Source organism: Pseudomonas sp. Irchel 3H7 (assembly GCF_900187605.1).
Classification (GTDB): domain Bacteria; phylum Pseudomonadota; class Gammaproteobacteria; order Pseudomonadales; family Pseudomonadaceae; genus Aquipseudomonas.
The window spans coordinates 287,139-344,809 of the sequence record NZ_FYEA01000008.1 but is presented as its reverse complement, the minus strand read 5'-3'; the positions used below and the strand labels follow the sequence as shown (position 1 = coordinate 344,809).

The following is a 57,671-nucleotide window of genomic DNA, read 5'->3' as shown; positions in this document are numbered from 1 at the left end:
TGGTGTTGTTGCGCGATGGCGTCCCCGAAGACGTCTGGATGGATCTGTATTACAGCCCGGTGGCCAATGATGATGGCAAGCCGGCCGGGGTCATGGCGATGGTGGTGGAAACCACCGAGTTCGTGCACTCCGAACGCCGGCGGCAGGCGGCGGAACAAGCCTACCGCGCCGACAATGAGCGGGTCCGTCTGGCGTTGAATGCCGGGGCCTTGCTTGGCTCGTTTGTCTGGGACGTGAAAAACAACACGCTGTCGGCAGACGAACGATTCGCCCGCACGTTCTCCTATCCACCGGATCAGGACCTGAGCAATCTGGCCCAGGACGTTGCCGAGTCGCGCATTCACCCCGATGACCACGCCTGGGTACAAGAGCGCGTCGCCCATTCCGTGCAGACCGGTGAACCGTATAACGCCGAGTATCGCGTGCGACGCAGTGACGGCAGTTATTCCTGGGTGCTGGCCAGTGGCGCCTGTGAGTTCGACGAACACGGCGCGCCGTTACGCTTTCCCGGCGTGTTGATCGACATCCACGAACGCAAGATCGCCGAAGAATCCCTGCTCAAATTTACCCGCAACCTTGAACAGCGCGTCGGCGAAGAGGTCGAGGCGCGGCTGGCGGCTGAAGAGCAGTTGCGCCAGTCACAGAAGCTCGAAGCCATTGGCGGTCTGACGGGGGGCGTGGCCCATGACTTCAACAATCTGCTGCAAGTGATCGCCGGCAATCTGCATTTGCTCGCGCGCCACGAACCGAACAATGCCAACGTGCAACGCCGGGTCAGTGCCTCGCTGGCGGCGGTCGAGCGCGGTGCCAAGCTGTCCTCGCAATTGCTCGCGTTTGCCCGGCGTCAGCCGTTGTCGCCGGCAGTATGTAACCCGCGACAGATCTTCGAAGGTGTCGGCGAATTGCTGCAGCGAGCGCTGGGCGAAACCATTCAGATCGATGTGCAGCTGCCGCAGCAACCGTGGCATATCAACGTCGACCGCAACCAGCTGGAAAACGCCATTCTCAATCTGGCGATCAACGCTCGGGATGCGATGAAGGGCGAGGGCACCATTGCGCTCAGCGCTGCCAACGTGCGCCTCGATCGCGAGTTCTGCGCCGGTAAAGGCATCGTCTCCGGCGAGTTTGTCCGGGTTGCCGTCAGTGACAGCGGCGCCGGCATTGCGCCAGACATTCTCGAGCAGGTGTTTGAACCGTTTTTCACCACCAAGGCCGATGGCCAGGGCACCGGGCTGGGCCTGAGCATGGTGTTCGGCTTCGTCAAGCAGAGTGGCGGCCACGTCGAGATCGTCAGTACCGTCGGCGAGGGCACGCGGGTGCAGTTGTACTTCCCGCGCAGCCTGCGCCCGATCCTTGATGAATCGCCCAATCTGCAACGGCAGCAGAGTGGCGGCCACGAGACGATTCTGGTGGTTGAAGACAACGACGCGGTGCGCGCTTCGGCGGTCGAGTTGTTGCGCGAGGAGGGTTACCGCGTGTTGACCGCCGGCCACGGCGATGCGGCCATGCAAATGCTGCTGGAAGGTACCGAAGTCGACCTGATCTTCACCGACGTGGTCATGCCGGGGCTGATCAAAAGCTCCGACCTGTTCGCCTGGGCCAAGGTGCAGACGCCGCCGGTGGCGGTGCTGTTCACCTCCGGGCACACCCGCGACATCATCTCGCGCAATCACCAGTTGAGCCCCGACACCCATTTGCTCGGCAAACCGTACAGCCCCGAAGCCTTGTTGCAGATGATCCGGGTGGTTCTCGGCAACTGAGCGCTGAACATTCCTTTACCAAGGCAGGTCGATGACTTCCAAACGCACCTCCAAAGCGCCCACCGGCATGGTCCGGGTGCGCGGCGCCCGTGAACACAACCTGAAAAACATCGACGTCGACATCCCCCGCGATGCCTTGGTGGTGTTCACCGGGGTGTCTGGCTCGGGCAAGTCGTCGCTGGCGTTTTCGACCTTGTATGCCGAAGCCCAGCGCCGCTACTTCGAATCGGTGGCGCCCTATGCGCGACGGCTGATCGATCAGGTTGGCGTACCGGATGTCGACTCGATTGAAGGCCTGCCGCCGGCCGTGGCCCTGCAACAGCAACGCGGCACACCGAGCACGCGCTCGTCGGTGGGCAGTGTGACCACGTTGTCGAGCCTGATCCGCATGCTCTATTCGCGCGCCGGCAGTTATCCGCCGGGGCAGCCGATGTTGTACGCCGAGGATTTTTCGCCGAACACCCCGCAAGGCGCCTGCCCGCAGTGCCATGGCCTCGGCCGCGTCTATGAAGTCACTGAGGCGCTGATGGTGCCCGATCCCAACCTGACCATCCGCCAGCGCGCCGTGGCGTCCTGGCCGCTGGCGTGGCAGGGGCAGAACCTGCGCGACATCCTCGTGACCATGGATATCGACGTCGACATCCCGTGGAAAAAACTGCCGAAAAAACAGCGCGACTGGATTCTCTTCACCGAAGAAACCCCGACCGTGCCGGTGTACGCCGGGCTGACTCCGGAAGAAACCCGGGTCGCCCTCAAACGCAAGATGGAGCCGAGTTATCAAGGCACCTTCACCGGCGCCCGGCGCTACATCCTGCACACCTTTACTCATTCGCAAAGTGCGTTGATGAAGAAGCGTGTTTCACAGTTCATGCTCGGCAGCCCTTGTCCGTTATGCGACGGCAAACGCCTGAAACGTGAAGCGTTGTCGGTGACGTTTGCCGGGTACGACATTGGCGAATTGTCGCAAATGCCGTTATTGCAAGTGGCCGAGGTATTACGGCCGGTGGCGGCGGCCAGTTATCTGGAACATGCCGAAGAAACCGGCGAGACCTTGAGTCACGCGCAAACCCGCGAGGCCCGTCAGCAACGCGTGGCCCATGGCGCCAGCGGGCACGGCAGCGCGCCCGATGTGCGCCACACGCCAAATCTGTCGCTGGAGAAACGTCTGGCGGCGCAGCGTATTGCCGAGGATCTGCTGGAGCGCGTCAGCACGCTGACCGATCTGGGCCTCGGTTATCTGGCGCTGGAGCGCAGTACGCCAACGCTGTCGTCGGGTGAGTTGCAGCGCTTGCGCCTGGCGACACAATTGGGCTCGCAGTTGTTTGGTGTGATTTATGTGCTCGACGAACCTTCCGCCGGTTTGCATCCAGCCGATGGCGAAGCGTTGTTCGAAGCCTTGCAGCGCTTGAAGGCGGACGGCAACACGCTGTTTGTGGTCGAGCATGACCTGGAAACCATGCGCCGCGCCGACTGGCTGATCGATGTCGGCCCGGCAGCGGGCGAGCAGGGTGGGCAGGTGCTGTACAGCGGCCCGCCCGCCGGTCTGGCCGAGATCGAGCAATCGCAGACTCGTGCTTATCTGTTTGCCGAATCGCAACGTCAGACAAGAACGGCACGTAAACCGACGGCGTGGCTGAAACTTGAGGGCATCACCCGCAATAATCTGAACAACCTCAGTGCCGAATTTCCCTTGGGCTGCTTTACCTCGGTGACGGGCGTCTCCGGCTCCGGCAAGTCGAGCCTGGTCAGTCAGGCCTTGCTGGAACTGGTCGGCGCGCAGTTGGGGCGGCCGACGGTGGACAGCGAGCCGGAAGAACTCAGCCTCGAAGACGACGCCCCGCAGGTCAGCAGCGGTCAGGTCACGTCCGGGCTGGAGTCGATCAAGCGACTGGTGCAGGTCGACCAGAAACCCATCGGCCGTACGCCACGTTCCAATCTGGCGACTTACACCGGGTTGTTCGACAACGTACGCAAGCTCTACGCCGCGACCGACGCTGCACGGGCGGCGGGTTATGACGCCGGGCAGTTTTCCTTCAACGTCGCCAAGGGTCGTTGCGCCACGTGCGAAGGCGAAGGCTTTGTCAGTGTCGAGTTGTTGTTCATGCCCAGCGTTTATGCGCCGTGCCCGACCTGCCATGGCGCGCGGTACAACCCGCAGACCCTGGCGATTCTCTGGGAGGGTTTGAGCATCGCCCAGGTGCTGCAATTGACCGTCGAGGAAGCGGTGTCAGTGTTTTCCGAGCAAGCGGGGATTCGTCGTTCACTGGAAGTGCTGCGCGATATTGGCCTGGGTTATCTGCGCCTCGGGCAACCGGCCACGGAGCTGTCTGGCGGTGAAGCGCAGCGGATCAAACTGGCTACCGAGTTGCAGCGTAATCAGCGCGGCGCGACCTTGTATGTGCTGGATGAACCGACCACCGGGTTGCATCCGCGTGATGTCGATCGGCTGCTGGAGCAACTGGATACGCTGGTGACGGCGGGGCACACGGTGATCGTGGTCGAGCACGAAATGCGCGTGGTGGCGCAGAGTGACTGGGTGATCGACATCGGGCCGGGGGCGGGGGATCAGGGCGGCAGGATTGTCGTGGCGGGCACGCCGCAGAAGGTTGCGGCGAGCAAGAAGAGCCGGACGGCGCCGTTTCTGGCTCGGGCCCTGAATTAATAGATGCGGTGCTGCCACTGGCCTCATCGCTGGCAAGCCAGCTCCCACAGTTTTTTGCGGTGAATTCGAAGTATGGGTCCACCACAAGACCCCTGTAGGAGTGAGCCTGCTCGCGATAGCGGGGTGTCAGTCACAGATGAATTGGCTGACCTGACGCCATCGCGAGCAGGCTCACTCCTACAGTGGATCTGTGTTCGACATCAGTTCCTGTGGGTGCTGCAGTCAGGCACCATCAAGGGTGCGGCGGACCTTTTCGAGCAGCTCACTGATCTGAAACGGCTTGACCAGCATGTCCATGCCACTGCCCAGAAACACCTGACGATTGATCGCTGTCTCCGCATACCCGGTCATGAACAGAATCGGCAATCCCTCACGCCAGCCCCGCGCCACATCCGCTAATTCACGACCGCTCATGCGCGGCAGGCCGACGTCGGTCAATAACAGGTTGATCGACGGATCATTCTGCAACCGCTCCAGCGCCGTTTCGATATCCGCCGCCTGGGTGCAGCGATAACCGGCGTCCTCCAGCACTTCAGTGACAAACATGCGCACCGACGGCATATCCTCGACAATCAGCACATGCTCACCGCTGCCTTGCGGATCGACCACGGGAGCAGGGATATCGGCCCCCGTCGGGTCGGTGCTAGCCGGCAACATGATCGTCACTTCGGTGCCGCGCCGCGCGACGCTGCGGATGTGTGCATCGCCACCCGACTGGCGGGCAAAACCATAGATCGTCGACAACCCCAGCCCCGTACCCTGGCCCAACGGTTTGGTGGTGAAAAACGGATCGAAGACCTTGTCGATGACATTGTGCTCGATGCCCGTACCGTCATCACGCACCGACAGCGCCACGTAAGCGCCATCGGCCAGATTCGGATCGCCATGGGAGTACGCGGCGTAAGTGTTGACCCATATATTGCCGCCCACCGGCAGGGCATCCCGGGCGTTGATCACCAGATTCAACACCGCGCTTTCCAGCTGCACTGGGTCAACCAGCGCGATGGCCGGTTTGCTGGTCAGCTCTAGCTTGAGGGTGATCCGCTCACCGATGGTGCGCACCAGCAATTCTTCCAGCGAACGGACTTGCTCGTTGATGTCGACCGGCCGTGTATCCAGTGGTTGCTGACGGGCAAAGGCCAGCAAGCGGTGGGTGAGGGACGCAGCGCTCATCGCTGAATTCAGCGCCGCTTCGGAGTAAAACTGCACCTTGTCCAGACGCCCATCGACCACGCGTTTCTGGATCAGCTCGAGGCTGGTGATGATTCCGGTCAGCAGGTTGTTGAAGTCATGGGCGATACCGCCGGTGAGTTTGCCCAGTGCGTCCATCTTCTGCACCTGCAGCAACTGCGCTTCGGCACGCACGCGTTCGGCGACTTCCTTGGCCAGTTGCGTGGTGGTGTCATCCAGACGCGCCAGATGCGAGCGCTCGCGGTGGCGGTGCTCGGTAACGTCCTCAACGAAGACCAGGCTCAGTTCGGGCGTGCGGTACGGCGAAATCTGCCACTCGGTCTCGCGGATCTCGCCCTGCACGCGCATGTTCAGCGTGCCTTTCCAGCGCTCGCCATCGACCAGACGCAGGCGCAGCTCATTGAGGATGGCGCTCTGATCTTCGGCGAAGCATTCACGCAGGGCCTGCGGATCCCGATTGTCGAGAATCAGTTGTGTGAAGGCATGGTTGCATTCGTGCACCTTGAGGCTGGCATCGAGCACCGCGATCGGTGCGGAGACGTTGACGAAAATCTCGCGAAACCGCGCTTCACTTTCGCGCAGGGCATTTTCCGTGTCGCGTACTCGCAGCAACGTGCGCAGGGTGGCCAGCAGCACATCCGGGTCAACCGGGTGAATCAGGTAGGCATCGGCACCGGCGTCGAGGCCGGTGATGATGTCGCCGGTCTGGATCGACGCAGCTGACACATGAATAACGGGTAGCAGCGCCGTGCGGGTATCTGCGCGCAGTTTGCGCACGATGTCGAAGCCGCTCATGTCCGGCAGATTGACGTCGAGAATCAACGCATCGAGCGCTTCGCTGTCGATCAGCGCCAGCCCCTCGCCGCCGGTGCCGGCCTCCAGCACCTCGTAGCCGTGACGCTCCAGCCGTCGGCGCAGGGCGTAGCGGGTGGCGACGTTGTCGTCGACGATCAACAGGCGGATGTCACGTTTCATCGACGTTCTCCAGAGCGATCGCCAGCGGAATGATCACGAAAAAGGTCGAGCCGACCCCCGGCGTGCTTTCCAGCCCGACTTCACCGCCGAGCAGGGCGGCGAAGCGTTTACACAGTGACAGGCCCAGCCCGGTGCCGCGCAGGCGTTTCTGCAACGGCGAGTCGACCTGGGAAAAGTCCTCGAACAATGCACCATGCAGCTCTGGTGCGATACCGATTCCGGTGTCACTGACGGCAAAGCGCACCTTGTCCGCACCTTCGAGCCGCGCGGAAACCCGCACTTCGCCACGGGTGGTGAACTTCAGCGAGTTGGAAATGAAGTTGCGCAGGATCTGTGCAAGTTTCTTGTCGTCGGTGTACAGGCGCGGCAAACCGACCGGTTCCTCGAATATCAGGTCCACGGCGCTGGCATCGACAATCGGCCGGAACATCCCGCGCAGGGCGGAGAACAGATCGAACATGTCGAACCACGCCGGAGAAATGCTGATGCGCCCGGCCTCGATCTTCGCCAGATCGAGCAGGTCATCGACCATGTCGCTGAGTTCGCGCGCAGCCGTGCTGACGAACGCTACCTGCTTGTGTTGCTCGGGACTGAGCGGGCCGTCGAGTTCGTCGGCGAGCAGGCTGTTGATGCTCAGGATCGAACCCAGTGGCGTGCGGAACTCATGGCTCATGTACGACAGGAAACGGCTTTTCAAGTCCGAGGCCTGGCGCAATTCCTCAGCCTGTATATCGAGTTCGGCGTACAGCGCCAGCACGCCCTGATTGGTTTCATCGAGTTCTTCGCGCAGCGCCGCGGTTTCGCTCTGCAACTGCGCAATCAGCGCAGCCTGCTCGGTGCTGCTCAGAATCGGCGACTCAGCCATGGGCGGCCTCCAGGGCAACGACCAGCACCGTTACATCGTCGCGCCCGCGACAGAAGTCGCGGTGCAGGACGCCGGCTATCACGGCGGGATGGCGGTGCACCAGACCGGGGTAGTCTTGAAGATTCCAACGGGACTGCAAGCCGTCGCTGTACATGATCAATAGATGTCCGTTCACGTGAGCATAGTCAAAAGGCCGGGCTTTCCGGTATTGCACGCCGACAATGCCCGGGTGCGAGGCGAGGCCACGGGATTTGTCGGCGTTGATCAGGCTGGCGCCGATATTGCCGACGCCGGCAAAGGTCAGGCTGTCGCGGCGAGCATCGAACTGGGTAAACGCGACGGCGCCGCCACGAGTGCCGATCATGTCGCGGTGCATGTCTTCCATCAGCATCACCGGCTCGGCAAACGGTGTCAGGGCGAAGGTTTCTGCGCCTGCCAGCCCGGCGCGTTCGGCGTCTTCACCGTGCCCCAGACCGTCGATGATCAGCGCGCTGACGCTGCCGTTGTCATACGCCAGGTGCCAGACATCGCCGCAGGCGGGATCGTTGTGCAGCGAGTGCTGGCTGACTCCAAAATGCATGTCCGGTTCGCGATCCGAGCGAGGATAAAACCGGGCCAGTAACACCGCGCCACGGGCATCCGCGTACACATCAAACACTTCAGCCTGGCGTGATATCGAGCCGAGGCCAATGCCTTGGGTGCCTCCGGTGGAGAAGCCGTCGGGCATACAGGCCTGCAAATCAAACCCCTGAGCACGGTCGATAGCGAGCAACTCAATGCCGAAACCATCAATGCGCGGCAGCACCCGCAGGTGCATCTCACCGTGGTTGGCGTGCTTGAGCACGTTACTCGCCAGCTCCGTCGCCACCAATGCCACACGCCCGGCATCGCGCTCGTCGAAGCCATGCTGTTCGGCCAGTTGTTGCGCCGTACGCCGTGCGTAGCCGATCTGGCTGCTGTCCTCGATCAGTAAAACCTGGGTCATCGACCCGCTGATATTCATGTCCATCGGGTAATCGTTATTCGTGTGCCCTTGCCGGGCTCTGTTTCCAGTTCGAACTCTTCAACCAGGCGTTTCGCCCCGGTCAGACCCAGGCCCATGCCGCTGCCGGAGGTCCAGCCGTCGGTCATCGCCAGTTTGATGTCGGCAATGCCCGGGCCTTCGTCGCGGAAGGTCAGGCGCAGACCGACCTTGTGATCTTCATCGAGGATCTGCCAGTCCATGTCGCCGCCACCACCGTAAACCATGGTGTTACGCGCCAGTTCGCTGACCGCCGTGACCATTTTGGTCAGGTCGATCAGGCGCATTCCGCATTCGGTGGCCAGTTTGCGTGCGGTCTGGCGCGCGAGCACGACATCCTGCTCGATGTGAATGGGTTGAGTACCGCTGCTGCGTACGGTCATTGCCGGTCTACTCGTTCCTGCAGCAGCTTCATTCCGCGCTCGACGTTCAATGCCGTGCTGACGCCGGGCAGCGTCAGGCCGAGTTCAACCAGGGTGATCGCCACCGCCGGCTGCATGCCGACCAGCATGGTTTCGGCGTCCATGATTTTCGACAGGCCGGAGATCGTGCTGATCATCCGGCCAATGAACGAGTCGACCATGTCCAGCGCCGAGATGTCGATCAACACCCCGCGCGCCGAGGTCTTGCTGATGCGCTCGGACAAGTCGTCCTGCAAGGTGAGGGCGAGCTGGTCATGCATGTCGACCTGGATGGTCACCAGCAGGAACTTGCCCATCTGGAGAATCGGGATACGTTCCATGCTTATACCGTCTTGACGAGGCTGATACCCAGACGGGTCAGGGCCAGTTTCAGCGCATCGGCCAGATTGGCCTTGGTCACCACGCCTTGCAGGTCGAGGCCGAGGTGGACGATGGTTTGCGCGATCTGCGGACGTACGCCGCTGATGATGCAATCGGCGCCCATCAGGCGGATTGCGGTCACGGTTTTCAACAGGTGCTGGGCGACCAGGGTATCGACGGTCGGCACGCCGGTGATGTCGATGATGGCGATTTCCGAACCGGTGTCGACGATGCGTTGCAGCAGCGACTCCATCACCACTTGCGTGCGCTGGGAGTCGAGGGTGCCGATCATTGGCAGGGCGAGTACGCCGTCCCACAGCTTGACCACCGGGGTCGACAGCTCCAGCAGTTCTTCCTGCTGACGCTTGATCACCGCTTCGCGGGATTTTTGAAAGGTGCGGATGGTGTGCATGCCGAAGGCGTCGAGCAGTTCCGAGACTTCCCAGAGCTGTTCGGCGAGCAGCGCAGGCTGGTCTTTGTAATGGTTCTGCAGGAGGTTAAACAGCGGGCCTTTGAGGGCGAAGATGAAACTGGCGGTCTGCTGCGAATCCTGGCCGAGCAGTGCGCGGCTGTGGGAGAGCTTTTCGAGAAACTGGCGGGTGGTCTCCCAACCGGGTGCGGCGATGTTGGTGCCGTTGTCGTTCTCGATGCCACTGACCACCAGTTGCAGGAATTCCGTGGTCTGTTGCTGCAGATCGTGCTCTTTCAGGTTACGCGTGGCGCCGCTGGCTTGCAGGCCGTTGATCCATTCGCCCAGCAGTTGTGCTTGTTTGTTTTTCATCGCATCGAGTGTGCTGTTCTGCAGTGCTGCCATGTGCCTGTTGCTCCGTCGCGAATTAGGGGGCGGTCGTGAAAATGATCGCCGCGAAGTGATCGACATTTGCCGTTCGAAATAGTTGTTCGTTCACGCACGTATATTTTTTGATCTGGCGCAAGGAACGTCCCGGTAACTCTAGTCGGCGTGGCCGGGCGCGGCGAAGTTTTGAACGTTGGCGTGGGGCAGGCTTCGAATCTTTGACACCCGGCGGATGTGCGCCGGGGTGTTTGACCAACGAGGTGGCCATGAACGAGCAAACGAAGCAGCAGAGCCAATCTGGCGAACCGATCAATCGCAATGATCCGGCTATCGACCCGCAGGTGCCGGGGCAGCCGGTGCCGACGCAGCAGCAGGGCGATGGCGGGCAGGCGCAGAGTGGCGATCCGGCGGTGGATCAGAAGAACAAGCACACGGACAACGACAATGAGTTCAGCCCGGGCTTCGAGCCAAAACCGGACCGGGCTAAGCCGGGCGAGGAGACCGATGCTGATATTGATACGGATGGCGGTTGATTTCGGCGGATATGACAAGGCCGCATCTATTGAATGCGGCCTTTTTTTTGCTTTGGATTTGTGGCGTTGCGGACATCGATCCCCCTCACCCCAGCCCTCTCCCCCAAGGGGGCGAGGGGGAAGGGAGCCGATCTCGGTGCTTTTCAAAAGCTCAGTTCAGCTCGAGATTTCAGATCGGGGGCTGTTCAGAACCTGCGTTCGACTCAAAACGTTCAGGTCGGCGTAACTCGAGCATCCACCTCGGTCGGCTCCCTCTCCCTCCGGGCGGTCCGACGTTTCGGGAGGGCTGGGGTGAGGGTAAGGCTGTTTACTTGCTCGGATGCTTGGCCTGCAGTTCCTTGGCGGCGGCCAAATGTTTTTCCAGGGCTGGCAGCATTTTCTGCGCAAACGCCTTCAATTCAGGAGCGCCTTTGACCTTGTCATCGGTCACGGTATTGGCTTGTTTCTTGAACAGCTCGATGGTCTCTTCGTGCGCCTTCACCTGATTGTTGGCGTAGGCCGCGTCGAAAGACTCATCACGCACTTCGAGGATTTTTTCCTTGGCCTGTTTGACCAGAGTCGTGGTGTCCGGGACTTCGATGTCGTTAGCCTTGGCAATGGTCGCCAGCTCATCGTTGGCCTTGCCATGGTCGGTGATCATCATATTGGCGAAGGCCTTGATGTCAGCCGATTGGCTTTTTTCCAGCGCCAGTCGACTGGTTTCGATTTCCGCGATGCCACCGGCAGCGGCGTTATCGACAAAGTCATTGTCAGTCGCAGCGAAGGCGCTGCCCATGCCGCTGCTCAAAGCGACAGCCAAAACCAGATGACGCAGGTTGAATCCGTCCATTGGTGTATCTCCACGCAGTTTTTGTTGGTGTTAACCAATGGAGGCAATGTGGCGAATAAAGGTTTGATCGCATTTGCGACAGGGCGACGAACGGACACCGCTGGTCTGACAGGTGGTCGACAGAAGCGCCCAACCGAGGCCATTCTGATAACTGGCCAGCGCAATCGGTCGTGTTGGCCAGCCGATCAACTGACGGAGGTGTTCCATGCCGGTGACCCATGATCTGTTACAGGACTTGAAGCTTACAAAGGAAGAGATCCAGCAAAAACGCACCGCGGATCCACATCTGGATGCCCTGATCAACAAGTACTCCCAGGCGGACGCCGAGGTAGTCAAGGCCGAGACTGCCACCTCGGATGCTCCCAGCGACGACACGCTGAAAAAACTCAAAGAAAAGCGCTTGCAGGTCAAAGACAAGATTGTCGAGCAATTGCAGGCGCGAACCTGAGGCCTTGTTGATCCGCCGACCTGCGGTTGCGGATTGACGGGAACGACAGCCCCGACCGGCACCTCGAATGTACAGAGTCTTCTTTTACCGACTCTTTACGAGGTGCCTTATGAACGATCCCAAATTCCCCAGTGAAGAGCAGGGCGCATTCGACCCGGTTCCCACGCATCCCGAACCCAACAGCCCGGCGCATACCACGGCCAATCCTGAAGAACCGGATGAGGATCTTCCCGAAGACGAAGATCCGGACAAGTTCGACAAGTCCAGCAACTGAAAGATCGCCATCGCTGGCAAGCCAGCTCCCACAGTGAATGGTGTTGTCCGCAAATGCCGTGGTCAGCAAAGAACCCTGTGGGAGCTGGCTTGCCAGCGATGGCGTCAGTAGGCTCGATACAGATCCAGCAGGTTCACTTCAGCGCCGCATCCAACGGCATCCGCGCCATATGCGTCGCCTTCAACGAGCCGAAATACAACCACGGCCCATACTCGCGCACCGTGGTAATCGGCGAATAATTGCCACTGCTCGCATCCTGCAGATTGGCGAGCACCTTGCCGTCCAGATCCAGCCCCAGAACAAACCCGCGCTTCTCCACCGGTTTCGGTAAAACCTTCAGCGCCCGCACGATCATCTTGCGCACGAATGGATGCCCCGCAGTGCCATCAAGCAGAGCATTGCGCGGCGCATACAACGCCACCCAGAACCGATTGCTGCCATTGAACGCCAGGTTGTCCGGCAGCCCCGGCAGGTTGTCGATGAACAGGTCGTGAGTGCCGGCTTTCGGCCCGGTCAGCCAATAACGGCTGATGCGATAGGCACCGGTTTCGTTGACCAGCACATAGGCGTCGTCCGGGCCGAGGGTCACGCCGTTGGCGAACTCCAGCTTGTCCAGCAGCACACTGGTTTTGCCGCTCTGAAAGTCATAGCGCAGCAGACGTCCATCGCCGCCGTGCTCAATGACCGCCTCGCCGTCATGGCCATAACCCCAGCGGCTGGAAGCATCGCTGAAATAGGCGTAATGCCCGGACTTGTCGATGGCCACGTCATCAGTAAAACCGAAGGCCAGTCCATTGGCCTCCGTGGTCAAAGGAACCAGCTGACCTTGCGCATCGAGGGACAGCAAGCCCTTGACCCCATCGGCAATGACCAGCAAGCCGTTCGGATGCCGGGCCAATCCCAGCGGTCGGCCACCGGTGTCGGCGAGTACTTTGCGTTGCTGGCCGTCGAGGCTGGTGCGGATCAGTCGGCCGTCGTGCAGTCCGGTGATCAGGAAGTCACTCTCCAGCAGCAAGGCTTCCGGTCCCTCGATGTCGCTCGGCCCGACCTGCACTGCGCCTTTGAGTTTCTGATTCTCGGCGTAGAGACCTTCTTTCAGCGAAGGTGCTGGAGGCGGCGTCCAGGCCACGGGTTCGACTTTGGTCGGCATCAATAATAAGAACGCGATGACGATGAGGATCAGCAGCAACAACAGATGCCGTAGCTTCACGCGCTGGCCCTCGTCGATGCCAGGTATTGCGCGGCCATGTCGCGCAGCGCCAGCATTGATGCGGCGGATTCACGCTCGATGCGCCGTTTCAGCAGCAGGTGATTGGCGATGCGCATGCCCAGTCCTTCGAAGCGATAATCCAGCGTGCGCACGAACCGCGTGCCGCTGCTTGCCGCGCTGCATTCATAGGTCAGCAGCAACGACAATCCATGATCGCCTTGCGCCCGCGCGCACCAGCGCCGACCGGGCAAATACTCGGTGACCTCCCAGCTCAAATGGCCTTCACGTCCACCCGCGTGAATGTCCTCTTCGAAGCGCGAGCCGGCATGCAGCGGGCCGTGGGCGCCGTCGATTTTCAGCGAAGAGGGGTGCCACTCCGGCCAGCGACCGACGCTGGCGGCGTAGGCGAGCACGGCAATCGGGTCGCCAGCGATATCGATGGTGTGCTGCATACGGGTCATGGGCATTCTCGAATAGCTCAAAGGGGCGGTTTCCGGCTCCCAGTACAGGGTGCCGAACAGGTAGTCCATCAGCGGCAGAACGATGTTGAAGTTGCGCTCCTGCATGCGCTCGCGGCGGTGATGCAATTCGTGCAGACGGCGCATCTGGCGGATCCACGGCAGGCGGGTCAGCGGGTTGTGCGGCGGCAGGTGTTCGCAGGCGTGGAATATTTCGTAAGTCAGATAACCGAGGACCATGCAGCCGCCGAACAGTCCGGCGACGTTGGCGTTGGCTTGTGCGATCAGCCACCACAGCGGCAGGGTAATCACCAGCGTGTGCACTACGATCAGCCACGCCGGGAACAGAATCACCCGCCAGTCGCGGGCACTGTCGTAGGTCATGTGGCCGGGGGTGAAGAAGCTGTGATGATCGCCGGCATGCCGGGCGTAGAACATTTTCGCGAAGGCTTTTTTGTGGTGGCCGAGATGGCGATGGACCATGTACACGCCGAAATTGAACAACAGCAGGGTCAGCGGCACTGTCAGCCATTCCAGCAAGCTGACCTGCTGCACGCTGCTCCAGAACCCACCGATGGCCAGCACCCCGAACAACAGCACGAAGGCGCCGTGCAGCCAAGGGCTGTACAGCGGATGAATGGCCGCACGGTAACGGCTGCGGAATATCTCGGTGGTCTGCCTCACTGCTTCACCTGCGGGTATTGTTGTTATACCCGGCAGATTAGCCGATCCGGCCGTTTGTGCAGGCCGGACCTCGATGGCACATGCGCCATGCTCCGGTGTAATGCTGCCGCTTCAGCTCAAAGGGTTCCAGCGTTGCGACCAGTCGTCATCGGTGCGGATCACTTCGCGCAGCAGGTGGAAGGCTTGCTGCAGCGTCGCCGAATCGCGATCGCGTGAGTAGACAAGGTAAGTCGGGTAGCCAAATTCCGGAGCTTTGGTCACCGCTTCGAGGGCGCCGCTTTCCAGGTAGGTGCGCACCACACGAGTGCGGAAGTAGCCGCTGCCGCCGTGTTCGAGGATGTATTGCAGGGCCAGCGGGCCGAGGTTGAAACTCAGCGCCGCTTTGGCTTTTTCCGGCAGGGCAGCGTCATGCTGGCGGCGGAAGTCCGGGCCCCAGTCGATGTAGACGTAGGGATCGGGGCGATCGGGAGCGCGCACCAGAATCAGTTTTTCTTCCAGCACTTGCTCGACCTGCAAGCCCGGCCAGTATTCCGGCTGATAGACCAGTGCCGCGTCGAGCACGCCGAGTTCCAACTGGCGCAGCAGGTTTTCACCGTCGCGGATTTCCATGCGCAGGGCATGCCCGGGAATCTTCTCGCGCAGTTCCGCCGCCCAACTGAGCATCAACGGGTTGCACAGGCTGACTTCGCCGCCGATGTGCAGCACGTTGTGATAACCCTCGGGCAGTGGCAGGTCGCGGCGCGCCGCTTCCCAGGTCTGCACCAGCTGATTGGCGTAGACCACAAAGGCCTCGCCATTGGGCGTCAGTTTCGCCCCGGCGCGGTTGCGCACGAACAGCGTACTGCCTAGCTGGCTTTCGAGTTTCTGCACCCGGGCGGTGATTGCCGTTTGCGTGACGAACAGCTTCTGTGCGGCGGCGGCGAGGCTGCCGTGACGGACGATTTCCAGAAAGGTGCGAGCGAGATCGATGTCCATGGGCGGGCCGGTGTTTGAGGTGCGGCATTGTAACGGCAAAAGCCCCTCATCGGATCGCCGCCCGCCTAACCCTCTCCCGGCGGGAGAGGGGACCGATTGGGGGATATTGAAGCAATGCACTGACTTGAACGATCAGCGTTGAATCCATAATCGACTCGATTTTTCAGGTCGATGCAGGGCGCCAGACACCTCGGTCGGTCCCCTCTCCCTCTGGGAGAGGGCTAGGGTGAGGGAAAATGCAGTCAGCGCCAAAATCAACTGGCCAACTCGGTCAAACGCACCCGCGCCCACTCTTCAATCAACCGCGCCGGCGTGCCACACACCTTACGCTTGAAGACAAAATTTCGGCACTTCTCGGCAAACTGATGGCGGTTGTAGAGCATGTCCTCCTGCATCTCCTGCAACTCGGTTTCGCGGCATTGCTGGATCAACGCCTGATCAACCCGCGCCTTGCGCTCGCGCACCGCGGCATAGGTCGGATCGCTCAGCACAGCATTGGCCCGCTGCAGCAACCACAACGAAAACTCGTCCGGGCAACGCGGGCCGATTTCCTGAACCATGCCCAGTTGCCACGCCTGCACCGCGCTTACCGGCAGGCAAGCCTGGGTCAATTGCTCGGCCATCGCCGGGCCGACGGCGCGGGGCAGGCTGTAGGTCCAGTATTCGGAGCCGTACAAACCCATGCTCTTGTAATGCGGATTGAGCACCACATCGGCGCGGGCAAACACGATGTCGGCCGCCAGTGCGAGCATCACGCCACCGGCGCCCGCGTTGCCGGTGACGCCGCTGACCACCAGTTGCCGGGCCGTCAGCAGTTCTGCGCAGACGTCGTCGATTGCCTGAATATTGGCCCAGGCTTCGGCGCCAGGATCCTGCGCAGCCTGAATCACATTCAAATGCACGCCGTTGGAAAAACTGCCGCGCCCACCCTTGATCAGCAACACTTGGGTATCACGGGACTTGGCCCAGCGCAGCGCGGCGACCATGCGCTGGCATTGCTCGGTGCTCATGGCGCCGTTGTAGAACTCGAAGGTCAATTCGCCGACGTTGCCGGATTCGCGATAACGAAGCGGTTGATAGGCTTCGTCACTGAACGGCTGTGTAGCGATCGACCAGTCCAGCACCGGCACGTCGGTCAGTTGCCCGGCCAACAGGTGCCGCGCCGGTTGCTTGAAGGTTTCTTCGCCAGGTTGCGGTTTACGCCGCAGTGCGCCGATCCACAGGCTTTGATCACCCGCCGCAACCAGCACCGCATCGTCATGCACCGCGAGAATCTCGCCGGGCATGCCGCTGCGCGAATCGAGGTGTGCGTCGTACACGTAATACTGACCGCCAGCGAGGCTCGCCAACACGCCGGGCTGGCCGTCGGCGGCATCGATGCAACGTTTGATGAAGCGTGCGCAATCGTGCCAGCTGAAACTGCGGTCGACCTGTTTCATGTTCGGTTGCAAGCGCCCGCGCACCTTCGTATCGGCGTAATCCAGCGCCACCGGCTCAAAGCCTTCGACGAATTTCTCCACCACTTCGCGTATGCAGCGAATCGCCGCGTCACTGACCCGACCGTTGTACAGCTCGGATTTGCGCAGGCCCGCTGGCAGATTGAATTCGCAGGTAGCCCACACCGGGCCGGCGTCCATTTCCTCGACGGCCTGCAGTGCGGTGACGCCCCAGCTCGGCAGCTCGTTGGTAATCGCCCAGTCGAGGGCACTGGCGCCGCGATCGCCGACGATGCCGGGATGGATGATCACCACCGGACGCTCGGCGTTGCTCCACAGTGCCTGCGGAACGCGGTCCTTGAGGAACGGGCAGATCACCAGATCCGCGCCACTGTTCTCGATCTGTTCGCACACAGCCTGTTCATTGGTAAACAGCACGACGCTGGGTGAGTGCCCGGCCTCGCGCAGTTCCAGCCAGGCGCGTTGGGTCAGGCCATTGAATGCTGACGACAGCAGAATGATGTTGAGTGGTCGCATGCTTGCTCTTCCTTGAGTGGATTCAGCCACGGGCTCTCGCTGAGCCGTCCTTGGCTTTCGATGGAGCCGCGAGATTAATCAGTGGCCGGCCACGCGCCAGTGACCGAGGTCAACGTTGTGTCAGCCAATGTTTCTGCGGCGACCAAACGCCTTATGCTCAATGGTTTGCTTGTGCTGATTTTTTATTACTTCAAATGTCTTCGAGGCTATTGCACAGTCGCGCCTGATCAGAGCCGGACGATCCCGGCAGAACGATGGTTTTTCGCAGCGGGTGGGACCCGTTTCAGGGAGCAAGGCATGGGTGGGTACAACCCGCATTACCAGATCATCGGGCAGATGTTCCAAAAGGACTATCGCTGGCTGTGCGCTGCCGTTGGCCGCACGCTGGGTTGCCCGCACAGTGCGCAAGACATTGCCTCGGAAACCTTTTTGCGGGTATTGGCACTGCCGGACCCCACGGCCATTCGTGAGCCACGCGCGCTGCTGACCACCATCGCCCGGCGGCTGGTGTACGAAGGTTGGCGCCGTCAGGACCTTGAACGCGCTTATCTGGACAGTCTGGCGCTCGCGCCCGAGCCGGTGCATCCGTCCCCGGAAGAACGCGCGCTGGTGATCGAAGCACTGCTGGCGGTCGATCGCCTGCTCAATGGGCTGTCGGCCAAGGCAAAAGCGGCGTTTCTCTACCATCAACTCGACGGTTTGACTTACAGCGAGATCGGCGAGCGCCTCGGTGTCTCCACCAGCCGCGTACAGCAATACATGGTCGAAGCGTTCAAGCGCTGCTATCAGGCGATGCAGGCATGAGGCCGGACGAAGCGGTGATCGACGAGGCGGCGCAATGGTTGGCGTTGCTGCAATCGGGCGAGGCGGGCATGGCCGAGCGGGCCGCATTCGAGGCTTGGCGTGTTGCTGATCCTCGGCATCAGCAGGTTATCGATCAAATGGGCGGCGGCCTCAATCTGCTGCGTAACCCGAGCCTGCGCAACGTGCCGCGCAACAGCCTGCTGCACAGTCTCAATGCGCCGTCGAGTCGGCGACGCTTTATCAGCGGCAGTTTGAGTGTGCTCGGCATTGCGCTGTTGGCCGGGTTGCTCGGACGGCGTTACGGCTGGCTGCCGGAGGCGGGGGAGTTGTCGACCGGAACCGGCGAGCGACGTGACTTCACCTTGGCCGACGGCAGTGCGTTGGCGCTCAATGCGCGCAGTCGTGTGGTGCCTTTGTTTGACGGCCAGCAACGACTGCTCGCGTTGCGCAGTGGTGAATTGTTGGTCGACGTGGCCAAAGAATCGGCGCGGCCCTTTGTGGTCGAGACCGGGCACGGTCGCATGCGTGCACTGGGGACGAAGTTTCTCGTGCAGTACAGCGAGGAGGCGACGCGATTGGTGATGCTTCATTCGCAAGTTGAAGTAGTCACCGCAGGTGGCGCGCGGCAAGTGGTGGCGGCCGGCGAAAGTCTGCTGTTCAACGGTGCCGGGTTGCTGGCGCTGGAGCGCAGCAACGGCCAGGAAAGTGCCTGGGTGCAGGGGCGCCTGGAAGTCCGCGACCGGCCTCTGCGCGAGGTCATCGACAGCCTGCGCCGTTACCGTCGCGGCATTTTGCATCTGAGTCCGGAAGTTGCCGATCTGCGCCTCAGCGGGCTGTATCCGCTCGACGACAGTGATCGCACCCTGCAACTGCTGGAGCACTCGCTGCCGATCCGCGTGACCTGGCACAACCCGTACTGGGTCAGCGTCGACGCGCGGTTATAAATCCATAACTTCTTGGCCTAATCGCCGCCCTATAAAAAGCGCCGGCCCGCTGCTCATTCCCTGCAGATGCCTCCAACAGGGAAACCCTTCGATGTTCTCATTCAAACAACAATTACCTCGATTGACCCTCGCCGCTGCCTTGGCGCTGGGCCTCAGTCCACTGGCGGCAGTCGCTCAGGAACCTGCTGCGGCGGTGTTCACCTTCGACATCGCTAGCGGACCGCTCGACGAAGTGCTGCTGGGCATCTCGCGACAGAGCGGTGTACCGATTTCCTTCAGTCAGGAGCTGGTGCAGGGCAAACGCAGCGCGGCGGTGCGCGGGGCGTTGGGCGGTCGTCAGGCAGTGGAAAAGGCTTTGCTCGGCAGCGGCCTGCAAGTCGAGCAAAGCGCTCAGGGGCTGACCGTTCGCGCAGCCGATGCGCCGGTGAAAGTCACTGCCGTGGCACCGGTCACCAGCGCCGATTACCGCATGGAAAAAATCACCGTCACCGGCTCGCGCATTGCACGCGCGCAAAGCGATGGCGCCACGCCGGTCAACGTCATCACCCACGAAGAAATGGAAGCGCGCGGCTACAAAAACGTCTACGACGCCCTGGCCACACAAACGCAAAACACCGGCATGACCCAAGGCGAAGATTACGGCAATACCTGGCAACCGGCGGCCAGTGCACTCAACCTGCGCGGCCTCGGCCCGAACCATACGCTGGTGTTGATCAATGGCCGTCGCGTGGCCGATTACCCGACGCCATACGACGGCAAGGTCAACTTCACCAACCTGGCGAACATTCCGTCGGCGGTCATCGAACGCATCGAAATCCTCAGCAGCGGCGCCTCGGCGATTTACGGCTCGGACGCGATCGCCGGGGTGGTCAACATCATCCTCAAGGACAAGATCAACGGCGTCGACGTCAATCTCAAGGGCGGCACCAGTGAGCGCGGCGGCGGTGACAACCAGCGTTTGCAGATCAGTGGCGGCGGCAGTTGGGGCGACTTCGACGGTTTGTTTGGCCTGGAGCTGACTAACCGCGATCCAATCTGGGCCGATGACCGTGGCTTTATGCAAAACGGCCCGCTGGCGGACGTCGGTTACCGCCGCGACTTGAGTAACAGTCGCTATCTGGGACCAGGTTGCGGCGCCTATCAGGGCACCTTCGACAACAAACTGGTCAACAGTGGCGGGCGCTGCCGTACCGACCAGATGTACAACGATTACTGGACCGTGCAGACCCAGAAAGAAAACTACGACGGCTACACCCGTGGCACCTGGCATTTCAGTGACAGCGGTCAGGTCTTCGCCGATTTGATGTACGGCCTCGACCACATCCAGAACAACACACGCGGGCCGACCTTCACCTCGCCGGACTTCATCAACCAGAACAGCGGCAATCTGGAACGCTGGTATCGCCGTTTCGGTGAGGAAGAGATCGGCGGACGCACCAGCAATAACAGTAAGTGGCGCGATACCTCGTGGACCGGCACCCTCGGCCTCTCGGACAAGATCGCCGACACTGGCTGGAGTTACGATCTGGCGGCCAATCGCTCGGAGTATCGCAGCGTCAGAACCACTCGCTACACGCCGCTGGCATCGATTCAGGATTTCTACCTCGGTCCGCAGTTGGGTGTGAGCGGCGGTTATCCGGTGTTCGCCCCGGACGCCTCGCGGCTCGACCGGCCACTGACGCCGCAGGAGTGGCAGCAGTTTCGCGGCAACCTGACCCAGAGCAGCAAGTCGGTATCGACCAGCTACAACGCTTCGGTCAACGGTGATCTGTTCGATCTGCCGGCCGGTCCGGTGGGCTTCGCCGGGGTGCTGGAGGCGGGCAAGCAGGAATACCGTGTCGATCCGGATGACGGCCTCAACGACGGCACGTTCTACGGCGTAAGCCCACAGCAAAGCTCCGGGGGCTCGCGCAAGCGTTATGCGGCGGGCGGCGAGTTCAGCATTCCGGTCACCGACACGATTCTGGCGACTGCCGCCGGGCGCTGGGATCAATACAAGTTCAGTGGCCGCACCGAGCAGCAGAAAACCTACAACCTCGGGCTGGAATGGCGCCCGGTGACCAGCCTGTTGCTGCGCGGCAGTTACGGCACCAGTTTCCGTGCGCCGGACCTGAACTACATCTATCAGTCCGACAGCAACGGCTACTACCCGGCGCAAATCGATTACTACGGTTGCAGCCAGGGCGTGGAGGGTGCCTGTGAACGCGGGCGCGTTGACTACACCCAGAGCGGCACGGCGAACCTGGAGTCGGAACGCGGCAAATCCTGGACCTACGGGTTTGTCTGGTCGCCGTCGCGCAACTTCGATTTCTCCACGGATTTCTGGCGCGTGGAGATCGACGATCTGCTGACCACCGTCGATGAAAACCGCTTGCTGCAACAAGAGAACGAGTGCCGCAATGGCACTCAGGACATCAACTCGGCCAATTGCCAATCGACGCTGGCGCGCATCGATCGCAACGCCGGCAATGCGGCGGTCGATCCGAACCAGCTGAATCGCGTGCGGGTCAACGCGATCAACGCCGCCAGCGAGCGGGTCAGTGGTCTGGACTTCAAAAGCAACATCCGCTGGGGCGCCGGGCAGTACGGTGCGTTCAGTTCGGCGCTGGGCTACACCCTGGTGCTGTCGCATTACTACAAGGAATCGGAAGAGGCGCCGACACAAGACTGGCGCACCTCACGCACCAACTACGACTGGCGCAGCAAGGTCAACGCCAGCCTGACCTGGGATTATCAGAAAGCCACGGCGACGCTGATGGGCATTCGTTACGGTTCGGTCACCAACGGTGCGGGGGACGGGCGCCTGTCGCCGTGGACAGTGTTCAACGCCAGTGCGCGTTACAAACTCAATGATCGGGCGAGTGTTGGCCTGACCGTGAACAACGTGCTTGATCAGGTTAAACACGACGACTCGGCGGGGTGGCCGTACTACCCGACTGGCAACTATGACCCGTACGGACGGCAATGGTGGCTCGATGTGAGTTATCACTTCGGCGGCTGATGGCTGGAATTTCGCGTTTACGTCCTACGGAAATTGGCGATTTTTGCGGCAAGCAGGGGATATTTCCGACGACTTTTTCAGGTTGGTCGTCGGAAGCGCGACCTATAGCATCGGACCTGACATTGAAGTCGCTGAGCGGCTTGAACGCTCAGGCTCCCAGATAAAGGATCGATTATGCGTACCCCTCACATCGAGCATGAAACGCCTGCTTATTCTCATCGGTATTTTTGGCGCGATGATCGCGCCAGGTGCCCTATGGAGGATGTTGCGATGCCCACAGTACAAACACCTCGGCTCACGGGGCTGAAAAAGGCCGACGGAAAACCTGTCGAGTTGCTCGTGAACGGCCAGAACATAGACGACGATGCCTTGCTGATCGTCCACCTGACTGACCAGGGCTTTGAATTGAGCGACGTCGTCAACATGCTTTCAACCTCCGAGCTATATCTGCAAGGCGACATGGTCAAGCGTATCACCGGCAAATCTGTCAGAACCGTGCGCCGTCTCCTGAAGGAGGGCAATCCGGTACGGCTTGACCCGCAGCAGAGTGTCGTCGCCTACCAATACGCATTGGTGCTGGAAATGGCCATTCGGGCATTCGGGGGACAGCCACGGGCGGAGGAGTGGATGCAGAAGCCCACCCCTTACCTGAACGGCCACGTGCCGTTGGAGTTGACCCGACACCCACTGGGTTTCCAGAGGGTGGAGCAACATTTGGGTCGGCTCATTTACGGGGTTACTCCATGAATCCCTTGCCCTGGGATGAACGTTGGTATGCGTGGCGACTGGATCCCGAGGTATACCGATGTACGTGGGACAGCGGGATTGGTTCAGAGGTGAACGGAGGCCGGTGGAATGCACCCGGCCGGCGTGTCGTTTACGCCTCAGTCGATCCGTCCTCTGCCATTCTGGAGGTGGCCGCTAATCGCAGTTTTGATGTGCTGGACAAGGAGCCTTATGTACTGACCTGCTTTGAAGTTATCAGCGACGCAAGGGTCAGAATCGTACAGCCGGAAGAGGTGCCGAATCCTTACTGGCTGAGTCCAGCACCGCCTTCACCCAATCAACAGCGGTTTGCCGACGCTTTGCTGGCTGAGCATCCATTTGTACTGATCCCATCAGCGGCAACCCGGCATTCGTGGAATTTGCTGGTGAGTTGCGATCTGGCAGAGGGGCAGTTCAAGATGATCTCTCAGGAGCGTTTCGGGCTGGATACCCGCTTGTTGAAGGAAGTGGCATTGGCTTGATACTGAGGCATGGCATTTTTTGCATAACCTCATCACCCAACGGTCTAAACCGTCCTCTATAAATCCTGATTCGTCATCGCACATCCCTGCATAAACCAAAACGCAGGGATGGCTGTTCATGATTCAGTTTTCACCCGTCAAATCACCTTTGAGCCTGGCCTTGCTGCTGGCAATCAACACGCTGCCGGCCATCGCCGCTGATAGCACGGCAACCGAACCGACCACTCAACTGCAGCGTGTCGAAGTCACGGGGACGGCAATTCGCCGGGTCGATGCAGAAACAGCGGTACCGGTCACCATCCTGCGCGTCGAAGAGTTGCGCGAGCAGGGCGTCACCACCACCGAGGAACTGGTCAGCCGCATTTCCGCCAACCAGTCTTCGGTTGGCTCCGGACGTTCGGTGGGTTCGAGCAGTGGCGGCGCGTCCTATGCAGACTTGCGTGGCATCGGCCCGAACAAGACGCTGGTGCTGCTCAACGGTCGCCGCCTGAGCAACAACGCGACCAACGCGATCAATGGCTCGGGTGTTGACCTCAACACCATTCCGTTTGCCGCCATTGACCGCGTGGAAGTGCTGCGCGATGGTGCCTCGGCGTTGTACGGCACTGATGCGATTGGCGGAGTGATCAACTTCATCACCAAGACCAGCCTCACCGAAGGGCAGATCAGCACTAACTACGACACACCGACGCACTCCGGTGGCGGTGAAAGCCGCAACTTCAGCGGCAGCTGGGGCTTCGGTGATTTGCAGGATGATCGCTTCAACGTGTTCGGCGTGGTCAGCTACGACAAGCAGCAACGTCTTGCTGCTGAGGATCGCGGCTACACCTACAACTATCAGCCGAACCGTGGACTCGACTACACCTCCGGCACCGCATCGCCGGCCAACTGGAGTCAGGGCAGTAACGCCACCAACCCCTTGGCCGGCTCCGGCTGCAACGCACCGGGGTTGCTGGCGCGCAACGGCGTCTGCCGGCAGAGCCTGTGGAACTACCTCGATCTGGTGCCGGAAACGGAGAAGACCTCGGCCTTCGCCAAAGCCACCGGCAAGCTGTCCGACGATCACAACGTCAGCCTCGAATACTTCTGGGCGCAAAACGAAAACCGCACGCAAATCGGCCCCGGCACCTTGATGGGTAATCAGGTCAACCCCGGTACGACGTTCTATCCGGGTAACGGCATCACGCCGGGGCCGAACGGCTTTGCCCTCGACCCGACGCAGCCGGTCGACGTGAACTGGCGCGAAACCGCCGTCGGCGCGCGCCAGCACGAAGACGACAACACCAGTCAGCGCTTGCTGCTGAGTTTCGACGGCACGCTGGTCGGTTGGGATTACAACCTCGGTGCCTCGTACAACCAGAACAAAGTGGTCAACAGTATTCAGGACGGTTACGTCAACGACCGCGCCGTCAGTGCCGGTATTGCCAACGGTGTGATCAATCCGTTCGGCCCGCAGACGGCTGCCGGCTCGGCGCTGTTGGCGGCCAACGCGGTGGACGGCGATTACGCCACGGCGGTCGGGCGGGTGAAGGCTATCGACGGGCGCATCAGCCGTGAAATCGGCGACTGGTTCGGTGCCGGCCCTTCGGCACTGGCGTTGGGCGGCGAATACCGCAAGGAAGATTTCCATCAGGATTTCGCGCAGTTTGCCGGCGACGTGCAAAGCCTCGGTGTCGATCCCAATGGCAGCGTGGCCGGCGATCGCAGCGTCTCGGCCGAGTACGCCGAGGTCAACGTGCCGGTGCTCGACAGCCTCGAACTGTCCGCTGCCGTGCGTCACGACAAGTACAGCGACTTCGGCAGCACCACCAATCCGAAGTATTCGTTCCGCTTCCAGCCGTTCAAGGAACTGGTGGTGCGCGGTGCCTACAGCGAAGGGTTCCGCGCGCCCTCGTTGTATGAGTTGTACAACCCGACCTTCACCAGTTTTACCAACGCCAACTACAACGATCCGCGCTTGTGCGCTGGCGGCAATCCGAGCAATGGCGGTATCGCCAACCGTGATTGCGCGCAGCAGTTCAATCGCACCAGTGGCGGCAATACCGACCTGAGCCCGGAAACCGCGCGCAACGTTACCCTCGGGTTTGTCTATCAACCGTTCGAGCGCCTGAGCGCCGGGCTGGATTTCTGGTGGATCGACATCGCCAACCAGATTGCCGAATTCCCCGAGTCGGCGGTGTTCGACAATCCTGAGCTGTACCCGGATCGCCTGATCCGCAAGCCGGACGGCTCCATCGATCACATCGTCACCGGGCTGGCCAACCTCGGCAAGATCAAGACCAACGGCGTCGACGTCAGCTTCGATTACCGTCTGCCGAGCACCCCGTACGGCAATTTCGGCATCGGCCTGCAAGGCACTTACGTCACTCGCTATGACTATCAGCAACAGCTCAAGGGCGACTACATCGACAAACTGGGCGATTTCCGTGGCGGCGACTTTGCTTCGGCGGGCGCCGTGGCGCGCTGGCGGCACAGCCTGACCGGCAGCTGGAATTACGGCCCGTTCGGCGCCGCACTGACCAACCGCTACACCAGCGGTTACCACGACTCCGATCGCGACACTCACGATTACGTCGGCTCGTACAACGTCTGGGATCTGGCCGGCACCTACACCTGGCGCAAGACCCTGAGCGTGACCCTCGGCGCGAAAAACCTGTTCGACCGCGAACCACCGTTCAGCAACCAGACGTACACGTTCCAGAGCGGCTACGACCCGAAATACGGCGATCCGTTTGGGCGGACGCTGTACACGCGGGTCAGTTACAAGTTCTGAAACGAGCCCTGTAGGAGCTGCCGAAGACTGCGATCTGTTGATCTTCCAACGGCGAAAGATCGCAGCCTTCGGCAGCTCCTACAGAACGGGCTTTAGCAGTTGGTGCGAATTTTAGTCACCTATTGATCTAAAGCCCGCCCTATAAAAATCGCCGGCCTGTTGCACATCACAGGTAGGCAGAAGGTGTATTGGCTGTTCTGGCCTCATCGCTGGCAAGCCAGCTCCCACATGGGATTTGTGAACACCACAGACCCTGTGGGAGGTGGTTGCCAGCGATGAGGCCAGTAGCAGCACCGTGTAAAAGGATCTGCCCATGTTCTCCAGGCTCATTTTATTCAGCGCATGTGCGCTTTTAACGCCGTTCAGTTGGGCCGCACCGCAACCCGCGTTAACGGTCTACGGCGAACCCGCCAAATACGCCCCCGACTTTCAGCACCTGGCCTACGCCAACCCCGATGCACCGAAGGGCGGCAGCCTGCGCCGGTCTTCGCTGGAAAGCGGCCCGTTCGATCACCTGATTCCCTATACCGACAAAGGCACTGGCGTGGCCGACATCGATGGCTGGCTCTACGCACCGCTGGCCTATCGCAGCAAGGACGAGCCTTACAGCGTCTACGGTCTGGTGGCGCAGCAGATGGAGCTGGATCCGGATCGCCGCTGGATACGCTTCTACCTGAACCCGAAGGCGCGTTTCGACGACGGCACGCCGATCACCGCCGAAGACGTGCGCTACACCTTCAACCTGTTCACCACCCAGGGCAGCCTCAAATACCGCCAGCAGTTTCGCGATGTCGCTGAAGTCGTCGTGGAGTCGCCGACGCAAGTGCGCTTCCTCTTCAAGAACAACGACAGCCGCACCTTGCCGCTGGATCTGGCGACACTGCCGGTGCTGCCCGAACATTGGTGGCGGACCCGCGATTTCGCCGAGGGTGGTGGTTTCGAGATCCCGCCCGGCAGCGGTCCGTATCGCCTCAGCGCGGTGGATGCCGGGCGCAGCGTGAAATTCCAGCGGGTGCAGGACTGGTGGGCGAAGGATCTGCCGATCACGCGCGGTTTGTACAACTTCGATCAATTGAGCGTGGAGTTCTTCGCCGACACCGACGTGTCACGGCAGGTGCTCAAGGCCGGTGGCTTTGATTACAACCGCGAATTCTCCGCCACCAGTTTCACCATCGGCTACGCGGGGGTCGCACTGGAGCAAGGCAAATTACTCCGCGAACATCTTGCACCCGGTGCCGCTCAAGGCGCGCAGGGCTTTGTGTTCAACCTGCAGAAACCGCCGTTTCAGGATCGTCGCGTACGTCAGGCGATCGCCATGCTCTGGGATTTCGAGTGGACCAACCGACAGATGATGCGCGGCATGTACCTGCGTCAGCGCAGCTTCTTCTCCCACAGCGCACTGGCGGCCACGGCATTGCCGGATGCCGAAGAGTTGAAGATTCTTGAGCCGTTGCGCGGACAGATTCCCGATGAAGTGTTCACCACGGTGTTTGAAGCACCGAAAACCGATGGCAGCGGCAACGTCCGCGCCGAACAGTTGCAGGCTTTGAAATTGCTCGAAGCCGCTGGCTGGAAACCCCGTGGCGATCAATTGGTGAACGCCAATGGCGAGCCGCTGCACTTCACGTTTCTCAATGGCCAGAAAGGTTTCGAACGACTGTTGTTACCGTTCAAACGCAACCTCGCGCAGATCGGCATCGGCTTCGATATCCGTCAGGTCGACACCGCGCAATACACCAACCGGGTGCGCAATCGCGACTACGACATGATCGTCGCCGGTTACCCGGTGAGTCAGGCGCCGGGGCGCGAGATGTTCAATTACTTCGGCTCAGATGGCGCCGCTGATCCCGGCTCGAACAATTACATGGTGCTGCGCGATCCAGCCATCGATGCCCTGCTCGAAGGGCTGGTGCGGGCCGACAATCGCGAGAGTCTGCTGCGCCATGCTCATGCGTTGGATCGGGTGTTGCAGTGGGGCTATTACTGGGTGCCCAACTATTACCCGCCGGGGATTTCCACGGTGTGGTGGAACCGCTTCGGCCGACCGGCGATTGCGCCGCTGTACGACGCCGGCCTCGACACCTGGTGGGAAATCAGCCCGACTGCACTGACCACAAACGAGATGCACAAGGAGTACAGCCATGTGGGGTTATAGCCTGCGGCGTCTGCTGCTGATCGTGCCGACCTTGTTCGCGATCCTGCTGGTCAACTTCGTTATCGTCCAAGCCGCGCCCGGTGGCCCGGTGGAACAGGCCATCGCGCGCTTGCAGGGAATTGGCGTCGGCGCGGCGGTGGGTTCCAGCCATGTCGAAACCGTCGGTGGCGAGTCTCGCGCCACCCGAGGGCTGGACCCGAAACTGCTGGCCGATATCGAGCGTCAGTACGGCTTCGATAAGCCGGCCAGCGAGCGTTTGTGGCTGATGCTCAAAAGCTATGCGCGACTGGATTTCGGCCAGAGTTTCTTTCGCGGTGCCAGCGTCACGCAACTGATCTGGCAGAAACTGCCGGTGACCTTGTCGTTGGGCGTGTGGGCGACGCTGATCACCTATCTGGTGTCGATTCCGTTGGGCATTCGCAAAGCCGTGCACAACGGCTCGGCGTTCGATGTCTGGAGCAGTGTGGCAATCATCATCGGTTATGCGCTGCCCGGATTTCTCTTCGCGCTGCTGCTGATCGTGGTGTTTGCCGGCGGCACGGCGCTGGACTGGTTTCCGGTACGCGGGCTGGTCTCGGACAACTTCGCCGAACTGTCGCCGTGGGCCAAGGTGGCCGACTATTTCTGGCACTTGGTGTTGCCGGTGATTGCCTTGGTCATTGGTGGGTTCGCCACGTTGACCATTCTGACCAAGAACAGCTTTCTCAATGAGATCTCACGACTGTACGTGGTGACTGCGCGTGCCAAGGGACTGAGTGAAAAACAGGTTTTGTACGGGCACGTGTTTCGCAATGCGATGCTGCTGGTCGTCGCCGGTTTGCCGCAAGCCTTGGTGACGGTGTTCTTCGGCGGCTCGCTGTTGATCGAAGTGATCTTTTCCCTCGATGGTCTCGGCCGTCTCAGTTACGAAGCGGCGGTGGCGCGCGACTATCCGGTGGTGTTCGGTTCGCTGTTCATCTTCACCCTGTTCGGCCTGCTGATAAAACTGCTCGGCGACCTTTGCTACACGCTGGTCGACCCGCGCATCGACTTCACCGCGAGGGTTGCCTGATGTTGACGTTATCTCCGATCGGCCAGCGCCGCTGGGCGCGCTTCAAGACGCATCGCCGTGGTTGGTGGTCGTTGTGGCTGTTTCTCGCGTTGTTCGGCCTGAGCCTTGGCGGTGAACTGGTGGCCAATGACAAACCGCTGCTGGTGACGTATCAGGGCGACTGGTATTTCCCGGCGTTCAAGCGCTACACCGAGCAGGACTTCGCCGGTGAGTTGCCGTTTCAACCGGACTATCGCAGTGCTCAGGTGCGGCAATTGATCGAGGGGCAGGGCGGGCGAATGTGGTTTGCGCCGATTCCGTTCGCGTTCGACACGGTCAATTACGACCTGACGGAGCCGGCGCCGAGTCCACCCAGCGGCGACAATTGGCTGGGCACCGATGATCAGGCGCGCGACGTGCTGGCACGGGTGATATTTGGCACCCGCGTGTCGCTGCTGTTTGCTTTGGCGCTGACGGCGGCGAGTGCGCTGATCGGCATCGCCGCGGGGGCCTTGCAGGGTTACTACGGCGGCTGGGTCGACCTGATCGGTCAGCGCTTGCTGGAGGTCTGGTCGGGGCTGCCGGTGTTGTACCTGCTGATCATTCTGTCCGGGTTTGTCGAGCCGAATTTCTGGTGGCTGCTGGGGATCATGGCGCTGTTTTCCTGGTTGAGCCTGGTCGATGTGGTGCGGGCCGAATTCCTGCGCAGTCGCGGTCTGGAGTACGTGAAAGCGGCGCGGGCGCTGGGTGTAGGTGATGCGCAAGTGATCGTTCGGCACATCCTGCCCAATGCCATGAGCGCAACGCTGACTTATCTGCCGTTCATCCTCACTGGGGCAATCGCAACCTTGTCAGCACTGGATTTTCTCGGTTTCGGCATGCCGGCGGGCAGCGCTTCGCTGGGCGAGTTGATCGGCCAGGGCAAGAGCAATCTGCAAGCACCGTGGCTGGGTTTCACCGCGTTCTTTGCGTTGGCGCTGATCCTCTCGCTGCTGGTATTCATCGGCGAAGCCTGCCGCGATGCGTTTGATCCGAGGACTTGAGATGCCTGAACACTTGATTGAAATTCGTGACCTGCGCGTCGCCTTCAATGGCCAGACTGTGGTGCACGGCATCGACCTCGATATCCGCCCCGGCGAGTGCCTGGCACTGGTCGGCGAATCCGGTTCGGGCAAATCCGTCACGGCGCACAGCATTCTGCAATTGCTTGACCCGGCCATCACCCGGATCGACGGCAGCATCCGCTATGACGGCACGGAACTGCTGGGCGTGCATGAGCGCTACTTGCGGCAATTGCGTGGCAACCGCATCGCAATGATTTTTCAGGAGCCGATGAGCTCGCTGAACCCTTTGCACACGATTGAGCGGCAACTGGGTGAAAGCCTTGCGCTGCACAAGGGGTTGGCCGGAGCGGCTGCACGTCAGCGAATTGTGCAGTTGCTCGAACTCGTGGGTCTTCAGCGCCCGCGCGAGCGGCTCAAGGCCTATCCGCATCAACTCTCGGGCGGTCAGCGCCAACGGGTGATGATTGCCATGGCGCTGGCTTGCGAGCCGCAGTTGTTGATTGCCGACGAGCCGACCACGGCGCTGGACGTGACCGTGCAACGCAAGATTCTGCTGTTGCTCAAAGAACTGCAGGAGCGCCTGGGCATGGCGCTGTTGATCATCAGTCATGATCTGAATCTGGTGCGCAATATCGCTCAGCGGGTGGCGGTCATGCGTGGCGGGGTGATTGTCGAACAGGCGCCCTGTGAACAGTTGTTCAGCGCGCCGCAGCATCCTTACAGCATTGAGTTGCTCAATGCCGAGCCGGGTGGTGAGGCATTGTGCCGTGAGCCCGCCGAGGATTTGCTGGAGGTGCGCGATCTCAATGTGCGCTTCCGTTTGGGCGGTGGTTGGCTGCGCGCGAAGTCTTGGTTGCACGCGGTCAACGGCATTGATTTGCATCTTCAGCGCGGTAAGACCTTGGGGATTGTCGGCGAATCCGGTTCCGGCAAGTCGACGCTGGGCCAGGCCATTCTGCGTTTGCTCGATGCCCAGGGCAGCATCCGCTTTCAGGGCGAGGCGCTGGAGCACTTGAGCGGCAAGCAACTCAGACCGCTGCGCAAACGTCTGCAAGTGGTGTTTCAGGATCCGTTCGGCAGCCTCAGCCCACGCCTGTGCGTGGAGCAGATCATCGCTGAAGGTTTACAGGTGCACAGCGATTTGAACGCCAGCGAGCGTGAGAGGGCAGTGATTGAAGTGTTGCATGAAGTCGGTCTCGATCCGGCTACCCGCCATCGCTATCCCCACGAGTTTTCCGGTGGTCAGCGGCAACGCATCGCCATTGCCCGGGCGCTGGTGCTCAAGCCCGACTTGATCCTGCTGGATGAACCGACGTCGGCACTGGATCGCACGGTGCAAAAGCAGATCGTCGCGTTGTTGCGGCGTTTGCAGGCGGAGCACGGCTTGACCTATCTGTTCATCAGCCACGATCTGGCGGTGGTGCGCGCGTTGGCCCATGACTTGATTGTGATGAAGGACGGTGAAGTGGTGGAGCGTGGCGAGACGAGTACGCTGTTTCATGCGGCGCGGCATCCGTATACCCGGGAGCTACTGGCCGCTTCGTTCGCCCGGGTAACCCTATAGGAGCTGTCGAGTGAAACGAGGCTGCGATCTTTTGACTTTGCTTTCTAAAAAAACAGGGTCAAAAGATCGCAGCGTGCCGCAGCTCCTACAGGGCCGAAACGCAAGAATCCCGCCACAGGGGGCGGGATTCTTGTGCCACTGAACGCGTTATTACGACGGGAACAGTTCGGACAGTTTCATCGACAGCATCATGTCGCCTTCAACGCGCAGCTTGCCGCCCATGAAAGCCTGCATGCCGTCGGTTTCGCCGCTGACGATACCTTTCAGGGTTTCGCTGTCCAGCACCAGCGTGCAGTTGGCGTCCGGGTTTTCGCCTTCCTGGATGTCGCAGGTGCCGTCTTTGACGATCAGCGAGTACTGCTTGTCTTCGTCAGTGATGTTGAAACCGAAGACCAGATCCAGACCGACAGCAGCGGCTGGGTTGAACTTGGCTTGCATTGCTTTTACGGCATCGGCTACGGAGGTCATGGTTCGATCCTTATGAGGTTGATTACAGCAAGGTTCACAGTTAACCGGACTCAGCGAAAAGTGATGAGTTCCGGAGCCTTCAACAGCTGCAGATGTGCATGACTGTTGAAGGCGGCCAAAGCCACCTCGCGACCGCGGAACTTCAGCAGGTTGAGCGAGGTGTTGACGATTTGCCAGTTCAATTCAAAAGCCTGTTTAGCCGGCATTTGCGTAATGAGGTGGAGCAGGGCGGTGATGGTGCCGCCGGAGGTGAATACGGCGATTTTCTGGTTTTTATCGGCCAGATCAAGAATCCGCTGCAGCCCGGCCTGAACGCGTTCGACGAACCCCAGCCAGCTTTCCAGCCCCGGTGTGTCATAAGTACCGGCCAGCCAGCGCTCGATGATTAGGGCGAAAATGCGTTGGAATTCGCCACGGTTTTGCGCGGCGTTGCGCAAGATGTCGAGCGCTTCCGGCTCGTCCGCCAGCATGTCCGGGAGCAGCGCGCGGATGACCGCGTCGGCATCGAATTCATTGAAAGCGGAATCGGTTTCCAGCGTCGGCACCGGCAAACCTTTGGCGGCGAATTGCGCCAGCGCGCTGGTGGCCGTGTGCTGCTGACGACGCAGGTCGCCGGCAAGGCAGCGATCGAAGCTGATACCCAGTTCAGCGAGGTGCTGACCGAGGATTTCTGCCTGGCGCACACCGGTCGGCGAGAGGACGTCATAGTCGTCTGCACCAAAGGAGGCCTGGCCATGTCGAATCAAGTAGATGCTGCCCACGTCCGCGTCATCCCGGTACGTTGAAGGTTGTGGCGAGGTTATGAGGATGACGGGTAGCTGTCAATGAAAAAACATACGCTTGTTTGAAATGCTCGTTACAGGGGTGTTGCCAGAGGTTTCACGGCTGGCCGACAAGCCGGCGCATGGGTATGCTGGAGCCATCCCGCGTGTGTCTGAAATCCGCGCATCGTTTAAGGAGTCTCTGTGGAGTTTTTCACCGAATACGCCAGCTTCCTGGCCAAGACCGTCACCCTGGTGATCGCCATTCTGGTGGTGCTGGCCAGTTTTGCTGCATTGCGCAGCAAGGGCCGGCGCAAATCGGCCGGTCAGTTGCAGGTCAGCAAACTCAATGATTTCTACAAGGGCCTGCGCGAACGCCTGGAGCAGACCTTGCTCGACAAGGATCAGCTCAAGGCCCTGCGCAAGGGCGAGGCCAAATCGGAGAAAAGCGAGAAAAAGAAGAAGAGCAAGCCCGAGACCAAGTCACGGGTGTTCGTGCTGGATTTTGACGGCGACATCAAGGCCTCGGCCACCGAAAGCCTGCGCCATGAAATCACTGCACTGCTGACCCTCGCCACACCCAAAGATGAAGTGGTTCTGCGTCTGGAAAGCGGTGGCGGCATGGTTCACAGCTACGGTCTGGCGTCCTCGCAACTGGCGCGTATCCGTGAAGCCGGCGTGCCGTTGACCGTGTGCATCGACAAGGTCGCGGCCAGCGGCGGTTACATGATGGCGTGCATCGGCGAGAAGATCATCAGCGCGCCGTTCGCGATTCTCGGCTCGATTGGTGTGGTTGCGCAGTTGCCCAACGTCAACCGCTTGCTGAAGAAACACGACATCGACTTTGAAGTCCTCACCGCCGGTGAGTACAAGCGCACTCTGACCGTGTTTGGCGAAAACACCGAGAAGGGCCGGGAGAAGTTCCAGGAAGACCTCGACATCACTCATCAGTTGTTCAAGAACTTCGTCGCCCGCTACCGTCCACAACTGGCGATCGACGATGTCGCCACTGGTGAAGTCTGGCTCGGCGTCGCAGCACTGGATAAACAATTGGTCGATGAGCTCAAGACCAGCGATGAATACCTCGCAGACCGAGCGAAAAAGGCCGAGGTCTATCACCTGCACTATGCCGAGCGCAAAAGCCTGCAAGAGCGCATTGGCATGGCCGCCAGCGGTTCGGTTGATCGCGTACTGTTGAGCTGGTGGAGTCGCCTGACCCAGCAGCGTTTCTGGTAAATCGAGCAGGCATAAAAAAACGCCGGTCACATGACCGGCGTTTTTTTGTCCGCGCTAAACCAGAAGACTTAGCGGCGACGGAACAGCGGCAGCGGCTCGTCGGTGGCAGCCTGGTAGGTCACCGAAAAGTCCTTGAGACCTTCCAGGGCTTCGTACGGATCTTTGTCCGCACGCACGGCAAAGGCGTCGAAACCACAGCGGTGCATGTAGAACAGCTGATCGCGCAGCACGTCGCCAATCGCCCGCAGTTCACCTTTGAAACCGTAACGGTCACGCAGCAGGCGGGCGTTGGAGTAGTTGCGGCCGTCAGTGAACGCCGGGAAGTTCAGGGCAATCACCTGGAACTCGGCAACGTCTTCACCGATTTCTTCGGCTTCTTCGTCGGCGTCCAGCCATACACCCAGACCGCCGTCGCGAGCCTTGAGCATGCGGCTGTGTTCGCGCCACAGTTGCAGCGGAACGATCAGATCGTCGCAGTTACTGATCTCGTCGATGTTGAAATCCTTGGGCAGCAAGTGCCAGGTTTCGTCGACGACCTCGTTGTTCTTAATGATTCGCTGCATAGACGCGTTCCTTGAAGAGGTCGATGCCAATACGCTGGTAGGTGTCGATGAAGCGCTCGTCTTCGGTACGTTGTTCAACGTACACGTCGATCAGCTTCGAGATCACGTCCGGCATGGCTTCCTGAGCGAAGGACGGGCCAAGGATCTTGCCCAGGCTCGCATCACGGCTGGCGCTGCCGCCGAGGGAGACCTGGTAGAACTCTTCGCCTTTCTTGTCGACGCCGAGAATGCCGATGTGGCCGACGTGGTGGTGACCGCAGGCGTTCATGCAACCGGAGATGTTCAGGTCCAGCTCGCCGATGTCGAACAGGTAGTCGAGGTCGTCGAAGCGGCGCTGGATCGACTCGGCAATCGGGATCGACTTGGCGTTGGCCAGCGAGCAGAAATCACCGCCAGGGCAGCAGATGATGTCGGTCAGCAGGCCGATGTTCGGCGTAGCGAAACCGCCTTCACGCAGTTCGCCCCAGAGAGTGAACAGTTGGCTTTGCTCGACGTCGGCAAGAATGATGTTCTGCTCGTGCGAGGTGCGCAGCTGACCGAAGCTGTAGCGGTCGGCCAGATCGGCGACGGCATCGAGCTGCTTGTCAGTGATGTCGCCCGGGGCAACGCCGGTCGGCTTCAGCGACAGGGTCACGGCGACATAACCCGGCTTTTTGTGCGCCAGGGTGTTGCGGGTACGCCAGCGGGCGAAACCCGGATGCTCTTTGTCCAGCTCGGCCAGTTGCGCAGTCTGGTTGTCCAGCGCCTTGTAGTCCGGGTCGACGAAGTGCTTGGCCACGCGCTGCAGTTCAGCGTCGGTCAGTGTGGTCTGGCCACCGCGCAGGTGTTCCATTTCCGCATCGACTTTCTGTGCGAACACTTCAGGCGTGAGTGCCTTGACGAGGATCTTGATCCGCGCCTTGTATTTGTTGTCGCGACGGCCGTAGCGGTTGTAGACACGCAGGATGGCGTCGAGGTAGCTCAACAGGTCCTGCCATGGCAGGAACTCGTTGATGAACGCGCCAACGACTGGCGTACGACCAAGGCCACCGCCGACCAGCACGCGGAAACCCAGTTCGCCGGCGGCGTTGTGCACCGGCTCAAGACCGATGTCGTGGACTTCAATGGCCGCACGGTCAGCGGTCGAACCGTTGACGGCGATCTTGAATTTGCGCGGCAGGTAGGCGAATTCCGGGTGGAATGTAGTCCACTGACGGACGATTTCGCACCATGGGCGCGGGTCGATCACTTCGTCGGCAGCGACACCGGCGAACTGGTCAGTGGTGACGTTGCGCAGGCAGTTGCCGCTGGTCTGGATCGCGTGCATCTGCACGGTGGCCAGTTCAGCCAGAATGTCCGGGATGTCTTCCACCGCCGGCCAGTTGAACTGCACGTTCTGCCGCGTACTGATGTGGGCGTAGCCCTTGTCGTAGTCGCGGGCAATCTTGGCCATCATGCGCGTCTGACGCGAAGTCAGCTGGCCGTAAGGCACCGCCACACGCAACATCGGCGCGAAGCGCTGGATGTACAGGCCATTTTGCAGGCGCAGGGGGCGGAATTCTTCTTCGCTCAGCTCACCTGCCAGATAGCGTCGGGTCTGATCACGGAACTGCTTGACGCGGTCCTCGATGATCCGCTGATCGTACTCGTCGTATACGTACATATAAGTCCTGTTCTCAGGCTTGGGCCATTCGGAGTAGCACTGCGTTTTCGCTTGCCGGAGTCCGATTGTGCCTCTGCAATTCTGCGCGCACGGCCGCGCACTCCCTAACGGAGCCGGGGCAATATACCCGTTTGCAGTTATGCGCAAAAGTGATGTTTGAGTATATGTAAAGAACCAAATCGCCTAACGAGAATCGCTGTCAACTAATCCACATTTGTCGTGCGGACAATCATCGTCTTAACTGTGGTCGAGTCTTTCTGCAATCACCGATAAAACCGACAAGAGGCGATGCAATGAGCAATCCGACCAAGGCAAGAAAAAGCGACAGCAGTGTCGATGCGTGGGCCATTTTGTTCCTGATCATTCTCGTGGTAGGAACAGCGGTATTCTGGGTCAGCCATCAGTAAACGACCCATCCGGGCCCGCTTCCGACAAATTGTCGGACAAAAGCGGGATCAGGCATCAATAGCCGGTGGAACGAGGGCTATAATGCGCGGCCATTTTTCCTTGGGCCCGGATGCTTCATGTTCAAGCTTTTGCAAATCAGTCTTCTGTTGTTCGTCGCGCTGTTCCAGATCGGCGCGCGGGCAGAGTCTGTGCTGTTTTTGAATCCGGGTTCGACGCAGGAAGCCTTCTGGGTCAGCTATTCGCAATTCATGCAGGCGGCCGCCCATGATCTGGGCATCGATCTGCAGATTCTCTACTCCCAACGCCAGCCCGAACTGACCCTGGCTCAGGCGCGTGTCGCGTTGCAGGGGCCGAATCGTCCCGAGTACCTGGTGTTCGTCAACGAACAATACGTCGCCCCGCAAATTTTGCGTCTGGCCGAGAACAGCGGCGTGAAGCTGTTTATGGTCAACGCGGCACTGACACCTGACCAGCAAGCGCTGGTCGGCGAACGGAATGACCGCATCGGCAGTCTGGTGCCGAACGACGAGGAGGGCGGTTACCTGATGATGAAGGAACTGATCCGCCTGCACCCGCCGACGCCCGCTGCCGAACCGATTGAAGTGTTGGCGTTCTCCGGGCTGAAAGTCACCCCCTCGGCGCAATTGCGCGAGCGTGGCATGCAACGGGCGCTGGCCGAACACCCTCAGATGCGTCTGCGGCAATTGGTCTACAGCGGCTGGAACCAGGAACGCGCCTATGAGCAGGCCAAACAGCTGTTCGCCCGTTACCCGAAGGTGTCGCTGGTGTGGTCGGCCAATGATGAAATGGCTTTCGGCGCGATGCGCGCGTACGCCGAGACCGGCAAAGTCGCCGGCAAAAATGCCTTGTTCAGTGCGGTCAACACCTCACCGGCGGCCTTGCAGGCGCTGGTTGACGGGCGCCTGAGCGCACTGGTCGGTGGACATTTCACCTTGGGTGGCTGGGCGTTGGTCGAGTTGCATGACGTTGAGCAGGGCGTCGATTTGAATCACTACGGCGGCCGTGACCGGCAGATTCCCTTGTTGCAATTGATCGACAAATCGCATGCCCGGCAAATGCTGGCCATGGGCAAGTCGCCGAACTACGGCGTGAATTTCCGCAAGCTCTCGGCCAAGGGGCAACCGGTGTCGTATCGCTACCCGTTCACCTTGCAGACCCTGATGCGCTGATCACGTCAGACCCCGGCGAAATGCAGCACCAGTTTGACGATGGCAAATAGTGTCAACGCAAACACCGCCGTGAACAGAATGCCCAGCACCACGAAATGGCTGGGCTTGCCATGGGTGAAGTCCCTTGCCCGGTTCTTGCCGCTCTGCACCCCGAACGCCGCCGCCATCACACTGTGCAGCATCTGCCAGAAGGTCGGTGGTTTGTTGTCGATTGGATCGTCCATAAATCCCCCTTCGAAATCGTGCATTTGAAGCATAGTCAAAGGTGCCAGCGGTGCCTCGGTCTTTTGATTCAGATGACTTGTTACAACTGATACCGATCGCCAATAACTATGTATCGCAGTACAGCGGGGCAGAGATGGTGTGCTGTCGCTCCATTTACAGGAGCGATGTATGTCCCCCAATTCCCTTACTGCCCAAGACAACGGGCCAGCCAGACCTCAAGCCACGGACAGTTTCCACGCGCAGTTCCTGGAAGCCGCAGTACCGCAATGGCTGATCGATGCCAGCGAGCCGAGAAGGACGGCGATCAAGCGCGCGGGGACGGTGATGCCAGACTGGTACGCGCGCGCGTCATCTCAACAACGCCAGATTCTGGATGCCAGTTTCAAGAGCAGTGTCACGGCGCAGGTGCAATTGGACAACACCCTGTCCAGCTTCAAAGACATCGACGCGTTTGCCCGGCCTTTACTGCTTGAAGCGTTGAAAAGTCGCCATCAGGTGGATGTCGACGTCGATAAGACCTTGTTATGCCTCAAGCGTCCTTTGGTCATGGGGATCTTTCAAGCGGAAATCGGTTCTTTCGAGGTCTTGAAGTTGCCGCTGCTGCAGGCGGCTCTGCACAACTTCGAAAGTCAGGAGTGCAAGTACGGTGCCTTTCACCGCAGTTCCGGTTTCATCGTAGAGACCACTACTCCCGGCATTTACACGCCAGTGCCCGTTAACGTCTCGGTCAGAGGGTTTCTGAGCCTGTGCCGCGACCTGGACATCGGGGCGAAATACCAGGCCTATCTCAAGGCTTTTTTCCACCCGGTGGACACTGCGGCAGAAACGCTGTTGCGCGAGCATTTCATTGCCAGTCAAAAGGCCGCCCTGAGGGCGGCGGCCGAACGCGCGTTGTTGGCCGGGGATATTCAGCCAGAAGATCACGCCATGATTCTTTCCGTCGTCGATGGTGAAAAACATCCAAGGGTGCGAGGCAAACCCGTCTGGTTTCATGACTTGGGCCTGATGGGGGAAAGGCTGGTGGGCTGCGTCGCCTTCACGATCGCTGAAAAGCGCCGGTCGTTCGATGCAACGATTCTCTATGTGCCCAATGATCCCGAGCATCCGCTGAAGCGCTACTCCGGCCAGCAAGCCGACGAAACGTTCAAGCGCCTGTTTACCACTCGCGATGCACAACAGGCACAGAGTGCCGAGCCGACACCCTATCAGCGGTTTTTCAGCCAGTTTTTGCCTTATGCCAAGCGCCCCTATTACTTCAGCCAGTTCGTACAGGAGGCTGACGATGCATCAACTGATCTGCTTTGGTCGCCGTGGCGCAGGATCATCGAGGTCATTACCCCGGCTTACCCGTTTATCGCGATCCAGGAGCTGCCACCCAAGCATACGGAAATGCAGCCCGATCCTGATCCTTACCTGGGCGCCTCACTTTTGCGTCACGAAGGCGATGGTCATTGGGCCGAGAACGCGGATTTGTGGACATATCTCTATGACCAGCATCGCGACAGGGTATTGGCCGACGCGCGCAGTCATGCGGTTCCGACCGCTGACGTCAACATCAAGGCGCGCGACGCCAAACTGGCGGCCTTGCTGCAGGTCGGGTTGCTGGGGCTGAACATGGTGTCGATGTTCGTCCCGGTGTTGGGCGAGGTGATGATGGTGATCATGGCCGGACAACTGTTATACGAAACCTTCGAAGGCGTAAAAGAGTGGAGCGAGGGCGACAAGCACGCCGCCAAGGCGCACCTGGTGGATGTGGCAGAAAACCTTGCGCTGATCGCTGTGATGGCTGGCGCGGGCGCGGGGTTCAATCGACTGGCTGCCGTCAAGCCTGAGCCGGTGATCGAAGATCTGCACCCGGTGACATTGCCCAACGGTGAAACACGTTTGTGGAAATCCGATCTGAGCGGCTATGAACATCCTGTCACGCTGAGTGATTCGACCGGGCCGAATGACCTGGGGCAACACGCTATCGACGGTAAAACCTACATCCGTCAGGGTGATAAGTTCTACGAACAGTTTTTCGATCCCTCGACGTCGCAATGGCGCCTCAGGCACCCCACTGAACCCAACGCTTACCAGCCCGTCCTTGGGCACAACGGCCGGGGTGCCTGGCGCCACACGCTGGAACGCCCGATGTCCTGGGACACGCTGACACTGCTGCGGCGCATGGGGCATGTGACCGAGGGCCTTTCGGATGAGGCGTTGTTGATGCTGACGCAGATCAGCGGTGTCAGCGACAACACCTTGCGCAAGATGCACCTGGATCATTTGCCACCGCCGCCGGAATGGCTCGACGCCATGCGTTTGTTCAAAGCGGATGCGTCGGCAGGGCAGGTCATCGAACAGTTGAGCGGGGCAGCGCGGATCGATGATCGCTATCTGTATGCACTTACCCTGGTCACCGAAATGCCGCGCTGGCCACTCGGTCGGGCGCTGGAAGTTTTTGAAGCGGCGGAATTGTCCGGGCCGTCCATCCGCTATGGCGCGGCAAAGCAACCGCCATGGGTCGTGCCCCGACCGGTTATCCAGCTCAGTCGTGCGCAGGTGTTGAACGGCGAAATGCCGGCGCGGATTCTGGCGGCGCTGGACGAAAACGAGATTACCTATCTGCTTGGCAGGGATGCGGCGCGACTCCATTCCGCCAGAGCAGACGCATTGCGCAAGCAACTCGCCGGTTTTGCCAATACACGCCAGCCTGCGATTTTTGCCAGCCTCTACGACGGCACTGAACCGCTCGATGCGCGTGTCAGCCTGCTGCAGCGCGAGTGTCCAGGTTTGAGCGAAGCAGCCGCGCAGGATGTGCTGGATCATGCCACTGCAGCACAGCTGGCGCGTATGGATACGACGGGGCGCTCGCCTTTGAAAATGCTCGAAGAGGCTCGCTGGCATGCCCGTCAAGGACGCCAGACCCGCGCCTTTATCGGTTTGCGCAGTGCCAACCTTGCAACAGCGGACAGCCGACGATTGGCCTTGCACGCCTTGCGGCAATTGCCAGGCTGGCCGTCGACCCTGCGTCTGGAACTCCGTGAAGGCAGCACCACCGGAGCACTGCTCGACAGTCTCGGTGAAACAACCGCGCCGGATAAAAGATACCTGGTCAAGAACGGAGCATTTTTTCTCGCCTTCAATGAGCGCGGTGAATTGCTTAACCACGTTTCCGGGGCGGGCGACAACTTCTACAACTCGATCATGTATGCGCTGCCGGATGACGCACGTGCGGCGATCGGTCTGCCGCAGGTCAGTGACAGCCATGAACTGCAACGCAAAATCATCGAATACGCGCATATCCACCGCCGTGAAGCCGCACAATTGCTGGCGCCGCCACTCAAAGGGTTCAAGCCTCCGACACGGGTGAGCGCAACACTCAAGGGCTACTACGCAAGCGGGCGTGGCGCCAGCCTGCATTCCTCCGTCGCGGCGAGCGTGACGGAGCTTTATCCGAGTCCGCAACAGGCCGACGCGTTTCTGCGCCAGCAGCGCGGCCGGACCGACAGGCAAATCTTCACTGAACTGGGCACGCGTCGGCGTGAGTGGGAGGCGCTCAACGCCACACTGGATCAATGGCAGGCCGGCCCGACTGGCAGTCAGGCTGGACAACACCAGTGGTCATTCTCTCAAGCGCTCAGGGAGGCTTGGCGCAATGGCCCGCTCGCGGAGCACTCAGCCGAAGCGGCGCGTCTGTCGCTGGTGTGTGAGACGCCGCTGCCGGTGATCACCACGCGTTTTCCCCATGTGCGCGAACTTTCGGTGACAGGCAGCGGCATCACGGATGCCAATGCCGACGCCTTCATCGCGTTGTTCCCCAATGTCACCCGGCTGACCCTGGGGGATCTGGGCCCCAGCTATGGTCAACTGCCCGCCAGGCCTCAACCACTCACCTCATTGCCCGAGGCGGTCAGTCGGTTGTCAGGGCTGACCCACCTGCGGTTTTCGACCTATGCGCCGGAATTGGCCGAGAGTTTTACGCACAGGCTCAGTGCGTTGACGTCTCTGCAGACGTTACGCATCGACTATTCAGGATTCGACTCGACAACCCTGCACGCGCTGGATCTTTCACCGCTGAGTGGTTTGCGTGCTTTGCAAGTCAACGCCCCCTACGCATTGCGACAGTGGCCGGCTTACGTCGAGCGGCTGGAACAGCTTGAGCGTCTGGATTTGACACGTACCTCGATCGACACACTGCCCGATGCTCTCTACAGCGGGCACGAAAGGCTTTGGGCCGGACTCTCGCTGGACTGGTCGAAACTGAGTCGGGCGGCGTTCAGGCGCGCTTTTGAATACGTCAAAAACTATTCAGGCCCCTTCGGCCATCTGGTCGATCTGGAACAAATGGTGAGCGAGTATTGCCGCGCAGAACTGGACTTCATGGCCGTGATGCCGAACTTCAGCGATCCTCTGCCGCAGAGATTCAATGAGGTCTGGACAACGCCCGAAGCGAGACTGCTGGCGATTGACCAGCTCAGGGTCGAACACGATGAAATCTTTGCGCAGTTCTACGCTCCGTCCCAGCAGGGCGGGCTGCGCAACCCGGCGCTTCGGTGGCAATGGGCGACCGGACGCAGCGCCGGCGTCTTAAGGGCGCTCAAGAGCAGCTGGAATGGCGCGCTTCGTCAGCGTTACGGCGTGAGGGCAGACCTTTCCACATTTGCCCTGCCTGAGTCAGGGCTGAGCCTTGGAGGACTGGCATCGCTCGAGAAGATCCTCACGCTGCCGTCATTGCCGGCGGGCAGTTTTCCCCACGTTTCTACGTTGCGCCTGGGGTTGCTCGACGTCCCCGTCGAACAGGCTCGCGGGTTTATCAGAGGTTTCAGCGGTGCTGAAATACTGGATGTCAGTGGCAATGCGTTCACCGAACTGCCGTTTACCGCCAGTGAGCTACCGGCCTTGACCGAACTCGACTTGTCCAATAACAACCTGCTCGTCACACCGCCAGTGCAAGCGCAATTCAATGATTTGACGCGCATCGAGGTACTGAATCTGGGGCATAACCCGTTAAACACTCTGGATGTCAGGGCGATGACCGGGTTGCAGGCGTTGAACCTTCGCTCGACGAAGCTGCAATCCTGGCCCACCGGCGCCGAAAGTCTGCCGCTGCTGTCCTGGCTCGACTTGCGTGACAACGAGATAGCGTCGCTGTCGCCTCAAGCACTGGCGCATCCCGATGCATTGATAAAAGCCAATCTGACGGGCAACGTCTTCAGTGCTGAAGGCGAGACCGCCCTGAATACGGCTTTGCGCCGCATCGAACAGGCCAAAGGGCTTGGGCACGGCGCACTGACACGCTTCGCCGAGGAGCCGGTGCCGGCACAGTTTCCACCGGCGGAAACGGGCTGGTCTCTGGCTGACCTGTTGCTACCCGTGCCCGAGCGCGGCGCCGTGATTGCGGACAAGGCGGGGAGGCTGGCGCACCTGCGGCGCCTGACCCCGAGCATGACGCCCGAACGCGCCCGGCTGCTATTGCGCAAGCTGCGTGAAGCGGGACGCAGCGATGTGCAGATAGACGCGCAAATCAGCCAATGGCAGCAAGCCAGTGAAGGCTTGATTCGCCAGTTGAATGACTGGCTGTATACCCGCGAGGTGCGCACTGGCAGGCGCCACATCACTGCGCAAAATCGCTCGTTCGCGGCTTTGCGCATCTGTGAAGCCTGGCTCGAGGGGCTGACGCCGGGCGCCGCTGGCGAAGCCATGGAGCTTAGGTTGCAAGGACTGCAGACCGGCGATCTACCTTCTCTGGATGCGCCACTTGCTGGGGTGACGACGCTGAACCTGCGCGGTGTGGGAATCAGCGAGCACGGGTCCGATGGCTTTCTGAATGCCTTTGCTGATCTGAGCACATTGATCATCAGTGGCAATGACCTCGCGAATCTTCCAGGCGCGGTGCGCCGCATGCGCGAACTGGAACAACTGGAAATGCAACACTGCAACCTCTCGAGCGGCGCCAGTGTTTACCCGTTGCTGAGCCATAACCGTCTGCGCAGACTGGATCTGGGCTACAACATTCTGCAAACCTTCAACCCGCCCGGCTTCGGCGTCCTCGAAACGCTGGATCTGCGCTACAACGCGTTGAACGATTGGCCCGCTGGCGTCTTGCAGGCTCGATACCTGCGCCGGCTGGATCTGCGCAGCAACAACATCGCGCACCTTCCCGAGACGCTTTTCGATGGCAATCACTCGCGCCTGGTAGCAGGCACCGATTTGTCCGGCAACGATGACCTGTCACTTTCTGCGTTACAGCAGCTCAGATACTTCAGTCGCGTGAATGCCTCTTCTCATGTCCTGGGCATTTCACGCGGGCAGATTGACGGGATGATTCACGCTCAGCTGTTTGGCGCCGACGTCAGCCCACTCGCCGAGCAGCCCATTGCCGGAAACGGTGGCGTGGTGGAAGGCGAAGATGGCGCCGTCGCAGGGCATGACCCCCATGCGGCCGTGTTGCCAGCCGAAAACATCTTTGACCCGGCCAACGACATTGCGCCAAGGGCATTGAATCCCTGGCTCGAGGGGGCTTCACCGCAATTGGCTGAAGTGAGAAGGGGTGTCTGGGCGCGATTGGCGCAAGAGCCAGGCCACGAGCGCTTTTTTCAGTTGATCCGACTGTTGCGCGATACCCGCGACTACAGGCTTGTGCAGGCCGATCTGACGCGCAGGGTGTGGGATGTCATGGACGCCGCAAGCGAAAACACCGAGCTTCGGGAGTTGCTGTTCCAAAGCGCTGAGTCCCATGGCACCTGTCCTGATGGACGAACTCTGACCTTCAGCGAAATGGAAGTGCGGGTGGCGGTGTATCGCGCCTTGCGCGAAATTCCACCGAATCGACTGATGCTCCGAGGGCGGGCCTTGTTGAGGTTGTCACGGCAGTTGTTTCGTCTGGAAAGGGTCGAGACCCTGGCCGAGGCCGCAGGGCAGGGGCATGATCGCGCCGAAATACGTCTGCGTTATCGGATCAGCCTGACCAGCGGTTGGGGGGACGGCGTGGATTTGCCCGGGCAACCGGCGTACATGCTATACGGCACGCCGATCAGCGACCAAATGCTGGCGCAATCGCGGGCATCGATTCTGGAGGCGGAGCGCACCGACGCACTGTTGGTGAGCATGGCATCGCGCGACTACTGGAACGAATATCTGCACGAGCGTTATCCGCAGGAAACGAATGCGATCGACCGCGCGGTGGCCGAGCAGCGTCACCAATCGCTCAGCGAGCTTGAGGATCGCCAGTCAAACGGTGAAATCGACAAAGAACACTACAACCTGGAATTGGCTGAGCTGAGCAGGACAATTGATGCCCTGCGCGTACAGAAAGTAGTCGAGCTGACCCGTCGAGAGATCAACGATCTTCGGAGTCTGGCCGATGAGTCGGAGCGCCCAGGCACGCTTTCAGCCAAGCCCGGGCCCTCGTGGCGTTCTTGACTGAGTGATTGACCGGGCTCGGGATTAGAGAAATCCCGGGCCCTTGACCGGTCTCAGTTGTCGTAACCCAGATTCGGCGCCAGCCAGCGCTCGGTCACGCTCAATTCCTGACCTTTACGCGAGGTGTAGCTCTGCACCTGATCCTTGTCGACCTTGCCCACGGCAAAGTACTGCGCTTGCGGGTGGGCGAAGTACCAGCCGCTGACCGCAGCCGCCGGGAACATCGCGTAGTGTTCGGTGAGGAACACGCCGCTGCGGCCGGCGCGCATTTCTTCGGCTTGCGGATCGAGCAAGGCGAACAGCGCGGCTTTCTCGGTGTGATCCGGGCAGGCCGGGTAACCCGGAGCAGGGCGGATGCCGCTGTATTGCTCTTTGATCAGCGCGTCGTTGTCGAGCACTTCGTCCTTGGCGTAACCCCAGTGCTCTTTACGCACTTGCTGGTGCAGCCATTCGGCGCAGGCTTCGGCCAAACGGTCGGCCAGGGCTTTGACCATGATCGAGTTGTAGTCGTCGCCAGCGTCTTGGTAAGCCTTGGCCACTTCCTCGGCGCCGATGCCGGCGGTGGTGATGAAACCGCCGACGTAGTCGGTCACTTCGCTGTCCTTCGGCGCTACGAAGTCGGCCAGCGAGAAGTTCGGCTTGCCGTCGGTCTTGATGATCTGCTGGCGCAGGTGATGCAGCTTGGCCAATGGCTTGCCGTCATCGCCGTACAGTTCGATGTCGTCGTCATGCACCTGATTGGCCGGCCAGAAACCGAACACCGCACGGGCGCTGATCAGCTTCTCGTCGATCAGCTTGGCGAGCATTTCCTGCGCGTCCTTGTACAGCGCGGTGGCGGCTTCACCGACCACTTCGTCTTCAAGGATGCGCGGGAACTTGCCGGCCAGATCCCAAGAGATAAAGAACGGCGTCCAGTCGATGTATTCAGCGAGGACTTTAAGGTCGATGTTGTCCAGCACCTTGCTGCCGGTGAAGGTCGGTTTGACCGGCTCATAAGTTGCCCAGTCGAACTGCGGCTTCTTGGCGATGGCCGCGGCGTAGCTCAAGCGCTCGGTACGGGCACTGCGGTTCGAGGTGCGTTCGCGTACATCGACGTATTCCAGACGGGTTTTCTCGACGAAACCGGCCTTCAATTCTTTCGACAGCAACTGCGTCGCCACGCCGACCGCGCGGGAAGCGTCGGTCACGTAAACCACGGCATCGTTGCTGTACTTCGGTTCGATCTTCACCGCGGTGTGCGCTTTGGAAGTGGTCGCGCCACCGATCATCAGCGGCAGATGGAAATCCTGACGCTGCATCTCACGGGCAACGTGAACCATTTCGTCCAGCGACGGCGTGATCAGGCCGGAGAGGCCGATGATGTCGCACTTCTGTTCTTTGGCGACCTGCAGAATCTTCTCCGCCGGCACCATTACGCCGAGGTCGACGATGTCATAGCCGTTGCAACCGAGTACCACGCCGACAATGTTCTTGCCGATGTCATGCACGTCGCCCTTCACCGTCGCCATGAGGATCTTGCCCTTGGCTTCCGGCTTGTCGCCTTTTTCCAGTTCGATGAACGGGATCAAGTGCGCCACGGCCTGCTTCATCACACGGGCGGATTTCACTACCTGCGGGAGGAACATCTTACCGGCGCCGAACAGGTCACCGACGATGTTCATGCCCGACATCAGCGGGCCTTCGATCACTTCGATGGGACGCGCGAACGACTGACGCGACTCTTCGGTGTCTTCAACGATGTGCGTGGTGATGCCTTTGACCAGCGCATGTTCCAGACGCTTGTTGACGTCCCAGTTGCGCCACTCTTCGGTTTCGGCTTCCTTGACGCTGCCGTCGCCCTTGTACTTGTCGGCGATGGCGAGGAGGGCGTCGGTGCCTTCCGGCGTGCGGTTGAGGATGACGTCTTCCACAGCGTCGCGCAGTTCCTGCGGGATCTGGTCGTAGATTTCCAGCTGCCCGGCGTTGACGATGCCCATGGTCAGGCCGGCGCGAATCGCGTACAGCAGGAACACTGAGTGGATCGCCTCACGCACCGGGTTGTTGCCACGGAACGAGAACGACACGTTGGACACGCCGCCTGACGTCAGCGCGTACGGCAGCTCGTCGCGGATGTAGGCGCAGGCGTTGATGAAGTCCACCGCGTAGTTGTTGTGCTCTTCGATACCGGTAGCGACGGCGAAGATGTTCGGGTCGAAGATGATGTCTTCCGGCGGGAAGCCGACTTCGTTGACCAGAATGTCGTAGGAGCGTTTGCAGATTTCTTTTTTGCGCGCTTCGGTGTCGGCTTGGCCGGCTTCGTCGAACGCCATCACCACCACCGCCGCGCCGTAGCGCTTGCACAGTTTGGCGTGGTGGATGAACTGCTCGACGCCTTCTTTCATGCTGATCGAGTTGACGATGCCCTTGCCCTGAATGCACTTGAGGCCGGCTTCGATGACTTCCCATTTCGACGAGTCGATCATGATCGGCACGCGCGAGATGTCCGGTTCACCGGCGATCAGATTGAGGAAGGTCACCATGGCCTTCTTCGAATCGAGCATGCCTTCGTCCATGTTGATGTCGATCACCTGCGCGCCGGCCTCGACCTGTTGCAAGGCGACTTCCAGCGCTTCGGTGTAGTTGTCTTCACGGATCAGGCGGGCGAACTTGGCGGAACCGGTGATGTTGGTACGTTCGCCGACGTTGACGAACAACGAACTGCGATCGATGGTGAACGGTTCCAGACCGGAGAGGCGGCAAGCCTTGGGAATGTCCGGAATCTGCCGCGGCGCATAACCGGCGACGGCTTTGGCAATGGCTTCAATGTGCCCCGGCGTGGTGCCGCAGCAGCCGCCAACGATGTTGAGGAAGCCGCTCTGGGCGAATTCTTCGATGACTTTGGCGGTTTCCGACGGCAGTTCGTCGTACTCGCCGAATTCGTTCGGCAGGCCGGCGTTCGGGTGCGCGGACACATGAGTGCTGGCCTTGTTCGACAGCTCTTCCAGGTACGGACGCAGTTCACTGGCGCCGAGCGCGCAGTTCAGACCTACAGAAATCGGCTTGGCGTGCGCCACCGAGTTCCAGAACGCTTCGGTGGTCTGGCCCGAGAGGGTACGGCCGGAGGCGTCGGTGATGGTCCCGGAAATCATGATCGGCAGTTCGATGTGCAGCTCTTCGAACACACCTTGCACGGCGAAGATCGCCGCTTTGGCGTTGAGGGTGTCGAAAATGGTTTCGATCAGGATCAGGTCGGCGCCGCCCTCGATCAGACCTTTGGTGGCTTCGGTGTAGTTTTCCACCAGCTCATCGAAGGTGACGTTGCGATAGCCGGGGTTGTTGACGTCCGGCGACAGCGAACAGGTGCGGCTGGTCGGGCCGAGCACGCCAGCGACGAAACGTGGCTTGGCCGGGTTCTCGGCGGTCTTGGCGTCGGCAATCTTGCGCGCCAGACGTGCGCCTTCTACGTTTAATTCGTAGGCCAGTTCTTCCATGCCGTAGTCGGCCATGGAAATGCGCGTGGCGTTGAAAGTGTTGGTTTCGAGGATGTCGGCACCGGCATCCAGGTAGGCTTTCTCGATGCCGCCGATCACGTCCGGACGGGTGATCACCAGCAGGTCGTTGTTGCCCTTGACGTCACTCGGCCAATCCGCGAAGCGTTTGCCGCGATAATCCTGCTCTTCGAGCTTATAGCTCTGGATCATCGTGCCCATGCCGCCATCGAGTATCAGGATGCGCTCTTTGAGAGCTTGCTTGAGAGCTTGAAGGCGGACGCTGCGATCGGACATTTGGACTACTCGGAAAGACCATTACGAAGGAGCGGGATCATAACAAACCTGTGCGGTTTTAGAGCATGTGGCGCTTTTGCATGAATATCGCTCATGTTGGTACGGGCGTCATAATGTAGAATCGCGGCGTTTTTTAACAATCGGGATCAGCAGCATGTCTTACCGCGTCATTGGTTTTGTGTTGCTGTTTCTCAGCTGGGGCGCCGTGGCGCAAGAGCCAGCGACTGCACCGGCCATTTCTCCGTCGATTTCTTACGTCCGCGACATCCAGCCAATCTTCACCGAGAAGTGCGTAGCCTGTCATGCGTGCTACGACTCCGCTTGCCAGTTGAATCTGGGCAGTGGCGAAGGCGCGGCCCGTGGTGCGAGCAAAATGCCGGTCTATGACGGCGAGCGCACTGTCGCGGCGCCGACCACCCGACTGTATTACGACGCCTTCGGCAAGCACGCCTGGCAGCAGAAAGATTTCTATTCGGTGCTCGACGCCCAAGGCAGTCAGGCTGCACTGATGGCGCGCATGCTAGAACTCGGGCACAAGACGCCGCTGACACCGAACGCCAAACTCCCGGAAGAGATCGTGCTGGGCCTGAACCGCCAGAATATGTGCGCGCTGCCCGCCGAGTTTGAAGGTTACGCCGGCGCTCACCCGAAAGAAGGCATGCCGCTGGCGGTGACCGGGTTGACCGATCAGCAATATCAGACGTTGCAGCGTTGGCTGGCATCCGGAGCGCCGATTGACGAACAAGGCCTGGCGCCGAGCGCGAAAGAGGCGCTGCAAATCGTCCAGTGGGAGAACCTGCTCAACATGCCGGGGGCACGGCAAAGTCTGGTCGGCCGCTGGTTGTACGAGCACTGGTACCTCGCGCACATTTATTTCAAGGACGGCGAGCCGGGGCATTACTTCCAGTGGGTGCGTTCGCGCACGCCGAGCGGTCAGCCGATCGACCTGATCGCCACCCGTCGTCCCAACGACGATCCGGGTACTCAGGTGTATTACCGCTTGTGGCCGGTGCAGGGCGTGATTGTGCATAAAACCCACATCACCTATCCGCTGAGCGCGGCGAAGATGGCGCGGGTGAAAAGCCTGTTCTACAGCGGCAACTGGCAGGTCAATGCCTTGCCCGGTTACGGCCCGCAGAGCCGTGCCAATCCATTCGCGACGTTCGAAGCGATTCCGGCCCAGGCGCGATATCAATTTATGCTCGATAACGCCGAATACTTCGTCCGCACCTTTATTCGCGGGCCGGTGTGCCGGGGCCAGATCGCCACCGACGTAATCCGCGACAACTTCTGGGCGCTGTTCCAGGCGCCGGAACACGACCTCTATATCACCGACCCGAACTATCGCGGCCAGGCCACGCCGTTGTTGGCCATGCCCGGGCAGAACGACGATGTCGGCAGCGTTTTGAGCTTGTGGCACAACTACCGCAACAAACGTAATGAGTACGAAGCGCTGCGCCGCGACAGCTACGCCGATCTGCCCGCGCCGAGCTGGTCGACCCTGTGGGCCGGCAACGACAACGCGTTGCTGAGCATTTTCCGTCACTTCGACAGCGCTTCGGTGACCAAAGGCCTGATTGGCGAGGTGCCGCAGACAATGTGGCTGTTCGACTATCCCTTGCTCGAGCGCACCTATTACCAGTTGGCAGTCAACTTCGACGTGTTCGGCAACGTTTCGCATCAGGCGCAAACCCGTCTGTATTTCGACCTGATCCGTAATGGCGCCGAGCAGAACTTCCTGCGCCTGATGCCCGCCGATTCCCGCGAGGATTACCTCGACGATTGGTACCAGAGCAGCGGCCAGTTCAAGATGTGGCTCGATTATGAGGCGATCGATGACGACAAGCCGACGGCGCTGAAGCTCGATGAAAAGGATCCGAAATACGACTTCGCCATGCAATTGCTGGCGCGTTACGGCGACCTCAACGCGCGGCCCGATCCGATCAACCGTTGCGACGGCGCTTACTGCTCACGGCCGAATATTGACCCGGCGCTGCAAAATGCCGAGCAGGCGCTGAGTCGCCTGACGTCGCGCCCGGCGGCCGGCTTGAAGGTGATCGACCAGTTGCCGGAAGCGACCATGCTGCGCATAGAAACGGCCAACGGCAAGCGCGAGGTCTACAGCCTGCTGCGCAACCGTGCGCACAGCAACGTGGCGTTCCTGCTTGGTGAGTCGCTGCGCTATCAGCCTGGGCTGGACACGATCACGATTTATCCGGGCGTGCTCAGCAGTTATCCGAACTTCATGTTCAACATTCCTGCCGACCAAGTGGCGGAATTTGTCGATGCCATGGAAAACGCCAAAGATGCCAACCGCTTCGAGAAAATCGTCGAACGTTGGGGGATTCGGCGCAGTCATCCGCAATTCTGGTTCTATTTCCACGATTTGAGTCAGTACATCCACGAAACCGATCCGGTGGAAGAGGGTGTGCTGGACATGAACCGCTACGAGAATCTTTGATCGTTTGAGAGCGTCCTGCTGTCCCAACTTCAAGCAACACCGCAAAACCCTGTAGGAGCTGTCGAGTGAAACGAGGCTGCGATCTTTTGATCTTTCAAAATCAAGATCGAAAGATCGCAGCGTGCCGCGGCTCCTACAGGGATTGAGGTGAATTTGAGGGTGTGATCGGGAGCAGGTGATGTTGATTTCAGTGCAAGCCCTGCGTGCGCTGGCCGCGTGGACGGTGGTCTGCCATCACTTCATGCAGATTTTCTTCGACTTCAAGGCACGCGGACCGATCGGGCAACTGTTCATCGATAAAGGAGCGGTGGGCGTCGATATTTTCTTTGTCATCAGCGGCCTGGTGATTTTCCTCTCGACCGAAAACAAACCCCTACCGCCCGCGCGGTTTCTCTTGTACCGGCTGTTTCGCATCGTCCCGGCGTATTGGCTCTACACGCTATTGATGGCGCTGCTGGTGGTGTTTGCCCAGCCCATATTGCCGGATCAAACGGTGGACTGGGGCCATCTGCTGTTGTCGTTGCTGTTCATTCCTACCGAGAACCCCGGCGGTTACGGCATCTACCCGACGCTCAATGTCGGCTGGACGTTGAATTACGAAATCCTTTTCTACGTGCTGTTTGCCTGGGCGCTGTTGTTTCGCTTGCAGGTGCGTCTGTTGGTGGTCGCGGCGCTGTTGTTCGCCGTGTGTCAGACCTGGACCGGGTTTGGCTGGATCAGCGAGTTCTATCGTTCGGACATCGTCTATGAATTCCTGCTGGGGATTGGCATCGGCATGCTTTATCGCCGGGGCTGGATCGGTGCGGGACTGTGGCTGCCGCTGGCGGCAATCGTGGCGGTATTGCTGACGATCTATCAGTTGCCGCCGGCGCCGAGGCTGCTGAACTGGGGTGTGCCGAGTGCCGTGCTGGTAATGGCATGTATCTCACTTGAGCGTTATGTCGAGCGCAGTCGGGTACTCAAACTGCTCGGCGATTGCTCGTATTCGGTGTATCTGATGCACGTTCTGGTGCTGTCGGCAGGCGGTTATCTGGCCCGGCGCTACGGCGTCAACCCGTATTTGATGTTTGTCGTCTGCGCGCTGGCCATCGGTGTCGGCTCCTGGCTGAGCTACGAGTGGGTGGAAAAACGCAGCTATCGCTGGCTCAAGGCGCAAATCGACGAAGAGCCTGACGAGAATCTTTCCCGACAAAAATACTAGGACTTTGTCCGGCGCAACGATTGGCGTAAACTGCGCCCAAGCCTGCGAGGAGTTTCCATGACCGCTATTACCATTACCGACGCCGCCCACGATTACCTGGCTGATCTGCTCTCCAAGCAGAACACCCCGGGCATCGGCATCCGCGTCTTCATCACCCAGCCTGGCACCCAGTACGCCGAAACCTGCATTGCCTACTGCAAGCCGGGCGAAGAAAAACCTGAAGACACCGCGCTGGGGCTGAAAAGCTTCACCGCGTATATCGATCACTTCAGCGAAGCGTTTCTCGATGACGCCGTGGTCGACTACGCCACCGACCGCATGGGCGGTCAACTGACCATCAAGGCGCCAAACGCCAAAGTACCGATGGTCAACGCTGACAGCCCGGTCAACGAGCGCATCAATTACTACCTGCAAACCGAAATCAACCCGGGGCTTGCCAGCCACGGCGGTCAGGTCAGCCTGATCGATGTGGTTGAAGACGGCATCGCCGTTCTGCAGTTCGGTGGCGGTTGCCAGGGCTGCGGCCAGGCGGACGTGACCTTGAAGGAAGGCATCGAGCGCACCTTGCTCGAGCGCATCCCGGAGCTCAAGGGCGTTCGCGACGTGACCGACCACACGCAGAAAGAAAACGCCTACTACTAAGGTGTTCGCTGCGGACATGAAAAACGGCGCCCCGTGAGCGCCGTTTTTTTATGGGTGACATTCAGGAATGCATTCGCGAGCAGGCTTCATGGGCGATAGAGGTGAGCATGCCCGGCGCGATACAACGATGACTCGCTAAAAACTTCACTGCCCAACACGCGTCCCACCAGAATCAACGCCGTACGCCGAAACCCTTTGGCCTCAACCTTCCCGGCAATATCCGCCAGCGTCCCCACCACCCAATCCTGATCCGGCCACGTCGCCCGGTGGATCACCGCAATCGGGCAGTCTGCGCCGTAATGAGGCAACAGCTCCGCCAGAATCTTCTCCAGATGGTTGACCCCCAGATGAATCGCCATGGTTGCGCCGTGCTGCGCCAGGCTGCCCAATTCCTCACCGGCCGGCATGGCGGTTTTATCGGCGTAGCGGGTCAGAATCACGCTCTGCGACACGTCCGGCAGTGTCAGTTCCGCGCCAAGCAACGCCGCACACGCAGCGGTCGCGGTCACCCCGGGAATGATCTCAAACGGAATATCCAGCTCACGCAGATAACGAATCTGCTCACCAATCGCGCCATACAGACTCGGATCGCCGGAATGCACCCGCGCCACATCCTGGCCGTTGGCATACGCGGTTTTGATCAGTTCGATGATCTGTTCGAGGTGCAGCTCAGCGCTGTTGACCACCGTCTCGGCTTGATGGCCGTCGAGCACCGCTGCCGGCACCAACGAACCTGCATAGATAATCACCGGGCAACTGCGGATCAGCCGCTGGCCTTTGACGGTGATCAATTCCGGGTCGCCGGGGCCGGCGCCGATGAAGTAGACAGTCATCGTTAAATCCTTGGAAAAGAGGTGCAACAACGCTTCAGATGAAGATTGCTCATGATCAATGGCGGGGATTATCGGGATTTTACGCCGCGCCGGCCAATGCCAACGTGGCCTGGGCGTATTTCTGCCGGGAAATCAGCAGTTTTGCCGGTGCCTGAATCAACTGTTCGGCGAGGGCCAGTGCCGCACTTTCGGCGACGCCGTAGCAACCGGTGCGTTCGAAGGCGATTTGCGAATGGTGACTGAGTCGTTGCTGATAAGTGGCCAATTCCTCGCTGCTGAAGTACAGCAAGGGCAGGGCCAGTTGCGCGGCAAGTTCTTGCAGCCCTGGCTCGTCGCGCTTCAAGTCGATGCTGGCCAACGCCTTGACCGCTTGCAGCTCGATTCGGTGTGCCTGTAAGGCTTGGTCAAGCAATGCGCGCAGCGTGCTGGCCGGGCAGCCGCGCTGGCAGCCCAGGCCGATCACGAAGGTCGGCACTGCGCTGTCATCGGTCATACGTGGTATTGACCATCGCTTTTGCGGCGGAACAACCAGGCGCTGATCAGGCCCAGGGCCAGCCAGAACACTACGTTGGTTAGCTGCGAAGCGATTTTGAACTGGGCTTCCAGTGCTTCCGGCGCGAGCATCGAATGCACTTGCGGCTGCGGCGCGCCGATCACGTGCGGCACGGCGAGGATGGCCACACCAAGGATCTTCATCAGCCAGTGGCGGCTGAACACGATCAGCGACAGGCCGACAGCGGTCGAAGCGGCCGTGCCGATCCACCACATTTGTCGTGAGGCCAGATCAGCGGCAGCGGTGCCCGGCAACTCGGGCGGCAGGCCCAGGGTTGGCGCGAGGACGAATGTTGCGTAACCGGCCAGACCCCAGAGCAGGCCTTGCGAGGTTTTGGTCGGCGCGCGCAGGGTGTAGAGGCCCGCGAGCATCAGGGCGAAACCGACAGCCACCACCAGATTGCCGCCTGTGGTCGATACCACGCGCTGCCAGCCGTCTTCCGGCTCCCAGGCTTCGGCATCGTGGGTGTGGCCGGCCATGGCGCCTTCGGCGTGTTCATGAACAGCCACCGGCTCGGCTTTCTCGTAGGTTTCAGCCTGAATAATCAGCGGTGAAACCCAGAAGCTTTGCAGCAGAGTGAGGAGCAGGGCGGCCAGCAGGCCGGTGAAACCTGCGGTTTGCGCAATACGCTTGATCATGTCGGCAGGTCTCAGTGGCACGGGAACGCGGCGCTGTGACGGGTATCGTGAGCGGCGTTGTGCACCGCCTCGATGTGCGAGAAACCGGCGAAGTAGACCAGGCTGGCGCCGAGGATCGACGCGAAGATCGCAGCGCTCAGGCGTTGGCTCAGGGTGGTGGTGCTGACGATTTTGTCCGTGTTGCTGCCGGTGCTGCTGATGATCGACATGGCGCTTCCCTCTGGAGTGTCAGTGGGTGAATCGAGCGCATGAAAACCCCTGCGGGTCGGGCTCGCAGAGGTTCGAACAGCGCCCGCCCACCGCGGGTTTGTTATGTTCAGCGACGCACAAAATGCGGGCTGTGTGTTGCGGGCCGGTCTCCGGGCTCACGAGGGGTTGGCGTCAGGCCGACCTGCAAGCGCCACCTTCCCATGCCTTGCTGACACAGTGGTTTTGACGCTTCGCTCGCTTACCGTTGCGGGGGCAGCACCGGACTGACATGGGCTTGAGTAAAGCACATGATTCACCGGTTTCCCGTTTCACCCTGTGAAGGGCACCCGTAACAAGTTGTGTAGGAGAGCATGGGGGTGGGGTTTTGGTCAATTTTTTGGGGTGGATCCGTTGCTGCGGGTGTTGCTGATTAGGGTTCCGCCCTTACGGCGGGTCACTTTTTCCAGACGCCGAAAAAGTAACCAAAAAGGCTTGCTCCTACGTGCGGCCCGCTCGCTGGGGCTCGGGGTTCCTTCGCTCCGGGATCGATCCGGGCGCAGCGTCTCCGGTTTGCTTCGCTGCACCTACTCCCGCTGTGTTTGGCTGCGCCAAACGGTCGCTGCGCTCCCACGCCCGGATCAATCCCTCCACTCAGCCTTCCGACGTCGCCGGTGGATCAAGATCAAGATCAAAAGCAGGCGAGCTGACACTCGGCCTATTGAGTGGTTAGGAGCACAGCGTGGTCGGCTTTCGATTTGTGGTGGATTCGCCCCTCACCCCAGCCCTCTCCCTAAGGAGAGGGAGCCGATTTTTGGGCTTCTCAAAATCTGAGTTCAACGCGGTATCGCACGTCGGCGTACCTCCCCCAAACGCCTCGATCAGTCCAATCTCCCGAGGTAGAGGAAGCCGATTTATGTGCTTTTCAAAGCCTGAGTTCAACGCGATATCTCACGTCGGCGTACCTCCCCAAAACGCTTCGATCAGTCCAATCTCCCGAGGTAGAGGAAGCCGATTTATGTGCTTTTCAAAGCCTGAGTTCTACGCGATATCTCACGTCGGCGTAACCCTACCAAACCACTCGGTCAGTCCCCTCTCCCTTTGGGAGAGGGCTAGGGTGAGGGGCTCTTGATCTGGCTTTGCCTTTGGCTTTGGCTTTTGATCTTTTGCCCCTTCGGCAGGCCGAGCAGAGGTGTTCATCCGGGGGTAGGCGCGCAGCGCCGTTCGACGAAGTCGAACACATCGAGAGGAGGTGCAGCGAAGCAAACCGTAGGCGATGCCCCCGGATGGACACCGTAGCGAGGGAACACTGAGCCTCAGCGAAGTGCCGTACGCCGGGGCAAAGCCTTTTGCTTACTTTTCGGCGTCTGGAAAAGTGAGTCGCTGTAAGAGCGAAACCGCCAGCGGCAGCACCCGCAGCAACGGATATGCCCCCAAAACCAAATCTCAACGCCCATTGACCCACCCTTAGACGA

42 protein-coding genes and 1 riboswitch (1 of these 43 only partly in view) are annotated in these 57,671 nt (G+C 60.3%); of the genes, 21 read left to right on the top strand and 21 right to left on the bottom strand.

Annotated elements, in window-relative coordinates:
* Both CKW38_RS17580 and CKW38_RS17575 read left to right on the top strand, forming a co-directional pair.
* Positions 1-1,760: the 3' portion of a hybrid sensor histidine kinase/response regulator gene (locus CKW38_RS17580; RefSeq protein WP_095113396.1), read on the top strand. 352 nt of this gene lie to the left of the window's left edge; 1,760 of the gene's 2,112 nt are visible here — the last part of the coding sequence; its start codon lies off the left edge, out of view; its stop codon occupies positions 1,758-1,760.
* A 31-nt stretch (positions 1,761-1,791) separates the two neighbouring features.
* Complete coding sequence (locus CKW38_RS17575) at positions 1,792-4,422, top strand: excinuclease ABC subunit UvrA (protein ID WP_095113395.1); 2,631 nt, start codon at positions 1,792-1,794, stop codon at positions 4,420-4,422.
* A gap of 222 nt (positions 4,423-4,644) precedes the next feature.
* Here the strand turns inward: CKW38_RS17575 and CKW38_RS17570 are convergent, their stop codons facing one another.
* From CKW38_RS17570 to CKW38_RS17545, 6 genes are read right to left on the bottom strand one after another with little or no spacing between them, the layout of a single operon-like run.
* Complete coding sequence (locus CKW38_RS17570; protein ID WP_095113394.1) at positions 4,645-6,588, bottom strand: response regulator; 1,944 nt, start codon at positions 6,586-6,588, stop codon at positions 4,645-4,647.
* On the bottom strand, positions 6,578-7,453 hold the full coding sequence (locus CKW38_RS17565; protein WP_095113393.1) for a sensor histidine kinase KdpD: 876 nt from the start codon (positions 7,451-7,453) through the stop codon (positions 6,578-6,580). The genes CKW38_RS17570 and CKW38_RS17565 overlap by 11 nt, the downstream gene beginning before the upstream one ends.
* Positions 7,446-8,456 carry an ATP-binding protein gene (locus CKW38_RS17560; RefSeq protein WP_095113420.1) on the bottom strand — a complete coding sequence of 337 codons (1,011 nt, stop codon included), beginning with the start codon at positions 8,454-8,456 and terminating at the stop codon, positions 7,446-7,448. The genes CKW38_RS17565 and CKW38_RS17560 overlap by 8 nt, the downstream gene beginning before the upstream one ends.
* Complete coding sequence (locus CKW38_RS17555) at positions 8,453-8,857, bottom strand: anti-sigma regulatory factor (protein ID WP_007912537.1); 405 nt, start codon at positions 8,855-8,857, stop codon at positions 8,453-8,455. Before CKW38_RS17555 ends, CKW38_RS17560 begins: the two co-directional genes overlap by 4 nt.
* A complete protein-coding gene (locus CKW38_RS17550) occupies positions 8,854-9,216 on the bottom strand; it encodes an STAS domain-containing protein (RefSeq protein WP_007912539.1) in 363 nt (120 codons plus the stop codon). The genes CKW38_RS17555 and CKW38_RS17550 overlap by 4 nt, the downstream gene beginning before the upstream one ends.
* 2 nt (positions 9,217-9,218) lie before the next feature.
* On the bottom strand, positions 9,219-10,070 hold the full coding sequence (locus CKW38_RS17545) for an STAS domain-containing protein (RefSeq protein WP_095113392.1): 852 nt from the start codon (positions 10,068-10,070) through the stop codon (positions 9,219-9,221).
* Between the two features lie 248 nt (positions 10,071-10,318).
* Here CKW38_RS17545 and CKW38_RS17540 point away from each other — a divergent pair, with 248 nt between their 5' ends.
* Entirely contained in the window at positions 10,319-10,585 is a 267-nt protein-coding gene (locus CKW38_RS17540; protein WP_007912542.1) for a hypothetical protein, read from the top strand.
* 307 nt (positions 10,586-10,892) lie between these two features.
* Here the strand turns inward: CKW38_RS17540 and CKW38_RS17535 are convergent, their stop codons facing one another.
* Positions 10,893-11,414: a DUF4142 domain-containing protein gene (locus CKW38_RS17535; RefSeq protein ID WP_007912543.1), complete on the bottom strand. Its 522-nt coding sequence runs from the start codon at positions 11,412-11,414 to the stop codon at positions 10,893-10,895.
* A gap of 205 nt (positions 11,415-11,619) precedes the next feature.
* Between CKW38_RS17535 and CKW38_RS17530 the strand changes: the two genes are divergently transcribed.
* The gene (locus CKW38_RS17530) at positions 11,620-11,862 is read left to right on the top strand and encodes a YdcH family protein (protein WP_016983385.1); all 243 of its coding nucleotides are present in this window, start codon (positions 11,620-11,622) and stop codon (positions 11,860-11,862) included.
* A gap of 109 nt (positions 11,863-11,971) precedes the next feature.
* On the top strand, positions 11,972-12,136 hold the full coding sequence (locus tag CKW38_RS30215; RefSeq protein ID WP_007912545.1) for a hypothetical protein: 165 nt from the start codon (positions 11,972-11,974) through the stop codon (positions 12,134-12,136).
* Positions 12,137-12,269: 133 nt separating this feature from the next.
* On the opposite strand, the gene CKW38_RS17525 is transcribed toward CKW38_RS30215, so the two are convergent.
* The 4 genes from CKW38_RS17525 to CKW38_RS17510 form a co-directional block, all read right to left on the bottom strand.
* Complete coding sequence (locus CKW38_RS17525; RefSeq protein ID WP_095113391.1) at positions 12,270-13,346, bottom strand: SMP-30/gluconolactonase/LRE family protein; 1,077 nt, start codon at positions 13,344-13,346, stop codon at positions 12,270-12,272.
* Positions 13,343-14,488 (bottom strand): SRPBCC family protein, encoded by a 1,146-nt coding sequence (locus tag CKW38_RS17520; RefSeq protein WP_095113390.1) that lies wholly within the window; start codon positions 14,486-14,488, stop codon positions 13,343-13,345. Before CKW38_RS17520 ends, CKW38_RS17525 begins: the two co-directional genes overlap by 4 nt.
* A 111-nt stretch (positions 14,489-14,599) precedes the next feature.
* Entirely contained in the window at positions 14,600-15,463 is an 864-nt protein-coding gene (locus tag CKW38_RS17515) for a LysR family transcriptional regulator (RefSeq protein WP_007912548.1), read from the bottom strand.
* 254 nt (positions 15,464-15,717) lie between these two features.
* On the bottom strand, positions 15,718-17,436 hold the full coding sequence (locus CKW38_RS17510) for a hydrogenase maturation protein (RefSeq protein ID WP_095113389.1): 1,719 nt from the start codon (positions 17,434-17,436) through the stop codon (positions 15,718-15,720).
* A 297-nt stretch (positions 17,437-17,733) separates the two neighbouring features.
* Here CKW38_RS17510 and CKW38_RS17505 point away from each other — a divergent pair, with 297 nt between their 5' ends.
* The 10 genes from CKW38_RS17505 to CKW38_RS17460 all read left to right on the top strand — a co-directional run bounded on the left by CKW38_RS17505 (position 17,734) and on the right by CKW38_RS17460 (position 32,018).
* A complete protein-coding gene (locus CKW38_RS17505; protein WP_007912551.1) occupies positions 17,734-18,240 on the top strand; it encodes a sigma-70 family RNA polymerase sigma factor in 507 nt (168 codons plus the stop codon).
* A complete protein-coding gene (locus CKW38_RS17500) occupies positions 18,237-19,184 on the top strand; it encodes a FecR domain-containing protein (protein ID WP_095113388.1) in 948 nt (315 codons plus the stop codon). The genes CKW38_RS17505 and CKW38_RS17500 overlap by 4 nt, the downstream gene beginning before the upstream one ends.
* A gap of 91 nt (positions 19,185-19,275) precedes the next feature.
* Positions 19,276-22,185 carry a TonB-dependent receptor gene (locus CKW38_RS17495; RefSeq protein WP_095113387.1) on the top strand — a complete coding sequence of 970 codons (2,910 nt, stop codon included), beginning with the start codon at positions 19,276-19,278 and terminating at the stop codon, positions 22,183-22,185.
* 270 nt (positions 22,186-22,455) lie between these two features.
* A complete protein-coding gene (locus tag CKW38_RS17490; RefSeq protein WP_007912557.1) occupies positions 22,456-22,932 on the top strand; it encodes an antitoxin Xre/MbcA/ParS toxin-binding domain-containing protein in 477 nt (158 codons plus the stop codon).
* A complete protein-coding gene (locus CKW38_RS17485) occupies positions 22,929-23,432 on the top strand; it encodes an RES family NAD+ phosphorylase (RefSeq protein WP_095113386.1) in 504 nt (167 codons plus the stop codon). The genes CKW38_RS17490 and CKW38_RS17485 overlap by 4 nt, the downstream gene beginning before the upstream one ends.
* A gap of 118 nt (positions 23,433-23,550) precedes the next feature.
* Positions 23,551-26,205, top strand: a complete 2,655-nt coding sequence (locus tag CKW38_RS17480) for a TonB-dependent receptor (protein WP_095113385.1) — start codon at positions 23,551-23,553, stop codon at positions 26,203-26,205.
* A 313-nt stretch (positions 26,206-26,518) separates the two neighbouring features.
* A complete protein-coding gene (locus CKW38_RS17475; RefSeq protein ID WP_095113384.1) occupies positions 26,519-28,360 on the top strand; it encodes an extracellular solute-binding protein in 1,842 nt (613 codons plus the stop codon).
* A complete protein-coding gene (locus tag CKW38_RS17470; protein ID WP_095113383.1) occupies positions 28,347-29,411 on the top strand; it encodes a microcin C ABC transporter permease YejB in 1,065 nt (354 codons plus the stop codon). Before CKW38_RS17475 ends, CKW38_RS17470 begins: the two co-directional genes overlap by 14 nt.
* Positions 29,411-30,433: an ABC transporter permease gene (locus tag CKW38_RS17465; RefSeq protein WP_095113382.1), complete on the top strand. Its 1,023-nt coding sequence runs from the start codon at positions 29,411-29,413 to the stop codon at positions 30,431-30,433. Before CKW38_RS17470 ends, CKW38_RS17465 begins: the two co-directional genes overlap by 1 nt.
* 1 nt (position 30,434) lies before the next feature.
* Positions 30,435-32,018, top strand: coding sequence for an ABC transporter ATP-binding protein (locus tag CKW38_RS17460; protein WP_095113381.1), 1,584 nt, complete (start codon positions 30,435-30,437; stop codon positions 32,016-32,018).
* Between the two features lie 150 nt (positions 32,019-32,168).
* Here the strand turns inward: CKW38_RS17460 and CKW38_RS17455 are convergent, their stop codons facing one another.
* Entirely contained in the window at positions 32,169-32,486 is a 318-nt protein-coding gene (locus tag CKW38_RS17455; RefSeq protein ID WP_095113380.1) for an SCP2 sterol-binding domain-containing protein, read from the bottom strand.
* A 50-nt stretch (positions 32,487-32,536) separates the two neighbouring features.
* A complete protein-coding gene (locus CKW38_RS17450; protein ID WP_007912569.1) occupies positions 32,537-33,247 on the bottom strand; it encodes a histidine phosphatase family protein in 711 nt (236 codons plus the stop codon).
* A 204-nt stretch (positions 33,248-33,451) separates the two neighbouring features.
* On the opposite strand from CKW38_RS17450, the gene sohB reads away from it, so the two are divergent.
* Positions 33,452-34,483, top strand: coding sequence for a protease SohB (gene sohB, locus CKW38_RS17445; RefSeq protein WP_007912571.1), 1,032 nt, complete (start codon positions 33,452-33,454; stop codon positions 34,481-34,483).
* Positions 34,484-34,551: 68 nt separating this feature from the next.
* On the opposite strand, the gene CKW38_RS17440 is transcribed toward sohB, so the two are convergent.
* The gene (locus CKW38_RS17440; protein ID WP_007912572.1) at positions 34,552-35,046 is read right to left on the bottom strand and encodes a DUF934 domain-containing protein; all 495 of its coding nucleotides are present in this window, start codon (positions 35,044-35,046) and stop codon (positions 34,552-34,554) included.
* Positions 35,030-36,688 (bottom strand): nitrite/sulfite reductase, encoded by a 1,659-nt coding sequence (locus CKW38_RS17435; RefSeq protein WP_007912574.1) that lies wholly within the window; start codon positions 36,686-36,688, stop codon positions 35,030-35,032. Before CKW38_RS17435 ends, CKW38_RS17440 begins: the two co-directional genes overlap by 17 nt.
* A gap of 524 nt (positions 36,689-37,212) precedes the next feature.
* On the opposite strand from CKW38_RS17435, the gene CKW38_RS17430 reads away from it, so the two are divergent.
* Positions 37,213-38,286: an ABC transporter substrate-binding protein gene (locus CKW38_RS17430; protein WP_095113379.1), complete on the top strand. Its 1,074-nt coding sequence runs from the start codon at positions 37,213-37,215 to the stop codon at positions 38,284-38,286.
* 5 nt (positions 38,287-38,291) lie between these two features.
* Here the strand turns inward: CKW38_RS17430 and CKW38_RS17425 are convergent, their stop codons facing one another.
* A complete protein-coding gene (locus CKW38_RS17425) occupies positions 38,292-38,510 on the bottom strand; it encodes a DUF2970 domain-containing protein (protein ID WP_007912583.1) in 219 nt (72 codons plus the stop codon).
* A gap of 169 nt (positions 38,511-38,679) precedes the next feature.
* On the opposite strand from CKW38_RS17425, the gene CKW38_RS17420 reads away from it, so the two are divergent.
* Entirely contained in the window at positions 38,680-45,918 is a 7,239-nt protein-coding gene (locus CKW38_RS17420) for an NEL-type E3 ubiquitin ligase domain-containing protein (RefSeq protein WP_095113378.1), read from the top strand.
* 53 nt (positions 45,919-45,971) lie between these two features.
* On the opposite strand, the gene metH is transcribed toward CKW38_RS17420, so the two are convergent.
* Positions 45,972-49,682: a methionine synthase gene (gene metH, locus CKW38_RS17415; RefSeq protein WP_007912586.1), complete on the bottom strand. Its 3,711-nt coding sequence runs from the start codon at positions 49,680-49,682 to the stop codon at positions 45,972-45,974.
* A gap of 154 nt (positions 49,683-49,836) precedes the next feature.
* Here metH and CKW38_RS17410 point away from each other — a divergent pair, with 154 nt between their 5' ends.
* From CKW38_RS17410 to nfuA, 3 genes are all read left to right on the top strand, one after another.
* Positions 49,837-52,143 carry a fatty acid cis/trans isomerase gene (locus CKW38_RS17410; protein ID WP_095113377.1) on the top strand — a complete coding sequence of 769 codons (2,307 nt, stop codon included), beginning with the start codon at positions 49,837-49,839 and terminating at the stop codon, positions 52,141-52,143.
* 178 nt (positions 52,144-52,321) lie between these two features.
* Complete coding sequence (locus CKW38_RS17405) at positions 52,322-53,344, top strand: acyltransferase (protein WP_095113376.1); 1,023 nt, start codon at positions 52,322-52,324, stop codon at positions 53,342-53,344.
* Positions 53,345-53,401: 57 nt separating this feature from the next.
* The gene (gene nfuA, locus CKW38_RS17400; RefSeq protein ID WP_007912592.1) at positions 53,402-53,986 is read left to right on the top strand and encodes a Fe-S biogenesis protein NfuA; all 585 of its coding nucleotides are present in this window, start codon (positions 53,402-53,404) and stop codon (positions 53,984-53,986) included.
* Between the two features lie 86 nt (positions 53,987-54,072).
* Here the strand turns inward: nfuA and cobM are convergent, their stop codons facing one another.
* The 4 genes from cobM to CKW38_RS17380 all read right to left on the bottom strand — a co-directional run bounded on the left by cobM (position 54,073) and on the right by CKW38_RS17380 (position 56,219).
* On the bottom strand, positions 54,073-54,819 hold the full coding sequence (gene cobM / locus CKW38_RS17395) for a precorrin-4 C(11)-methyltransferase (RefSeq protein WP_095113375.1): 747 nt from the start codon (positions 54,817-54,819) through the stop codon (positions 54,073-54,075).
* Positions 54,820-54,898: 79 nt separating this feature from the next.
* On the bottom strand, positions 54,899-55,312 hold the full coding sequence (locus CKW38_RS17390) for a cobalamin biosynthesis protein (RefSeq protein ID WP_007912596.1): 414 nt from the start codon (positions 55,310-55,312) through the stop codon (positions 54,899-54,901).
* Positions 55,309-56,010, bottom strand: coding sequence for a CbtA family protein (locus tag CKW38_RS17385; protein ID WP_095113374.1), 702 nt, complete (start codon positions 56,008-56,010; stop codon positions 55,309-55,311). Before CKW38_RS17385 ends, CKW38_RS17390 begins: the two co-directional genes overlap by 4 nt.
* A gap of 11 nt (positions 56,011-56,021) precedes the next feature.
* Positions 56,022-56,219 carry a CbtB domain-containing protein gene (locus CKW38_RS17380; RefSeq protein ID WP_007912603.1) on the bottom strand — a complete coding sequence of 66 codons (198 nt, stop codon included), beginning with the start codon at positions 56,217-56,219 and terminating at the stop codon, positions 56,022-56,024.
* A 123-nt stretch (positions 56,220-56,342) separates the two neighbouring features.
* Positions 56,343-56,565, bottom strand: a riboswitch (cobalamin riboswitch).
* Between the last annotated feature and the right edge of the window lie 1,106 nt (positions 56,566-57,671).

Bases quoted from the DNA above. Each gene is read 5' to 3' on its own strand.
- CKW38_RS17455 (WP_095113380.1), bottom strand. From the start codon at position 32,486: ATGACCTCCGTAGCCGATGCCGTAAAAGCAATGCAAGCCAAGTTCAAC.
- CKW38_RS17555 (WP_007912537.1), bottom strand. From the start codon at position 8,857: ATGACCGTACGCAGCAGCGGTACTCAACCCATTCACATCGAGCAGGAT.
- CKW38_RS30215 (WP_007912545.1), top strand. From the start codon at position 11,972: ATGAACGATCCCAAATTCCCCAGTGAAGAGCAGGGCGCATTCGACCCG.
- CKW38_RS17380 (WP_007912603.1), bottom strand. From the start codon at position 56,219: ATGTCGATCATCAGCAGCACCGGCAGCAACACGGACAAAATCGTCAGC.
- CKW38_RS17480 (WP_095113385.1), top strand. From the start codon at position 23,551: ATGATTCAGTTTTCACCCGTCAAATCACCTTTGAGCCTGGCCTTGCTG.
- CKW38_RS17475 (WP_095113384.1), top strand. From the start codon at position 26,519: ATGTTCTCCAGGCTCATTTTATTCAGCGCATGTGCGCTTTTAACGCCG.
- CKW38_RS17460 (WP_095113381.1), top strand. From the start codon at position 30,435: ATGCCTGAACACTTGATTGAAATTCGTGACCTGCGCGTCGCCTTCAAT.
- CKW38_RS17530 (WP_016983385.1), top strand. From the start codon at position 11,620: ATGCCGGTGACCCATGATCTGTTACAGGACTTGAAGCTTACAAAGGAA.
- CKW38_RS17410 (WP_095113377.1), top strand. From the start codon at position 49,837: ATGTCTTACCGCGTCATTGGTTTTGTGTTGCTGTTTCTCAGCTGGGGC.
- CKW38_RS17405 (WP_095113376.1), top strand. From the start codon at position 52,322: ATGTTGATTTCAGTGCAAGCCCTGCGTGCGCTGGCCGCGTGGACGGTG.
- CKW38_RS17565 (WP_095113393.1), bottom strand. From the start codon at position 7,453: ATGGCTGAGTCGCCGATTCTGAGCAGCACCGAGCAGGCTGCGCTGATT.
- CKW38_RS17575 (WP_095113395.1), top strand. From the start codon at position 1,792: ATGACTTCCAAACGCACCTCCAAAGCGCCCACCGGCATGGTCCGGGTG.
- CKW38_RS17500 (WP_095113388.1), top strand. From the start codon at position 18,237: ATGAGGCCGGACGAAGCGGTGATCGACGAGGCGGCGCAATGGTTGGCG.
- CKW38_RS17560 (WP_095113420.1), bottom strand. From the start codon at position 8,456: ATGAATATCAGCGGGTCGATGACCCAGGTTTTACTGATCGAGGACAGC.
- CKW38_RS17550 (WP_007912539.1), bottom strand. From the start codon at position 9,216: ATGGAACGTATCCCGATTCTCCAGATGGGCAAGTTCCTGCTGGTGACC.
- CKW38_RS17495 (WP_095113387.1), top strand. From the start codon at position 19,276: ATGTTCTCATTCAAACAACAATTACCTCGATTGACCCTCGCCGCTGCC.
- CKW38_RS17430 (WP_095113379.1), top strand. From the start codon at position 37,213: ATGTTCAAGCTTTTGCAAATCAGTCTTCTGTTGTTCGTCGCGCTGTTC.
- cobM (WP_095113375.1), bottom strand. From the start codon at position 54,819: ATGACTGTCTACTTCATCGGCGCCGGCCCCGGCGACCCGGAATTGATC.
- CKW38_RS17540 (WP_007912542.1), top strand. From the start codon at position 10,319: ATGAACGAGCAAACGAAGCAGCAGAGCCAATCTGGCGAACCGATCAAT.
- CKW38_RS17390 (WP_007912596.1), bottom strand. From the start codon at position 55,312: ATGACCGATGACAGCGCAGTGCCGACCTTCGTGATCGGCCTGGGCTGC.
- CKW38_RS17545 (WP_095113392.1), bottom strand. From the start codon at position 10,070: ATGGCAGCACTGCAGAACAGCACACTCGATGCGATGAAAAACAAACAA.
- CKW38_RS17470 (WP_095113383.1), top strand. From the start codon at position 28,347: ATGTGGGGTTATAGCCTGCGGCGTCTGCTGCTGATCGTGCCGACCTTG.
- metH (WP_007912586.1), bottom strand. From the start codon at position 49,682: ATGTCCGATCGCAGCGTCCGCCTTCAAGCTCTCAAGCAAGCTCTCAAA.
- CKW38_RS17440 (WP_007912572.1), bottom strand. From the start codon at position 35,046: ATGCAGCGAATCATTAAGAACAACGAGGTCGTCGACGAAACCTGGCAC.
- CKW38_RS17510 (WP_095113389.1), bottom strand. From the start codon at position 17,436: ATGCGACCACTCAACATCATTCTGCTGTCGTCAGCATTCAATGGCCTG.
- CKW38_RS17570 (WP_095113394.1), bottom strand. From the start codon at position 6,588: ATGAAACGTGACATCCGCCTGTTGATCGTCGACGACAACGTCGCCACC.
- CKW38_RS17485 (WP_095113386.1), top strand. From the start codon at position 22,929: ATGAATCCCTTGCCCTGGGATGAACGTTGGTATGCGTGGCGACTGGAT.
- CKW38_RS17515 (WP_007912548.1), bottom strand. From the start codon at position 15,463: ATGGACATCGATCTCGCTCGCACCTTTCTGGAAATCGTCCGTCACGGC.
- CKW38_RS17490 (WP_007912557.1), top strand. From the start codon at position 22,456: ATGCCCACAGTACAAACACCTCGGCTCACGGGGCTGAAAAAGGCCGAC.
- CKW38_RS17385 (WP_095113374.1), bottom strand. From the start codon at position 56,010: ATGATCAAGCGTATTGCGCAAACCGCAGGTTTCACCGGCCTGCTGGCC.
- CKW38_RS17420 (WP_095113378.1), top strand. From the start codon at position 38,680: ATGTCCCCCAATTCCCTTACTGCCCAAGACAACGGGCCAGCCAGACCT.
- CKW38_RS17535 (WP_007912543.1), bottom strand. From the start codon at position 11,414: ATGGACGGATTCAACCTGCGTCATCTGGTTTTGGCTGTCGCTTTGAGC.
- CKW38_RS17435 (WP_007912574.1), bottom strand. From the start codon at position 36,688: ATGTACGTATACGACGAGTACGATCAGCGGATCATCGAGGACCGCGTC.
- CKW38_RS17505 (WP_007912551.1), top strand. From the start codon at position 17,734: ATGGGTGGGTACAACCCGCATTACCAGATCATCGGGCAGATGTTCCAA.
- CKW38_RS17465 (WP_095113382.1), top strand. From the start codon at position 29,411: ATGTTGACGTTATCTCCGATCGGCCAGCGCCGCTGGGCGCGCTTCAAG.
- CKW38_RS17425 (WP_007912583.1), bottom strand. From the start codon at position 38,510: ATGGACGATCCAATCGACAACAAACCACCGACCTTCTGGCAGATGCTG.
- nfuA (WP_007912592.1), top strand. From the start codon at position 53,402: ATGACCGCTATTACCATTACCGACGCCGCCCACGATTACCTGGCTGAT.